The organism is Thermophagus sp. OGC60D27, assembly GCF_052400625.1.
In the GTDB taxonomy this organism is placed as follows: Bacteria; Bacteroidota; Bacteroidia; order Bacteroidales; family Marinilabiliaceae; genus Thermophagus.
Genome location: NZ_JBQTGH010000015.1, coordinates 1 through 57,671, shown reverse-complemented (window position 1 = coordinate 57,671; position 57,671 = coordinate 1). Strand labels below are relative to the sequence as shown.

43 protein-coding genes are annotated in these 57,671 nt (G+C 41.9%); 21 read left to right on the top strand and 22 right to left on the bottom strand.

What is annotated here, in order from left to right; translation table 11 throughout:
- Positions 1-290: 290 nt before the first annotated feature.
- Positions 291-2,534, top strand: a complete 2,244-nt coding sequence (locus tag ACT29H_RS15215) for a nitric-oxide reductase large subunit (protein ID WP_444822507.1) — start codon at positions 291-293, stop codon at positions 2,532-2,534.
- Positions 2,535-2,978: 444 nt separating this feature from the next.
- On the opposite strand, the gene ACT29H_RS15210 is transcribed toward ACT29H_RS15215, so the two are convergent.
- Positions 2,979-3,503 (bottom strand): DUF1858 domain-containing protein, encoded by a 525-nt coding sequence (locus tag ACT29H_RS15210; RefSeq protein ID WP_444822506.1) that lies wholly within the window; start codon positions 3,501-3,503, stop codon positions 2,979-2,981.
- Between the two features lie 227 nt (positions 3,504-3,730).
- Positions 3,731-4,966: a DUF438 domain-containing protein gene (locus ACT29H_RS15205; protein WP_444822505.1), complete on the bottom strand. Its 1,236-nt coding sequence runs from the start codon at positions 4,964-4,966 to the stop codon at positions 3,731-3,733.
- Positions 4,967-5,211: 245 nt separating this feature from the next.
- On the opposite strand from ACT29H_RS15205, the gene ACT29H_RS15200 reads away from it, so the two are divergent.
- Together ACT29H_RS15200 and ACT29H_RS15195 are read left to right on the top strand one after the other, a co-directional pair.
- Positions 5,212-5,868, top strand: coding sequence for an HD domain-containing protein (locus ACT29H_RS15200; protein WP_444822504.1), 657 nt, complete (start codon positions 5,212-5,214; stop codon positions 5,866-5,868).
- Positions 5,869-6,129: 261 nt separating this feature from the next.
- Complete coding sequence (locus ACT29H_RS15195; RefSeq protein WP_444822503.1) at positions 6,130-8,229, top strand: glycoside hydrolase family 97 protein; 2,100 nt, start codon at positions 6,130-6,132, stop codon at positions 8,227-8,229.
- 154 nt (positions 8,230-8,383) lie between these two features.
- On the opposite strand, the gene ACT29H_RS15190 is transcribed toward ACT29H_RS15195, so the two are convergent.
- The 3 genes from ACT29H_RS15190 to ACT29H_RS15180 form a co-directional block, all read right to left on the bottom strand.
- Positions 8,384-9,280 (bottom strand): polysaccharide deacetylase family protein, encoded by an 897-nt coding sequence (locus ACT29H_RS15190; protein ID WP_444822502.1) that lies wholly within the window; start codon positions 9,278-9,280, stop codon positions 8,384-8,386.
- A 108-nt stretch (positions 9,281-9,388) separates the two neighbouring features.
- Positions 9,389-11,257 (bottom strand): ATP-binding protein, encoded by a 1,869-nt coding sequence (locus ACT29H_RS15185; protein ID WP_444822501.1) that lies wholly within the window; start codon positions 11,255-11,257, stop codon positions 9,389-9,391.
- 404 nt (positions 11,258-11,661) lie between these two features.
- A complete protein-coding gene (locus ACT29H_RS15180; protein ID WP_444822500.1) occupies positions 11,662-12,273 on the bottom strand; it encodes a riboflavin synthase in 612 nt (203 codons plus the stop codon).
- A gap of 140 nt (positions 12,274-12,413) precedes the next feature.
- Here ACT29H_RS15180 and ACT29H_RS15175 point away from each other — a divergent pair, with 140 nt between their 5' ends.
- From ACT29H_RS15175 to ACT29H_RS15165, 3 genes are read left to right on the top strand one after another with little or no spacing between them, the layout of a single operon-like run.
- Positions 12,414-12,821 carry an OsmC family protein gene (locus ACT29H_RS15175; RefSeq protein ID WP_444822499.1) on the top strand — a complete coding sequence of 136 codons (408 nt, stop codon included), beginning with the start codon at positions 12,414-12,416 and terminating at the stop codon, positions 12,819-12,821.
- Positions 12,822-12,840: 19 nt separating this feature from the next.
- Positions 12,841-13,851: an NAD-dependent epimerase/dehydratase family protein gene (locus ACT29H_RS15170; protein WP_444822498.1), complete on the top strand. Its 1,011-nt coding sequence runs from the start codon at positions 12,841-12,843 to the stop codon at positions 13,849-13,851.
- A gap of 7 nt (positions 13,852-13,858) precedes the next feature.
- Positions 13,859-16,231 carry a penicillin-binding protein 1A gene (locus ACT29H_RS15165; protein ID WP_444822497.1) on the top strand — a complete coding sequence of 791 codons (2,373 nt, stop codon included), beginning with the start codon at positions 13,859-13,861 and terminating at the stop codon, positions 16,229-16,231.
- 10 nt (positions 16,232-16,241) lie between these two features.
- Here the strand turns inward: ACT29H_RS15165 and ACT29H_RS15160 are convergent, their stop codons facing one another.
- From ACT29H_RS15160 to ACT29H_RS15150, 3 genes are all read right to left on the bottom strand, one after another.
- The gene (locus tag ACT29H_RS15160) at positions 16,242-16,595 is read right to left on the bottom strand and encodes an MmcQ/YjbR family DNA-binding protein (protein ID WP_444822496.1); all 354 of its coding nucleotides are present in this window, start codon (positions 16,593-16,595) and stop codon (positions 16,242-16,244) included.
- 208 nt (positions 16,596-16,803) lie between these two features.
- Positions 16,804-17,172, bottom strand: coding sequence for a YraN family protein (locus tag ACT29H_RS15155; RefSeq protein WP_444822495.1), 369 nt, complete (start codon positions 17,170-17,172; stop codon positions 16,804-16,806).
- A gap of 66 nt (positions 17,173-17,238) precedes the next feature.
- On the bottom strand, positions 17,239-18,150 hold the full coding sequence (locus ACT29H_RS15150; protein ID WP_444822494.1) for a S66 peptidase family protein: 912 nt from the start codon (positions 18,148-18,150) through the stop codon (positions 17,239-17,241).
- Positions 18,151-18,264: 114 nt separating this feature from the next.
- Between ACT29H_RS15150 and metG the strand changes: the two genes are divergently transcribed.
- Complete coding sequence (metG, locus tag ACT29H_RS15145) at positions 18,265-20,340, top strand: methionine--tRNA ligase (RefSeq protein WP_444822520.1); 2,076 nt, start codon at positions 18,265-18,267, stop codon at positions 20,338-20,340.
- A 367-nt stretch (positions 20,341-20,707) separates the two neighbouring features.
- On the opposite strand, the gene ACT29H_RS15140 is transcribed toward metG, so the two are convergent.
- Positions 20,708-21,670 (bottom strand): SPOR domain-containing protein, encoded by a 963-nt coding sequence (locus ACT29H_RS15140; protein ID WP_444822493.1) that lies wholly within the window; start codon positions 21,668-21,670, stop codon positions 20,708-20,710.
- A 291-nt stretch (positions 21,671-21,961) separates the two neighbouring features.
- Here ACT29H_RS15140 and galE point away from each other — a divergent pair, with 291 nt between their 5' ends.
- Together galE and rfbB are read left to right on the top strand one after the other, a co-directional pair.
- Positions 21,962-22,990, top strand: coding sequence for a UDP-glucose 4-epimerase GalE (gene galE, locus ACT29H_RS15135; RefSeq protein WP_444822492.1), 1,029 nt, complete (start codon positions 21,962-21,964; stop codon positions 22,988-22,990).
- Position 22,991: 1 nt separating this feature from the next.
- Positions 22,992-24,047, top strand: a complete 1,056-nt coding sequence (gene rfbB / locus ACT29H_RS15130; RefSeq protein WP_444822491.1) for a dTDP-glucose 4,6-dehydratase — start codon at positions 22,992-22,994, stop codon at positions 24,045-24,047.
- A 100-nt stretch (positions 24,048-24,147) separates the two neighbouring features.
- Here the strand turns inward: rfbB and glmS are convergent, their stop codons facing one another.
- The 11 genes from glmS to ACT29H_RS15075 all read right to left on the bottom strand — a co-directional run bounded on the left by glmS (position 24,148) and on the right by ACT29H_RS15075 (position 38,579).
- Positions 24,148-25,986 carry a glutamine--fructose-6-phosphate transaminase (isomerizing) gene (gene glmS / locus ACT29H_RS15125; RefSeq protein WP_444822490.1) on the bottom strand — a complete coding sequence of 613 codons (1,839 nt, stop codon included), beginning with the start codon at positions 25,984-25,986 and terminating at the stop codon, positions 24,148-24,150.
- 29 nt (positions 25,987-26,015) lie between these two features.
- Positions 26,016-28,001 (bottom strand): DUF4954 family protein, encoded by a 1,986-nt coding sequence (locus ACT29H_RS15120; protein ID WP_444822489.1) that lies wholly within the window; start codon positions 27,999-28,001, stop codon positions 26,016-26,018.
- 224 nt (positions 28,002-28,225) lie between these two features.
- The gene (locus tag ACT29H_RS15115) at positions 28,226-28,678 is read right to left on the bottom strand and encodes a V-type ATP synthase subunit K (RefSeq protein WP_444822488.1); all 453 of its coding nucleotides are present in this window, start codon (positions 28,676-28,678) and stop codon (positions 28,226-28,228) included.
- A 29-nt stretch (positions 28,679-28,707) separates the two neighbouring features.
- Positions 28,708-30,537 (bottom strand): V-type ATP synthase subunit I, encoded by a 1,830-nt coding sequence (locus ACT29H_RS15110; RefSeq protein WP_444822487.1) that lies wholly within the window; start codon positions 30,535-30,537, stop codon positions 28,708-28,710.
- Positions 30,534-31,136: a V-type ATP synthase subunit D gene (locus tag ACT29H_RS15105; RefSeq protein ID WP_444822486.1), complete on the bottom strand. Its 603-nt coding sequence runs from the start codon at positions 31,134-31,136 to the stop codon at positions 30,534-30,536. The genes ACT29H_RS15110 and ACT29H_RS15105 overlap by 4 nt, the downstream gene beginning before the upstream one ends.
- Positions 31,137-31,222: 86 nt before the next feature.
- On the bottom strand, positions 31,223-32,542 hold the full coding sequence (locus ACT29H_RS15100; protein WP_444822485.1) for a V-type ATP synthase subunit B: 1,320 nt from the start codon (positions 32,540-32,542) through the stop codon (positions 31,223-31,225).
- A gap of 142 nt (positions 32,543-32,684) precedes the next feature.
- Complete coding sequence (locus ACT29H_RS15095; protein ID WP_444822484.1) at positions 32,685-34,481, bottom strand: V-type ATP synthase subunit A; 1,797 nt, start codon at positions 34,479-34,481, stop codon at positions 32,685-32,687.
- Positions 34,465-35,334 (bottom strand): DUF2764 family protein, encoded by an 870-nt coding sequence (locus ACT29H_RS15090; RefSeq protein WP_444822483.1) that lies wholly within the window; start codon positions 35,332-35,334, stop codon positions 34,465-34,467. The genes ACT29H_RS15095 and ACT29H_RS15090 overlap by 17 nt, the downstream gene beginning before the upstream one ends.
- 2 nt (positions 35,335-35,336) lie before the next feature.
- Positions 35,337-35,948 (bottom strand): V-type ATP synthase subunit E, encoded by a 612-nt coding sequence (locus ACT29H_RS15085; RefSeq protein WP_444822482.1) that lies wholly within the window; start codon positions 35,946-35,948, stop codon positions 35,337-35,339.
- A 294-nt stretch (positions 35,949-36,242) separates the two neighbouring features.
- Entirely contained in the window at positions 36,243-37,739 is a 1,497-nt protein-coding gene (locus ACT29H_RS15080) for a DUF4270 family protein (RefSeq protein ID WP_444822481.1), read from the bottom strand.
- Positions 37,740-37,778: 39 nt separating this feature from the next.
- Entirely contained in the window at positions 37,779-38,579 is an 801-nt protein-coding gene (locus tag ACT29H_RS15075) for a glycogen/starch synthase (RefSeq protein ID WP_444822480.1), read from the bottom strand.
- Positions 38,580-39,191: 612 nt separating this feature from the next.
- On the opposite strand from ACT29H_RS15075, the gene panC reads away from it, so the two are divergent.
- The 3 genes from panC to radA all read left to right on the top strand — a co-directional run bounded on the left by panC (position 39,192) and on the right by radA (position 41,892).
- Positions 39,192-40,043: a pantoate--beta-alanine ligase gene (gene panC / locus ACT29H_RS15070; RefSeq protein WP_444822479.1), complete on the top strand. Its 852-nt coding sequence runs from the start codon at positions 39,192-39,194 to the stop codon at positions 40,041-40,043.
- On the top strand, positions 40,043-40,393 hold the full coding sequence (gene panD, locus ACT29H_RS15065; protein ID WP_444822478.1) for an aspartate 1-decarboxylase: 351 nt from the start codon (positions 40,043-40,045) through the stop codon (positions 40,391-40,393). Before panC ends, panD begins: the two co-directional genes overlap by 1 nt.
- A 128-nt stretch (positions 40,394-40,521) precedes the next feature.
- A complete protein-coding gene (gene radA / locus ACT29H_RS15060) occupies positions 40,522-41,892 on the top strand; it encodes a DNA repair protein RadA (protein ID WP_444822477.1) in 1,371 nt (456 codons plus the stop codon).
- A gap of 46 nt (positions 41,893-41,938) precedes the next feature.
- Here radA and ACT29H_RS15055 read toward each other — a convergent pair whose 3' ends face one another.
- On the bottom strand, positions 41,939-44,290 hold the full coding sequence (locus tag ACT29H_RS15055) for a penicillin-binding protein 1A (protein ID WP_444822476.1): 2,352 nt from the start codon (positions 44,288-44,290) through the stop codon (positions 41,939-41,941).
- A 348-nt stretch (positions 44,291-44,638) separates the two neighbouring features.
- Here ACT29H_RS15055 and topA point away from each other — a divergent pair, with 348 nt between their 5' ends.
- The 7 genes from topA (at position 44,639) to porN (ending at position 54,229) form a co-directional block, all read left to right on the top strand.
- Positions 44,639-47,014: a type I DNA topoisomerase gene (topA, locus tag ACT29H_RS15050; protein WP_444822475.1), complete on the top strand. Its 2,376-nt coding sequence runs from the start codon at positions 44,639-44,641 to the stop codon at positions 47,012-47,014.
- Positions 47,015-47,029: 15 nt separating this feature from the next.
- Positions 47,030-48,199 (top strand): arginase family protein, encoded by a 1,170-nt coding sequence (locus tag ACT29H_RS15045; RefSeq protein WP_444822474.1) that lies wholly within the window; start codon positions 47,030-47,032, stop codon positions 48,197-48,199.
- 107 nt (positions 48,200-48,306) lie between these two features.
- Positions 48,307-49,329: a PorP/SprF family type IX secretion system membrane protein gene (locus ACT29H_RS15040; protein WP_444822473.1), complete on the top strand. Its 1,023-nt coding sequence runs from the start codon at positions 48,307-48,309 to the stop codon at positions 49,327-49,329.
- A gap of 31 nt (positions 49,330-49,360) precedes the next feature.
- Positions 49,361-50,689 (top strand): type IX secretion system lipoprotein PorK/GldK, encoded by a 1,329-nt coding sequence (porK, locus tag ACT29H_RS15035; RefSeq protein ID WP_444822472.1) that lies wholly within the window; start codon positions 49,361-49,363, stop codon positions 50,687-50,689.
- 76 nt (positions 50,690-50,765) lie between these two features.
- The gene (porL, locus tag ACT29H_RS15030) at positions 50,766-51,686 is read left to right on the top strand and encodes a type IX secretion system motor protein PorL/GldL (protein WP_444822471.1); all 921 of its coding nucleotides are present in this window, start codon (positions 50,766-50,768) and stop codon (positions 51,684-51,686) included.
- 46 nt (positions 51,687-51,732) lie between these two features.
- Complete coding sequence (gene porM / locus ACT29H_RS15025) at positions 51,733-53,286, top strand: type IX secretion system motor protein PorM/GldM (RefSeq protein ID WP_444822470.1); 1,554 nt, start codon at positions 51,733-51,735, stop codon at positions 53,284-53,286.
- Positions 53,287-53,317: 31 nt separating this feature from the next.
- Positions 53,318-54,229: a type IX secretion system ring protein PorN/GldN gene (gene porN, locus ACT29H_RS15020; RefSeq protein ID WP_444822469.1), complete on the top strand. Its 912-nt coding sequence runs from the start codon at positions 53,318-53,320 to the stop codon at positions 54,227-54,229.
- A gap of 93 nt (positions 54,230-54,322) precedes the next feature.
- On the opposite strand, the gene ACT29H_RS15015 is transcribed toward porN, so the two are convergent.
- Positions 54,323-55,396, bottom strand: a complete 1,074-nt coding sequence (locus tag ACT29H_RS15015; protein ID WP_444822468.1) for a mannose-1-phosphate guanylyltransferase — start codon at positions 55,394-55,396, stop codon at positions 54,323-54,325.
- 570 nt (positions 55,397-55,966) lie between these two features.
- Here ACT29H_RS15015 and ACT29H_RS15010 point away from each other — a divergent pair.
- Positions 55,967-56,707 carry an MlaE family ABC transporter permease gene (locus ACT29H_RS15010; protein ID WP_444822467.1) on the top strand — a complete coding sequence of 247 codons (741 nt, stop codon included), beginning with the start codon at positions 55,967-55,969 and terminating at the stop codon, positions 56,705-56,707.
- Positions 56,704-57,477: an ABC transporter ATP-binding protein gene (locus ACT29H_RS15005; protein WP_444822466.1), complete on the top strand. Its 774-nt coding sequence runs from the start codon at positions 56,704-56,706 to the stop codon at positions 57,475-57,477. Before ACT29H_RS15010 ends, ACT29H_RS15005 begins: the two co-directional genes overlap by 4 nt.
- Positions 57,478-57,671: the final 194 nt, after the last annotated feature.

The window sequence follows — 57,671 nt, the reverse complement described above, 5'->3', positions numbered from 1 at the left end:
GTCGGTAATAAGAGAAAGTGCAGGAATTTTTGTTTTAATGCAAGGGACAAATAAATCCTTTTAAATAGAAATAAAAATAAAATAACAAACCATTCGTTTCAATTGGCCCGTTTTCGTGTGGTTCGTTCGGAAACAACAGGGATGGTGAAAAAATGAGTTTGAAAGCGTGGCGATGAAATGATGGAGGCTGTTCGTCTTTTCTTTTTCAGGACAGTTTATAGGCGAATGATTGCAAATGAGTTAAGACTCTTTTCGGAGTGTGTTTTTATAAACTTTAAACATTGAAAACTATGACAACACGAAAGCTATGGATTGGTTTTATTTTGGTCATGACCATCTCGTTTGGCGTATTGGGTTATTATGGCCGGGAGATATACCGGGAAGCACCGCCCATTCCCGAAAGGGTGATAACCACTGAAGGACAGGTGGTGATGACCGGTCAGGACATTAAAGATGGGCAAAATGTGTGGCAGTCGATTGGCGGACAGGAAGTGGGCACCATTTGGGGACACGGAGCCTATCAGGCACCCGACTGGAATGCCGACTGGTTGCACCGGGAGGCCGTTTTTATCCTGAATCAATGGGCCGGCCTCGATTATGGATTGACATACGAGCAATTAAACGATGAACAGAAAGCCATGTTAAAGGCGCGTTTGCAAAATGAATTGCGGACCAATACCTATGATCCGGCAACAGGGGTGCTTACCATTTCTGATGTCCGGGCTAAAGCTTTTGCCGAGATGAGTCGCTATTACAGAGGGTTGTTTATGGACGACCCTTCGATGGATGACCTGCGCGATGCATACAGTATTCCTGCCAACAGCATCAAAACGGAAGATCGTATGTTTAAGATGAATACCTTTTTTTTCTGGACCACCTGGTCAACCATCACGCACCGCCCCCATTCGGAGGTGACCTATACCAATAACTGGCCGCCGGATGAATTGGTTGGAAATAAACCGACAAGCTCATTGATTCTTTGGACCGGGTTTAGTGTCATCGTTCTTTTAGCCGGCATTGGTCTGATGATCTGGTTTTATGCTTCCCGAAGGGAAGAGGAAAACGAGGAGGCGCCTCATCAGAATCCTTTGCTGCAAGTGCCGCAAACCCCATCCATGAAAGCCACCCTTAAATATTTTTGGATTGTCACCGCATTAATACTGGTACAGATCTCAATGGGAGTGATAACGGCCCATTATGGAGTGGAAGGACAGGGCTTTTACGGGATTCCTCTTGCGCAGTTGCTTCCGTATTCCATAACCCGTACATGGCACATTCAGCTGGCCATATTCTGGATTGCAACATCCTGGCTGGCAACGGGACTCTATCTGGCCCCTGCCATATCCGGACAGGAACCTAAATATCAAAAACTGGGGGTGAACCTTCTTTTCGGTGCCCTGCTGGTTATTGTGGTCGGTTCTCTGCTGGGCCAGTGGATGGGCGTCATGCAAAAGCTGAATCTGGTAGATAACTTCTGGTTTGGACACCAGGGGTATGAATATGTCGACCTGGGTCGTTTCTGGCAGCTGTTTCTGTTTGCAGGTCTTTTCATTTGGCTGTTTTTAATGGGACGGGCATTGCTCCCGGCACTTAAAAACCAGAAAGAAAACCGACATCTTCTGATAATGTTCCTGATTGCATCGGTGGCCATCGCCTCATTCTATGGCGCCGGGTTGATGTGGGGACGTCAAACACATCTTGCTTTGGCCGAATACTGGCGCTGGTGGGTAGTGCATCTGTGGGTTGAAGGCTTCTTTGAAGTGTTTGCCACGGTGGCCATTGCCTTCCTGTTTGTCCGCATGAAACTTATCAAGGCATCCCTGGCAACCACCACGGTATTGTTCTCAACCATCATATTTTTAACAGGGGGTATCCTCGGAACATTCCACCACTTGTATTTTACCGGCACGCCAACCGCAGTGATGGCGATAGGTGCCAGCTTCAGTGCGCTGGAGGTGGTGCCCCTGGTGCTTATGGGTTACGAGGCCTATCATAATCTGGGTATTTCCCGTGCGCGGGAGTGGGTAAAGACCTACCGGTGGCCCATCTACTTTTTTGTAGCCGTGGCCTTTTGGAATTTTCTTGGTGCCGGAATTTTCGGATTTCTTATTAATCCTCCGATCGCACTCTATTATATGCAGGGGCTCAATACCACGCCTGTACACGGTCATACCGCTCTTTTTGGTGTTTACGGCATGTTGGGAATGGGACTTATGTTGTTTGTGCTCCGTGAGATGAATTTGAATGTGACGTGGAAGGAGAAACCCATTAAGATTGCTTTTTGGTCTATCAATATCGGGTTGTTACTGATGGTGTTGATAAGTGTGTTGCCGGTGGGATTGGCGCAGACCTGGGTCAGTGTGAAATATGGCTTATGGTATGCCCGTTCGGCAGAATTTCTGCAAACCCCGGCCATGGAAACGTTGCGATGGTTGCGTGCCATTGGCGATACCATCTTTGCCGTAGGGGTATTGTTTTTGGCCTGGTTCGTGTTTGGCCTGAAAGGTGGATGGTCTGTTGAAAAGAAAGATTGAGGGTTGTCTAAACCAAACATCTGAAATACCAAAGCCAAGGAGAGGCTGCCCAACAAGGCAGCCTCTTTTTTCTTTTTTGTCGTTCCCACAAGCCTGAAAGAAGACCTTTGAAAGCCTTTGCCGCAATCCCCGGCAGCCCTAATCGGGAACCTTGAAAGCCGCTTCCGGAAACCTTGAAAGCCGCTCCCAAGAACCTTGAAAGCTGCTCCCAAGAACCTTGAAAGCCGCTTCCAAGAACCTTGAAAGCGGCTCCCGAAAACCATGAAAGCGGCTTTCGAAACCCTCAAAAGCCGCTTTCGGAAACTTTGAAAGCCCCTTCTGAATTTCCCGGAAAACGTAACGAAAATTTCTGGATGCCTGATGAGGTCGTTTACTGCCCGATTTTTTCATTGATCGCACCACAAAGAGGGAGACATTTTTTGACACCCTCTTTGACGGAACGGCTTACTGTTTCATGAATCGGATAAGAAACAGATCTTCACTTTTTTTCTCAACCCAATGGTCAATTCCCAGACCCGAAGCCTTTTCAATAAGGGGGACGGTCAATAACGGGGCTGTGAGCTCATAAATTTCGCCCCGGGGAAGATCTTTCAGGTCGGCCATAACCTGATGTACCGGCATTTCCCCGCCGTCGAGCATGGAACGAATATCGAAGCGTCGGTTAATTTTTGACGGCTCGTACCATTCCGGACAATTGTAATGAATATTCACCTCGCCGGCTTCGACCTCTGAAAGGGTATCCTGTCCCACCTCATGCCGCAGACGGTTTACCAGGTCCTGAACCTTCACATTGCCTATGGCGGCGGCCTGCTGAAGGGTGGTGACCCTGGCTATGGTCTTTCGCAAAAGAGGATTTTTCAACCTTTTAAATGCCGGTGTTACGCCAATTAGAATCTCTTCCAATTGGGGATAGGTCTCTAAGATCTGTAATATTTTCGTTTTGGGGGTAATGATAAGTTTCTGTTCCATAATATAATCCCTGTAAAATTTATTTTAGTCATTGCCCGGGTGGACCCCGCAATGAGTTTTTAGTTTATCCGGTTCCTCTCAACCTTAACCACCTATTAACCTATTTGCCTAATGACCTATTGACCTATAGGCCTATTTGCCTAATGACCTAATGACCTATTGACCTATTTGCCTAATGACCTATAGGCCTATTGACCTAATGTGCCCAACCTCCTGCCTTCTAAAGGCTATGACTGGTAGTTGAGAATTCTCTGTTCGCCTTCCAGTTTTCGCAATTCGGTTAAGTCTTGCGATACTTCCAGCGTCCCAAGATATTGGCCGTTGTCATCGCGTAAAGCAAAATATTGGATATAAATAAATCTTCCCCGCATTTGAATCCAGAAGGGGGCATGGCTTTGTCGGCCGCTTCGGAAGTCATCGAGGATTTTGTCCACAATATGAACGCTGGCCGGGGGATGGCAATAGCGCACATCGCGGTTGATGATGGCTCTGCTTCTGGTAAAGATACGGTGCGGACTCTGAGAGAAATATTTTACTTTATCGTCCTTGTCCACAAAGGTGATATCCACAGGCAGGGTGTTGAAAATCTGAATTAATTCCTGTAACGATAAGCTGCCGGAGGGCATCTGTATTCGGCCGTTGATATTGGTGATGGCATCCTCTTCGGCGGTGGCAAGGGATGTCTCCGGTTTCCATTCGGTTTGCGGATCAACAAGGCAATAGCCAATCTCCAGTGTTTGTTGATAGACCTGCCACCATTCGGCATCGGTGAGTTGGTCCAGGGCCATGGGGAGGAGTATTTCTTCCTCTTTGGTGACCATATCGGTGATGCTGGAAAGGGCAGCAGCAATAAGCATGTCATACGATGTCAGCAAATCTTCGGGTGTTAAACCTTCGGTATTCAGTATTTCAATGGCCCCTTTCAGCTGTTCACGGGCTTCATCGTGTTTTCCCCACATCACTTTGGGCGGGCCGGTTATTCCTTTTTGTTCCAGAAAGGGAAAGATAAGGTACTCTTTACGTTGATAATGCTTATCCACATCCATGAGATTATTAAAAATCTGTTTCAGAGAAAGCAGGTTTTTCTGAAAGTTGGTTTGACCCTCTCGCCTGATTTGGTCGAAGACCTCTCTGGCCTGATTGCATGTTTTTGTGAGCTCGCGATTCTCTTTGATGAAAGTGTCCACGGGATGTCCCGGCGGAATCTCTTTGGCTGCCGATAGGTCCACATGGCCTTCCAGAACTTCGGAATGGACGTCACAGAGTTGTAGCACCTCTTCCACCGGTAATCCCTCTTCAATGAGTTCCTGTTCTACTTCTACCACTTCACCGTAAGGAATGCTTTTTAATGTTTGGATCAGGTCGGCGCGTACCTGATGTGGATTATCGCCCTGATGAAGTCTGAGGATGAGAGCTTTTAGTTTTTCTTTTCGATAAAAGGAATTGTTTAGTAATTCGCTCATGGCAAGTTGTTTTTAATGTTATTGTTTGATACCTAATGGCTTCTCCGGTTCTAAAAATGGTTTAAGGGTATTGTTTTTAACACAAAGGATGCATATATCCTTTTTTACAAATATAGCTTTTTTAGTATTTTCGGATAGATATTTGGGGGAAATAAATAATATGTAAGTAAATTCGGTTTACTAATGACAATAGCCGCGGAGATATTGAAATCATTTAAGTTGATTGTTAATTACAAAGAAGTACCATGACCGTTCAGGACGACATAATTGCAAAAACCAAAGAGTATGTAAAAAATACGCTTAAAGGCGCCGAGGGTGGCCACGACTGGTGGCACGCACTACGGGTATGGAAGATGGCCTGCCGGATAGCAGAGGAAGAACCGGCCGATCGTCTGGTGGTGGAACTGGCCGCCTTACTGCACGACATTGCCGATTCCAAATTTCATGATGGCGATGAAGAAGTGGGGCCTCGCAAGGCGGTAGCCTTTCTCCGTCAATGGGATGTGCCCGATGAAACGGTGAAGCATGTGGAGATGATTGTCCGGAACGTATCCTTTAAAGGAGGTAACGAAGCGTCCTCTTTTGGTTCGAAGGAGCTGGATATTGTCCGGGATGCCGACCGACTGGATGCCATTGGCGCCATTGGCATTGCCAGAACGTTTAATTACGGTGGGTATAAAAATCGAGAATTGTATAACCCGGAAATCAAACCTAACCTGAATATGACCAAGGAAGCATACAAGGCAAGTACATCACCAACCATCAACCACTTCTATGAAAAACTGCTGTTACTCAAAGACCGGATGCATACCAAAACCGGCAGAGCCCTGGCCGAACAGCGACACCGGTTTATGGAGCAATTTCTCGATGAATTTTATGACGAATGGGACGGAAAACGATGATGGAGGGGTGTTCCTGCGTTGCCATACCTTTTTCGCAAACCTTTGCAGAAAGGGCAAAATCTCTTTTTTCCTCTTTTCTTGATGTCTCGACTGAGGGCGTGAATAAATGTTAAGAGGTTGAAATATAGTGAAATGTTGGATGGCCTTGGGCACGGCCTGTCCCCGGATCTTATAGATATCAGTCCGAAAATAATCTCCTTTTAGGTATCTTTGGATTATTGATAATTAAAGTTTTATGAATAATCCAAAAACAGAATTGTTATGAAGCAATTGACAGGTATATTAATGATGCTGGTCATGACCGTTTGGGCGCATTCTGCTGAATTGCAATCTCCTGATGGGCGTTTCCATCTTCAGTTTGAAGTAAAAGGAGGAATTCCGGTCTATCAACTGACTCTCGAGGGTCAACAGGTTATTGGAGAAAGCCGGCTGGGGTTGGAAATCAAAGATATGAAACCGTTGACCGGCGACTTTCAACTCATCCGGGTGGATGAGAGTTCCTTCGATGAGACCTGGCAACCCGTATGGGGTGAGTTTAAGGAAATCCGAAACCATTACAATGAAATGGCGGTAACGTTGAAGCAGAATGATCCTGAACGTATGATGGTCATTCGTTTTCGTCTTTTCAACGATGGGCTGGGCTTTCGTTATGAGTTTCCGCAACAGGACAATCTGACCTATTTTGTGGTGACCGATGAGAAGACCCAGTTTGCCATGACCGGTGATCATACAGCCTATTGGATACCCGGCGATTATGACACACAGGAATATGATTATACAACCTCCAGACTGTCGGAAATCCGAAAGCTGATGAAGAGTGCCATTTCTCCCAATGCCTCTCAAACGCCGTTCTCGGATACCGGGGTTCAAACCGCTTTGATGATGAAAACCGACGACGGCCTATACATCAACCTGCATGAGGCGGCGCTGGTGAACTATTCCTGTATGCATCTGGAACTGGATGATAAAAACATGATTTTTGAGGCCCATCTGACGCCCGATGTTCTGGGAAATATGGCTTATATGCAGGCCCCCACCCATACCCCCTGGCGCACCGTTATTGCCAGTAAGAATGCCGGCGACATTTTGCTTTCCAATATTACGCTGAATCTGAATGACCCCTGTGCCTATGAGGATGTTTCATGGATCGAACCGGTAAAATATGTGGGTGTTTGGTGGGAAATGATCACCGGTAAAAGTTCCTGGGCCTATTGCGACCTGCCTTCGGTGAAACTGGGTGAGACCGACTATTCCAGGGTGACGCCCAACGGGCGGCATGGCGCCAACACGCCAAATGTGAAAAAAACCATCGACTTTGCTGCCGAACACGGCTTTGACCAGGTGCTGGTTGAAGGTTGGAATATTGGCTGGGAAGACTGGTACGGAAAATCCAAAGAATATGTGTTTGATTTTCTTACCCCTTATCCCGACTTCCATCTGGAAGAGCTGCGCGATTATGCCAAAAGCAAAGGGGTGCGACTGATGATGCATCACGAGACTTCCAGCTCTGTTCGTAATTATGAGCGGCATCTCGACAAAGCCTATCAGTTTATGGTTGACAACAACTACAATGCCGTGAAGAGTGGTTATGTGGGCAATATTATTCCTCGTGGTGAACACCATTACGGACAATGGATGGTCGATCACTATTTGTATGCCGTAAAAAAAGCTGCAGAGTATAAAATCATGGTCAATGCCCATGAAGCGGTTCGGCCCACCGGTCTTTGCCGCACCTATCCGAACCTTATCGGCAATGAGTCGGCCCGCGGCACCGAGTTTGAAGCCTTTGGCGGAAGCCATCCCGACCATACCACGATTTTGCCGTTTACGCGTTTGATTGGCGGACCGATGGATTATACGCCGGGGATCTTCGAGCAGGATATCAGCAAACTCAATCCCGACAATGACTCGCATGCCAATACCACCCTTGCTCGTCAGCTGGCACTGTATGTCACCATGTACAGTCCGCTGCAGATGGCTGCCGACCTTCCGGAAAATTACAATCGCTTTATGGATGCTTTCCAGTTTATCAAAGATGTTCCGGTGGAATGGGATGATACCAAAGTGCTGGAAGCCGAACCGGGCGACTTTATCACCTATGCCCGTAAAGAAAAAGGTACAGGAAACTGGTTCGTGGGACGTACCAACGACGAAACAGCCCGCGTTTCCAAAATCCAACTGGATTTCCTTGAACCCGGCAAAAAATATGAGGCCACCATCTACTCCGACGCCAAAGATGCCCACTACAAAACCAACCCGCAGGCTTATGAGATTAAAAAACGGACGGTGACCAGTAAAACCAAACTAACCATAAAATGTGCACCCGGTGGAGGATATGCCATCTCTATTATTGAGAAGTAAACTATAGGAAATAACACTATGAGGCAACCGGGCCGTTAGAAAAACCGAAAGTGGGGTACGCATAAATATGCTGATACCCCACTTTTTTTAATTCTAAACTTTTCTGTATATCCTTATCTTAAATCTATAGATCTAACATCTAAAAATCTAACCACTATAGTCCACTGTGTCTTCGTGACTGTTTTTGTTTGTGCACTAATACTTTAAAGAAGGCCCAGAATCCGGAGGCTTTGACCAGCAGTTCCGAAATGGTGGCGTTATCCGGAACGGAGATGCGTTTTAAACGGAAGGGGTCGTCGTTTCTGCTGTTGTAGCCCACATCGAGGGTTACGGCGGCTTCGTAACCGGCTTTTTTGCACAGGCGGATGTCGCGTTCACTGTAATCGCCGTTGGGGAAGGAGAAGAAGCGACAAGGCTTGCCGGTGAGTTCTTCCGTTTTCTTTTTCGAAAGTTGGATCTCTTCCAGGGCGGTGTTGTCATTACAGTGGGGTAAAATGGGATGAAAGAGGGTGTGAGATCCGAATTCCACCAGCCCGGATTGCTGCATGTCCACGATTTCTTCTTTGTTGAGAATCAGTCGTGTGTCGTATTCTTTGGTTTCGACAAATCCCATTCGGTTAAGAGCACTGATTCTGGAGGAATTGGAAACGGTTTTCAGCTCTTTTTTTTGTTTTTGATTGTTGACGAAAGAGAACCAGGGATGACGGTTGGTGTTGGCCATCGCTGCCATCAGAAAGATGGTGACCGGTATTTGATGTTTTTCGAGGACGGGCAGCAAGGCATAGTTGGAAGCCCATCCGTCATCAAGGGTAACAATAAGCGGATAGGCGGGTAATGACCATTTATTGGCCTGAGTCGTATCCATGAACCGGGATAGTGAAATGATATTGTATCGTTTTTTTAATGCTGTGATGGCTTTGTCAAAATATTCCGGAGAAGGATGATGAAACATCAGGATGGTGACCTTTTTTTTCTGAAGAAAATGGCGAAACAACCATGGTAGTCCCGAAAGATACAGGTCCAGGGCATTGAGTTTACTCAGAAATGACATAATTTGAAATTTGTAATTATACAATGCAAAGATAGGAGGGTTTTGCGGGAAAAATTGAAAAAATTCGAGTAAGAGAGAATTGATGCGATGTTTTTTTTAAGATCGTTTTTAATGTAATGGCAATGAAACGGTAACGGTGGTTCCTTCTCCGTAAGTAGAGGAAAGTTCAATGGTTCCGCCGAGCAGTAGGACAATTTCCCGAGCATTGGTGAGACCAATCCCGGCGCCGTCGTAAACTTTTTCTTTGGATTCGGCTACTTTGCAGAATTTTTTAAAAACCATATCCGTCTGATCATCAGGGATACCAATGCCACTGTCGGAGACACTAAGCTCGTAGTGATAGGGCGTTTTTCTGCACACTAATGTCACACCACCGGAATCGGTGTATTTGAAGGCATTGTCAAGCAGATAGCCCATGAGTCGCTTCAGTAGCTTGGGGTCGGTATTCAGTTGTATTTCGCACCCGTCGCTTAAAACCCGGAAAAAAAGATCCGGTTTTTCTTTCGCTCTTTTGAGGTCATATTCTTCCTGAAGCTCTCGTAAGATCTCACGGGCCATAAAGAGTTCTTTTTTTACCGGGGTTTGCCCTTTTTCCAGTTGCGCAAAGAGAAGCGTGTCTTCAATGAAACGAACCAGTTTACTGCTATTGCTTGCGATATGATCAAAGAATTCCCGCCTTTCTGCCGAAGTGGATTGCGAATCGGCCATAAGTTCTGAAAAGCCAACAATGGCCATGAGGGGCGTTCGTATTTCATGGCTTAAATTTTCCAGGAAGGAGGATTTAAGATGATCTGATTCTTGTGCCCGTTCTTTTTCTATGGTTATTTTTTTTTGTGCAATTTCCAGTTGATTGAAAGATCTTTCCAACGAGTTCATCATCAGATTAAAGTGATCGCCCAGTTCCTGCATTTCATCACTGCTGGAGATGTCCGCTCTGATGCTAAGATCGCCATCGGTGGCTTTTCTGAAACTATTCAATAGCGTGTTAATCGGCATCGTAATGTATTTACTGAAATAGAGGGCCAGGAAAAGTGCGACTAAAAATCCGCCGATTAATACAAAGAACAGTGCCCTGATTAATATGAAAACGTCCTCAAATATTTCATCTTGTGAAACGACCAGGACTACCATCCAACCGTTTTTTAAACAATCGAAAGCCAGCACAGAGGATTGAATGCCATTTTCTTCATTGATCAGAATAACATCTTTCCGGTTTTTTCCAATGGAATCCAACCAGGTCTGGGAAATTGGTTTGAATGGCGTCTGATTTGTTTGTGGATATACCAAATTATGATGGTTGTCAAATAGTAAAATTTGCCCGGTTTTAAAGAGTTGAATGGTATCGAGATAGGCACTTAACCGGTCGAAATTGAAATCGGATCCCAGACAACCAATAAATAGAGAGTCGGCAAAAATAGCCTTGGAATAGGAAATGACATTCATGTCCCAGTCGGGCCAGTAATAGGGGGAAGTCCAGGTTTCTCCCTGATCAATGGCCTGGGTCCACCAGTGCATGGAAGGGTGAAAAAGATCTTTTTGGGCGATGTTGTATTCTGTACTTCGGGTATATACGCCATTTTGTTTGCGGTCGAAAAAGCTAATGGTATGGTCGCCATCTATCTTTTCCCCATCAAAAACGAACCACAAACTCATGGGGCGCATTAGGTGAAGAATTTCTTTTACATGGGGCAGGAATTCGCTTTCGAACTGATCGAGGCTTTTGTCATCGACGAAGTGCTGCTCGGGATTAAAGGAGCTTCGAAATGCGGCCTCCAGGGCAAGAGAAACCTCTTTTAGATGTATGAATTGGTTTTCAATATTTTGAGTTGTAATCTGCATTTGTAGTTCCATAAGACGAATGGCATCCGCCCTGGCCTGTTTCCTGGCCAGGTAAATGCCGGGCAAACCGGCCAGTATCATAGCAATTGAGACCAGTGCTACCATCAGTACCGTAAGCTTTCGTCTGAAACCGTACATCGTTTTGTCTGGATTAATAAATAAAAAATTCTTATTGCAGATTCCTCTTTCGGATGAGCTGTAAAGGTGCTTGTCACAAGCCAAAATAATAAAATTAGTTTATGAATGCTACCTTTAAGGATTAAATATTTAACGAAATATCAATATTTTACCTAAGAAGTCGATTGGGATATTTTGTTTTATTGTTTTGGAAAACACATTGACAAGAGTTGTTGAAACTTCTTGGCGATCAAAAGAGCCGGGGTTGCAGGATGAGCCATTTTAAATGGGGATGGCAAATTGATGGTCGAAACAGACCATTTTCTCTAATTGGAGAAACAGGGTGTTTAACAATTCGGATAAATCATAGATTAACATAAGCGGCAGCAAATCATCGTTGTTTGTGCCGCTTGAGAAGAAGGCTTTTATTGAGTATCCCTGAAATGCTGGATTCGACTAATATATTTTCCGACGATATCAAACTCAAGATTGACCACCGTTCCTTCCTTAATCTGATGAAAATTGGTGTGTTCGTATGTGTAGGGAATGATGGCTACAGAAAACTGATTGTCCCGGCTATTGACAACGGTCAGGCTCACCCCGTTGACGCAGACCGATCCTTTCTCAACGGTGAGATAGCCCATGGCCGCTTTCTCTTTGTCGGTTTGGTACTGAAAGGTGAAGTACCAACTTCCATCGGCTTCTTTCACTTCGACACACCTGGCCGTCTGATCCACATGGCCCTGTACAATGTGGCCGTCCAGACGTCCATTGAGGAGCATACTGCGCTCAATATTTACTTTATCCCCTACACTCAGCAGTCCCAGGTTCGATTTTTCCAATGTTTCGCGGATGGCAGTGACCGTATAGGTGTCGCCCTCTTTTTTTACCACGGTCAGACAAACCCCATTGTGTGAAACGCTCTGATCAATTTTTAATTCATGGGTAAAAGAGCATCTTAATGTCAAATGAACGTTACCTTTGTCTTTTTCTACTGCTACCACTGTAGCCGCCTCTTCAATGATTCCTGAAAACATAATGAAATAATTTTGTTTTTAATTATTTAGGCAATATGTGGGTTAAGAAACATAATTTGAATTTTTCTGTTTTTTATATTTAGGAAATCGCTAAATTAGAAACAATTTTTGTAGAAGAACAATCCTTAAAACATATCTTTATGCCGGTAACTGTTAAAAGTCGCTATCTGGGTAACTTACGAGTGGAAAACACCCATCTGCAATCGGGGACCAAAATCATTACCGATGCACCGGTTGACAACAGGGGAAAAGGAGAATCGTTTTCTCCCACGGATCTGTTGGCAACTTCTCTGGGATGTTGCATTACGACGATTATGGGAATTGTGGCGGAAGATCATGGAATAGACATAGAAGGAACGGAAGTGGAAATCACCAAGATGATGTCGGAAAGTCCCAGAAAAGTCAAGGAAGTGGTGGTTGAGTTCTTCTTCCCCCCAAAAGTTTATTCGGAAAAGGAAAAACAGATTATTGAGGGTGTTGCCGGTACCAGTCCGGTTCCTCTGAGTCTTTCTTCGGAGTTAAAACAGACGATTCGTTTTTATTGGTAGAATATTAATTGTTTATGATATGATATTGCTGACGGGAGCAACAGGACTCGTTGGATCGCATGTTCTGTTTTCGTTAACATCCAAGGGGCATAAAGTTAGGGCCGCAAAACGCGAGACCAGTGACCTTGGGCAGGTTGAGGCTATTTTTAAATATTATGCAAAGGAGAATGCTGCCGCGTTATTGGCAAAGGTGGAATGGGTGGATGCTGATCTGGAAGATTATTTCTCCATTGAGGAGATGCTTAATGGCGTGAATTATGTGGTTCATGCTGCGGCAAAAGTGTCCTTTAATCCCGGTGAAGCCGGCAGAATGTTGAAGGTTAATGCCGGTGGTACGGCGAATTTGGTGAATGCCTGTCTGGATAAAGGGGTAAAAAAATTAGTATATGTTAGTTCCATCTCAAGTTTGGGCCGTCATCCGGATGGTAAAGAGGTGGACGAAAACGTGGAGTGGCAGCCCGACGAGAACCGATCGGCGTACTCTCACAGCAAATTCAGGGCAGAAATGGAAGTGTGGCGGGCATCGAAAGAGGGACTTCCCGTTATCATCGTTAATCCTTCGGTTATTATTGGACCGGTAGATTGGCGACGAAGCAGCGGAAAACTATTTTATTCTGTCCGGAAGGGGATGCCTTTTTATACCTACGGAGTTACCGGATTTGTGGATGTCCGGGATGTGGCTGAGAGTATATCCTTATTACTGGAAAGCGACGTGGTAAATGAACGGTTTATTCTGAATGGCGAAAACTTATCGTTTAAGGAATTTTTTTCCAAGGTAGCACATTCTCTGAATAGACGACCTCCCTTTATCAATGCCCGACCTTGGATGGCGGATATAGGCTGGCGATTGAACCATTTGTTGTGTCTCATTGTGGGGAAAGCACCCGCTATTACAAAGGACACCGCCAATGCCGCCCATAACAAGTCGTATTATTCTGCCGAAAAATTTTCCAAACGCTTTGGATTCTCATTTCGTTCCATTGACGAGGCGATTGAGAACACTATAAAATGGTATAACTCCAGACAATAAACTATTCATGAGTCGTACAAAGACTGCAAAATCAAAAGGAAATTCTTCATCCGGGAAAAGCGGCTTGGTTCGTTTTAGAAATTGGTTGCTACGGATAACTTTTAAACTGCTGATAGGGGCGATTGCTTTTTTGGGTGCGCTATTACTTCTGGTATACCTTGGCTTGTTCGGGCCTATTCCGTCGAAGGATGAATTGAAGCGGGTTTCCAATCACACGGCGTCCGAGGTTTATTCGGCCGATGGGGTGATGATTGGTAAATTTTTTATCGAAAACCGAAGACATATCGAAAACAAAGATATTTCGGAGCATGTTATTCATGCCCTTATTGCCACGGAGGATAGTCGTTTCTTTGAACACAAAGGGCTTGATTATATTAGTATGGGGAGGGTTTTTCTGCATTCTGTGTTGTTAGGAGACCGGCGGCAGGGGGGAGGTAGTACCATTAGCCAGCAGTTGGCCAAGAACCTTTATCCCCGGCGTCCTTATAAGTTTCTTTCTCTGTTAGTGAATAAATCCAGAGAAATGTTTACAGCAGCCCGATTAGAGGAGGTTTACACCAAAGCAGAAATTCTTAACCTTTATCTCAATACCGTTCCGTTTGGAGAGAATATTTATGGCATTGAAGTGGCCGCCAATCGCTTCTTCAGCAAATCATCGGCCGATCTGCAGCCGCATGAGGCCGCTACGCTGGTGGGAATGCTTGCTGCCAATACTCTGTATAATCCCCGCCTTCATCCCGAAAAAAGCAAAAAAAGACGTAATACGGTTATTGACAGAATGGTGGCGCAGGAATTTCTTTCAAAAGAAGAGGGGGTAACCTATAAGGGGTTGCCTCTGGGCCTCAATTACCGGGTACTTGACCATGATGACGGACCAGCACCGTATTTTGTTGAGCATATTCGCATACAGGCAAAAAAAATTTTGAAGGAGCAGTATAATGATTCCATTCATTTGTATGAAGATGGTCTGAAAATATTTACGACTCTCGATTCGCGTCTTCAGCGTTTTGCTAATGAGGCGGTGAATAACCAGATGGTTCGTCTGCAAAAGGAATTTGACCACCATTGGCGAAATCGAAATCCCTGGGAAGGACATCCTGAAATTTATGTGTCCGCCATAAAAAAGTCAGTCCGCTATCAATCTCTTAAAGAAAAGGGGCTGTCGGAAAATGAGATTATGCAGAAGATGGAGAAACCCGTCAAAATGGTAATACTAAAAAACGGACAAGAACAAAAAGTAGAGATGTCGCCGGCCGATTCTGTTGGATGGGCAATTCAACAGCTTCAGGCAGGTTTTTTGGCGGTTGATCCGGTTACCGGTCATGTGCTGGCATGGGTGGGAGGAACAAATTATAAGTTTTTCCAATACGATCATGTTTTGTCAAAACGACAAGTGGGGAGTACTTTTAAGCCTTTCGTTTATGCTACGGCATTGGAAGAAGGTTACGATCCTTGCGATTATATCAGCAATGAGCGTCGGGTTTATAAACGGTTTAATGACTGGTCGCCGGTAAACAGTGACGGGAATCATGATGGGTATTATTCGGTTCAGGGGGCTTTGGTGCATTCCGTCAATACGGTAACTGCAGAACTGACTGTGGATGTGGGAGCCCACGATGTGGCCGATCTGGCGCGGAAGGCCGGTATAGAAAGTGACCTGCCGGATGTTCCCTCTCTTGGCCTGGGAACGGCAGAACTGTCACTCTATGAAATGGTGGGAGCCTATACCGCTTTTGCAAATTATGGGAATGGCATTGAACTTCAAAGCCTGTTGCGTATTGAAGATGCGAAAGGAAAAGTGCTTTATGAAGCCAAGCCTTCAGCGTTGCGGGACGTTGCTTTTGAAGAGCGTACTGCCCGTTTTATGGTCCACATGTTACAACAGGTGGTGGAGCGGGGAACGGCGAGGTCTCTCAAGGGATTGTTTGGCATTCGATCTCAGTTGGCAGGCAAAACGGGTACTACTCAGAATAATGCAGACGGGTGGTTTATTGGGTTTAGTCCCGGACTGGTTGCCGGAGCCTGGGTGGGAGCCGATAATCCGGGTATTCGATTTCGAAGCATGTCACTGGGACAGGGTGCCCATACAGCGCTTCCCATTTTTGGGCGTTTTATGCAGAAGACAGAACAGTCTTCTTTCTACCAGGGGATTGGCCGGCGCAGCTTCTATCCGTTACCAGAAGGACTTATTTCAAAGGTTGACTGTCCGGATTATTCGATGGAAGATCCTGATCTGAATTTCTTTGAACGCTTATTTGGGGGTAAAAAGCAAAAAAGCGATGGCGAAGATCCTTCAAAAGCAGAGGATGAGGAGAAAGAAGATAAAGGAAAATCCCTGCTGGAAAGGATGAAAGATATATTCAGAAGAAAAGAGCAATAGGATCAGGCTCCTAAAGTGTTCCGATCTCTTTTTGTTCTTTCCGTGTCATACCTTTTACCACCAAATCATATGATTCTTTGATCCATTGTTTCAGTAAATCATCAGGTATCGATCCGTCCACTTCTATGGTGTTCCAGTGTCTTTTATTCATGTGATAACCGGGTTTGACAGCAGCGTACCGTTCGCGTAATTCAATGGCTTTTTCGGGGTCACATTTTAGGTTGATCCAAAAGGGACCATCCAGGCTGGTCAGGACAAACATCTTGCGACCAACTTTAAAGACAAGGGCGGTCTCGTCGAAGGGAAGATCTTCGGATGTTGCGGGTAGGGAAAGGCAAAAGTTTCTAAGCTCTTCGATGTTCATTTATTTGAGAATTGTCTATGTTATGGGTTAAATAGGATTCGCATAGCTGCGTTTTATGAATGCTCTTGTCCCGATGGGGCGGGAGAAGTTATGATAACGCTTATTGGTCATGCTCGTTTTATAGGTATATGTTTATTTAACAAACAGGTTTCGGGAGCGATGGTTTACTTTGCTCTGTGCATCCTGTACCACCTCTATTCTCACAGGATTAAGGGGAGGGGCGAAATGCATCCACAATATGTTCCATTTGCCATTGGTCCTCATCCTCGCTGGGAAGCCAACAAATGACATCGAAGCGGGTTTGACAGTCCAATTCATGTTCTAAAATAAAAGCCTCAGCAGCAGAAACGATGGCGTTGATTTTAGCCGGAGAGATGGTGTCTCTGGGATGTTCATGGTATTCAGACGTTCGAGTTCGAACTTCAACCATAACCAGTTCGTCATGGTCCCATGCAATGATGTCAACTTCATAATGCAAGTGTCGGTAGTTCCGCGCCACAATAATGTATCCTTGATCGAGCAGGTAAGCTGCGGCTTTTTCCTCCCCTTTTTTGCCAAGTTCATTGTGTCTTGCCATGAATAATGTGCTTTTTGGGCATGATTTATTGATTCTTTTTTTGAGTTTGGAGAAAGTCCGATAACTTCATGGGTATACTAGCAATCCGCCGTTGTCAGCAACCTGAAGGTGGACATGAGCTCCCAAGAGTATTGGTTCATTTGGAGATTCATGTCCGGCAGGAAAATCGAATAAAACGGGATAGTCGTAATGTTCTACCATCTCTCTAATCACTTCTTGTGCGGAATATCCAAAGGGGATGGTTCCCTCATTCATTTCTGTCAGGTGGCCAACGATGAGTCCTGACAGATATTCCAGTTTTTTGCTTAGTTTGAGATGATACATCATACGGTCCAGATGATAGATTTGTTCGCCCACTTCTTCAATGAAAAGAATTTTTCCACGTGGATCGAAATCATAGGCTGACCCGATTAGAGCGGACAAAAGAGAGAGATTACCTCCGACGAGTTGTCCTGCTGCCGTCCCAGCCCTATTAAAGCGGTTGGGATCGGTGTGATAAACCATATCATGACCTTGGAGTAAACCCAGTAAACTGTCCCACTCCGCACCAACGGTTGGATCGTCGGGAAGGTTAACAGGCATGGGGCCGTGTACAGATACCGCATTGAAATTGTTTTGCAGGGTAGCGTGAAGCACTGTGATGTCGCTAAACCCTACCAGCCATTTTGGGCGAGCGGGTATTTTTGAGAAATCCAAATCTTCAATGATGCGAATGGTGCCATATCCTCCCCTACAACACCATATTACTTCTATTTCAGGATCGTCGATCATCGTTTGAAGATCCTTTCTCCGTTGTTCATCTGTGCCGGAAAATTGGTGGTGGTTTTCGGTTAGATAATTCCCTTTTCTGCAGCGAAAACCATGGGTTTCTAGAAAGGTTTCTGTTTTGGGGATGATGTTTGGATCTATTCTGCCGGCAGGCGCGACAAGCCCAAACAATGCACCTTTTTTTATAAAGGGTGGTTTTGCAATCGACATATCTTATTGCTTTGAGAACAAGAATTTAACATCTTTAGTTATCTTTGTGAAGTTAAACAAAACCTGGCTTATCTGCTCGGTTTTGTTTTGTTTTTGTTGTTGGTTGCGATTTAAATTTTTGAAATACAAATATATAATAAGGTCAGAAACAATATTATGAAGAATTTTAAACGAACACTTGTTACTACTGCCCTTCCCTATGCCAACGGTCCGGTTCATATTGGCCATCTGGCCGGGGTTTATGTGCCAGCCGATATTTATGTGAGGTATCTGAGATTAAAGGGGGACGATGTCTTATATATCGGGGGATCGGATGAGCATGGTGTCCCTATTACGCTGAAAGCACGAAAAGAAGGTGTTTCTCCTCAGGATGTGGTGGACAAGTATCATACGCTGATTAAAGATTCTTTTGAAAAATTTGGAATCAGTTTTGATATTTATTCTCGCACCTCCAATTCAACACATCATAAAACGGCTTCTGAATTTTTTAAGAAACTATATGATAAAGGTGTTTTTATAGAGAAAGAGAGCGATCAGTATTACGACGAAGAAGCCGGACAGTTTTTGGCCGACCGTTATATTACCGGTACCTGCCCACATTGTAACAATCCTGCTGCTTACGGCGATCAGTGTGAAAGTTGTGGGACTTCACTCAATGCCACAGATTTGATTAACCCCAGATCGGTGATATCAGGTAGCACCCCTCAGCTTCGCAAAACGAAACATTGGTATCTGCCGCTTGATCGTTATCAAGAATTTCTGGAAAAGTGGATTTTGAAAGAGCATAAAGAGTGGAAACCCAATGTTTACGGGCAATGTAAATCCTGGTTGGATTTGGGGCTTCAGCCCCGGGCTGTAAGCCGAGACCTTGATTGGGGAGTCCCGGTGCCTGTAGAGGGTGCTGAGGGAAAAGTATTGTATGTGTGGTTCGATGCCCCTATTGGATATATCTCGGCAACAAGAGAGCTGACACCCGACTGGGAGAAATACTGGAAAGACCCTGAAACTAGAATGATCCATTTCATAGGAAAGGATAATATTGTATTTCATTGTATTGTTTTTCCAACCATGTTGAAAGCGGAGGGCTCATTTATCTTACCGGATAATGTTCCAGCCAATGAGTTTCTAAATCTGGAAGGAGATAAAATATCAACCTCGCGAAACTGGGCTGTCTGGCTTCATGAATATTTGGTTGATTTTGAAGGGAAGCAGGATGTTCTTCGGTATGTTTTAACGGCCAACGCCCCTGAAACCAAGGATAATGATTTTACATGGAAGGATTTTCAGGCTCGTAATAATAATGAACTGGTGGCGATCCTGGGCAATTTTGTTAACAGGGCGGTGGTATTGACGCATAAATATTTTGAGGGGAACGTTCCTGAGAAGGGAAAAACAGAAGTTTTGGATACACAGACTCTGGAAGCCATTCCTGATATCGTTAAACGAGTGAGCGCTAACCTTGATCATTTTAAATTCAGGGAGGCATTGCGTGAAGCTATGAGTCTGGCCAGACTGGGAAATAAATATTTGGCTGATACAGAACCCTGGAAATTGATCAAAACCGACGTCGAACGTGTAAAAACAATTTTGAATGTATCACTTCAAATAACCGCTAATCTTGCCGTGGTAATGGAGCCGTTTCTTCCGTTTACTGCCCAAAAAATGCGTGATATGCTTAATATGACAGAGCCACGATGGGTGGATGGAGGAAACACAGAATTACTTAGTCCTTCGCATGCTATTGGAGAGGCAAAATTGTTGTTTGAGAAAATTGAGGATGCTAAAATACAGGAACAATTAGACCGTCTGGCCCGGACCAAAGTCAGCAATGAAGCTGATAATAAGGAAGCTGAACCTGCGAAGGAGGATGTTTCGTTTGAGGAGTTTACAAAGATGGATATCCGGGTTGGAACCATTCTGGAAGCAGAGAAGGTGCCTAAAACCAAAAAACTCCTTAAGCTTAAGGTGGATACAGGAATAGACAAGAGAACCGTTGTTTCCGGAATTGCAGGATATTTTGAGCCGGAAAAGATTATCGGTCAGCAAGTGTGTATTTTGGTTAATTTGGCTCCGAGAAAAATCAGAGGTATCGAATCGCAAGGGATGATATTAATGGCTGAAGACGCTGATGGGAGACTCGACTTTGTGGCCCCAACCACGAAAATAAAGGCCGGCTCTCAGATCAGCTAATTGGACAAATCAAGAAGTCTGTGTACGGAATGGCTTTGTGGCGTTTCTGCATTTTATTTTCAATGGCTTCGAAAGGGGTGTGAAATAGGTCTGGGGGATCTGAGTTTAGGGGTAAGTTATGTGGCCCCGGGGCAATTAAAATTTTTTCAATATTGAAAGAGTAGGCCCCAATTTATACCCTATTTTCAAAATGGACGAATGAAACGAGCATGGCGGCTTTTTGCCACAATAGAATATGTATAAAATTGCCTAAGCCATGCGAGTGCCATCAGACCAATGGATTAACCAATTTTTATACCGATGAAAAAGAGGCTGTTTTGTCCGTTGGACAAGGCAGCCTCTTTTTTTGTTTAACAAGAGAATAATGCTATTTATGGCTAAGTAACCATACGCTTTTAAATTGCTCGGTTTTTCTTAAATCCATCAGTCTGTTCACTGCTTTTTCTCTGTTGTCAAAAGCTTCCAGGGTGACTCTGAAACGTCCGTTTTCACTTCGAAGAATTGAGACATCCGGAAAACCTTCCATTTTCAGTTGCTTAACAGATTGCAACGCCGGTATTTCTTCCTTGAAACTTGCCACAATTAAATGAAAGGGTTTTGGGGTGGCCTCTGCCGGAGTGATCGGGGAAACCATGGTCGTTGGTTCCTGAATCTTTTCTTGGTGGTTAAGATTTTTGGTGGCAGGGAATTCAATATCCGCTTTTGCTATATTTTCATTGTTTGAATGAATTTCTGTTACAGCCGAAATTAAATGACCGGTATTGATTTGTTGTTGTTCCGGCATTTTGAGTTCAGGGGTAAAAAGAAATAATCCTGCGATCATGGCAGCCACTGAGCTCCAGTATCTGGGCGAACGACTTCGCAATAATCGTCTGACCGGTTCTTCTTGTCTTTGCCGGATCGCAATATCCTGAATGGGTTCAAAATGAAATTCAAAAAGACCATACGCATCAGGCAAAAGTTGATTTCTATGGTTCGGTGTGAATTGAAGATTTTTTAGGGCATCGGTTCTGAAAGTTCCAATGCCTTCTAAAGCAACAGTTTCACCTCGATTGATTCTATCTTGGAAATGGGTAATGAAATGTTTGATCTGTTCGGTACTTTTATCCCAAGAGACCTTCTCCATTAAGCAGATATGGTTTATTAGAAGTCCGTCGTTGTGAGACAAACTTCGGTTAAAGCCAATCTCTTTTTTGGGAGGTTGAAAAAGATTACGTTCCTCAACGATGACCGCCGGTTTGTAGTTGGCAACAAACCCACCCAGACCGGGAACGATGACGCAATCGTGCCGGGTCAATAAATCCAATATATACTTTTCTATTCTTGCCATATTGCAAATTTAAATAATTTATACGCCAATTGCTTAAAATTGTTTTAAACACCTGTTGATAAGTTGTTGACAACCAATTCAAGTCTTAGGTATTTCAGGGTCTAAATCAAAAATTTAAACGAAAGGTGAAATGAGTTCTGTTGTTGAAAAGATACAGGACGCAATTTCCATTTCGATTTTTGTTTTACTTAATGTTTCTTTGCCCTGGATTCGTTTCCTTTTCTTAATTTTACAAACTATATAGAGCAGATTGTATTGATAAAAGAGGGTGTAATTAAAATAAATCTGAAAATGAGCAAACAAATCTTGGTAACCGGGGGAACCGGGTACATCGGTTCTCACACAGTTGTAGAACTTCAAAATGAGGGCTTTGATGTTGTTATTGTTGACGATTTGTCCAATTCAAGCATTGAAGTGTTGGATGCCATTGAAAAAATTACCGGCAGGCGTCCTGCATTCGAAAAGTTTAATCTTACTGATCGGGATAAGACCAATGCCTTTTTTGAAAAGTATCCGAATATAGAAGCGGTCATTCATTTTGCGGCCTATAAAGCAGTGGGCGAATCGGTTGAAAAGCCTCTCGAATACTATCGTAATAATTTGGTGTCATTGATGAATCTTCTGGAAAATATGAAGAGACATGAGGTTGCCAATTTGGTGTTCAGTTCCAGTTGCACTGTTTATGGTCAACCCGATAAATTGCCTGTGACTGAAGATACGCCCCGCAAACCGGCTGAGTCGCCTTATGGAAATACCAAAGCCATATCGGAAGACATTATGCGTGATTTTAGTCAGGCTTCAAAAGATATTAAATGCATTGCCCTTCGGTATTTTAATCCCATTGGAGCACATCCTTCAGCGCTTATTGGTGAGCTTCCCGTAGGGGTTCCCAACAATTTGGTTCCATTTATAACCCAAACCGCTGCGGGAATACGTGACGAACTTAAGATATTTGGAGATGATTACAATACCCCTGATGGAACAGCCATCCGCGACTACATCAATGTGGTCGATCTGGCCAAAGCTCATGTGGTGGCCATTGATCGACTGATTAATAATAAACAAAAAGAATCTTTTGAATTCTTTAATATTGGCACCGGTGAAGGTTATTCCGTAATGCAACTGGTAAAAACCTTTATTGAGGTAACCGGTGTTGATTTGAAATATTCTGTTACGGGCAGAAGGGCCGGAGATATTGAAAAAATTTGGGCAGATACCTCTTATGCCAATGCCGAGTTAGGATGGAAAGCGGAAAAGACCCTGGAAGAAACACTTAAAAGTGCTTGGGAATGGGAAAAGCAACTCAGAAACCTGAAGTGATATGAAAAAAACGATATTGATTACAGGTGGGGCAGGATTTATTGGCTCCCATTTGGTTCGCCTTATGGTTAATAAGTATCCCGATTATAAAATTCTCAATCTGGATACCTTGACCTATGCAGGGAACCTTGAAAATCTCCGAGATATAGAAGGTCGTCCCAATTATACATTTATAAAAGGCGATATTACCGATGGAGCCGAGATGCTTCGTATATTTAGAGAGCATCGTCCTGAAGGGGTCATTCATCTGGCCGCAGAATCACATGTTGATCGGTCAATAAGTGATCCATTGGCATTTATTCGTACCAATGTTATCGGAACGGTTAACTTGTTGAATGCGGCTCGTGAATTGTGGAAAGATAATTGGGAAGGGAAGAGATTCTACCATATTTCTACTGATGAGGTTTATGGCTCTTTGGGGACAACCGGTTATTTCACCGAAGAGACGTCTTATGATCCCCGCAGTCCTTACTCTGCTTCAAAAGCCAGCAGTGATCACATGGTTAGAGCATGGCATCATACCTATAACTTACCGGTGGTGATCTCCAATTGTTCCAATAATTATGGACCGAATCAGTTTCCAGAAAAATTGATACCACTGGCCATTAATAATATTCGGCACAATAAACTGATACCTGTTTACGGGAAAGGAGAAAATGTTAGGGACTGGCTTTATGTGGAAGATCATGCCAACGCCATTGACCTTATTTTCCATCAGGGGAAAAACGGTGAAACGTATAATATTGGCGGCAACAATGAATGGACCAATATCGACTTGATTCGTAAACTTTGCCAGGTTATGGATAAAGCCTTAAACAGAAAACCCGGAGAGTCAGAAAAACTGATCACTTTTGTGAAAGACCGTGCAGGACATGATAAACGTTATGCCATCGATTCTTCTAAATTAATGAATGAATTGGGGTGGCGACCATCTCTTCAGTTTGAACAGGGGTTGGAAAAAACTGTGAAATGGTATCTCGATAATGAAGAGTGGCTGAATAGCGTAATAACTGGCGAATATGCCAACTATTACGCGCAACAATATGATAATCGCTGAACGAATAAAAAGAAGCAGGCCGACGAAAAGATTGTTTATTCTCTTTTGGACGGCCTGCTTTATCATTTTCAGATAAGCTTATGATTGGTTGGGCTACCTCTTATTCCACGGTAACTGATTTTGCGAGGTTTCTGGGCTGATCCACATTACAACCTCTCATGACTGCGATTTGATAAGAGATGATCTGTAAGGGAACCACAGCCAAGAGTGGAGATAGGGAGCGATGGCAGGCAGGTATTTCAATGACATGATTGGCCATCTTTTTAATGGTTTTTTCTCCTTGCGTGACGATGGCTACAATTTTGCCATTTCTGGCTTTAACCTCCTGAATGTTGCTAACGATCTTTTCGTAAGAGTCGTCTTTAACTGCCAAAACAAAAACAGGCATATTTTCGTCAATCAGGGCGATAGGTCCGTGTTTCATCTCAGCAGCGGGATACCCTTCGGCATGGATATATGAAATTTCTTTGAGTTTTAGTGCTCCTTCGAGTGCAACAGGATATAGAAGTCCCCGTCCCAGATACAAGGCATTGTTAACTTTTGTGTATTGATTGGCCACATCTTTAATAAACCCTTCGTGTTTGATGATTTCCCTCATCTTATCAGGAATCTCGGTAAGGGCATTTACCAGCTCTAAATAGTCTGAATCAGGAATCAGTTTTTTTCGGTGGCCAATGAGAAAGGCCATCATTGTAAGAACTGTAATTTGTGCTGTAAAGGCTTTTGTTGATGCTACTCCTATCTCTATTCCAGCGTGTGTATATACGCCTGCATCGGTTTCGCGGGCGATGGATGAACCTGCTACATTGCAGATGCCCAGAATGGTTGCATCACTTTGTTCTCGAACCATTCTAATGGCAGCCAAAGTATCGGCCGTTTCTCCACTTTGAGAGATGGCTATAACCACATCATCAGAATATATTATGGGTTTGCGGTAACGGAATTCAGATGCATATTCTACTTCTACAGGCACTTTGGCATACTCTTCCAATAAGTATTCGGCAACCAGTCCGGCATGCCATGAAGTTCCACAAGCTACAATTATTATTCGACGAGCATCGATCAGCTTGGGAAGAACATCTAAAATTCCACCCAAAAATATTTTGCTGTGATCCATCGAGATTCGTCCTCTGAAGGTGTCTTCTATCGAGGACGGCTGGTCATGGATTTCCTTGAGCATATAGTGTTCATAATCACCTTTATCAATTTCATCAATGCTCAATTCGATTTTATGAATTTGTGGTGTTTTAGTGTCGTTGTGTAAATTTTTCAGGTCGAAATGATCTGTGTCGATAACGGCTACCTCTTCGTCATTGAGAAAAACAACTTGGTCGGTATATTCAATAATAGGGGTGGCATCCGATGCCATAAAATACTCGTTTTCACCTACTCCGATAACCAGAGGACTTCCTTTTCTGGCAGCAATCAAACGGCCTGGTTCATCCGAGCAATAGATCACCAGCCCATAGGCCCCTACCACTTTGGTAAGTGCCAGTCGAACTGCCAGTTCGGCCGGCACCTTTTTTTCCATATAGATATTTTCGATAAGATTAGCCAATACTTCCGTGTCGGTGTCACTTTTAAAGGAAACGCCACGATTGGTTAATTCTTTTTTCAGGTGACTGTAATTTTCGATGATTCCGTTGTGGACTAGGATAAATTTTCCATTTTGGGACTGATGGGGATGCGCATTAATGTCATTGGGTTCTCCATGAGTAGCCCATCGGGTATGTCCCATTCCAATAGAACCTGAAATTTCTTTTCCTTTAACAATATTTTCTAAGTCTTTTACTTTCCCTTTGCATTTGTATAAATGCGTCTCGTCATTAATAAGGGCTATTCCTGCAGAGTCATATCCTCGATATTCAAGCCGTTTCAGGCCTTTAATTAAGATTGGATAAGCTGTTCTTTCACCAACATAAGCTACGATGCCACACATAAATTTTGGATATTAATTGAATTAAAGTTTTATAAAGATTTTATTTTTTCAGATATTATTTTTGCCAATTTTTCTTTTTTCTCAATATGATTGACTATGTCGCAGACGGTAGGATGTTTTTCAAATGCTCCTCGTACCTGCTCAAAATCGTTGTTGCGAATCTCATCTTCACCATCGAGCCCAAATCCGGTCTGTGCCTTTAGGGTAAATTCCTTGCGGGCATCTTCAAACATCATTTTATCTAGATTTACAACGGCTGATTTCCATTTGTCAATAAAATCGAGCAATTGCTGCTTTGATATGTTCGCCAAATCAATATTTAAGGCAGATTGAAACATGGCATAACTTCGGCTCCAGGCCCACATATAGTAATTATCATGCCACTCCATAAAGGTGTCATTCATCTCCTGAAAAGTATTGATTTTCCCATGCTCAATTTTTTCAGCCAGTTGGAGAACTTTTTCTTTTGGGACAATAAGACCGGCCATATCGACCCATTCTCCGGCCCCCTCTTCCGATTCCGGGATTAAAGCTTGGCGTAATTCTTCCAAAGAATTAAATTTTGCTAATTCTAATTTTTTTAATAATCCATTTCCAAGGAATTTGATGATACCAATATCGTACAATTGTAGTCCCCGTTCAAGTGCCTTGGCTTCAATTTTGACACTGTTATACATGAAATAGTCAGAAGTGGCGCCGGAAGTCTCTTTTAATTTGATGAGAGTCTCTTTTCCTTTGATCATTTTGTCCACCAGGTAGGGACTTAACAAATTGAAAGTGATATAATCGAGTTTGTGGGGATCTTTTCGTTTATCGCGTGTGGGCCATTTTCTGGCATCTCGCATGGTCCCAACGCTTCGAAGGCTAACCCCCGGTGCCAGGTAACTTTCGTCTTTATTTTCGATCAGGTATGAAAATGGGAAGTTGGATGTGTCGGGATTTCTATAGTGGCGTCCCATAACCAATGAGAATGCCCCTATTTTTGCAGGCCATAGGAGGTAAGAGTCGCTGGTTGTTTTGCTGCCCCGTTCAACAACACCTTGGTGAACAGGACCCAATTTATATAAGTGGTTGCTTTGGTTAGATCCGCTTCCGGCATTTAAAAAGGAATAATAACCGGCAATAAGAAGGGTGGACTTATGGTGAGAGACGGTGTATGGACCTGCAAAAATTGAACAGGCCTCTCCATGAAACCCCTGACAATTGGCGAAAAAAACAGAATTTTCCGCCGAATAATGTTTGCCAAGCGTACACCCCTGCCCGATAAAACATTTGGAAATCAGGGTGGCATCGGTAACGGTGGCTCCGCTAGCGGCAATGAAGTCTTCGGCAATAACCCCCGGGCCAAAGTAGGAGGGATGCTTGGAGGAACTGTTGATGGTCCCGTTAACCAGTCGGTAAATACCTTCAACGACTGCATCGGTCCCAATGTTGACATTTAAAATGGTTCTCGAATTAAGGATTCGAGCACCTTTTTCCACAGTCCCTTTTTCCGAGCAGACTTTTTTGCAATAGTCATCCACCATTCGATTCAACATTTCAATCAACCCGGGCCGGTGACGGTAAAAAACCATGAGATAAGCAGTATGAGCCGAAAGCTCATTGAAAATGGGAACTTCCCTGCCTCCCGCTTCATTTAGAACGGCGATTTTTTGTCCGTTTCCGAAGCAGGGTTTTCCCACGGTGGTAAGGGAATCAACATTTTCGATAACCACATTGCATTGAATGTGGTAATTGGCAATTTGATTTCTGACCTGATTAATGTAAACGTCGTCTTCGATAATGGAATTATGAATTGTAGCATTAAAAATGCCTGAGTGTTTGGTGACACCACCGGGGAATTTAAAGCTGCGCTGAAATTTACCCAGTAAAATTTCACCTGAGAAATAGGTTTGCCGTACATAAGCAGGATCAAAACCTTCATTTACTTTTATCTGAATCCAGTTATCGCAAACGCATCCTTGTTGTTCCAGTTTTTTTATTTCCTGGGTGGATAAAGGTCGGTAACTCGTCATAGTTAATTGCTTTATGAAATTCTAGTAGGTCTTGAAGGTACCTATAGATATTATTGGATTGACGAAAAAATAAGTCATACATATTACAAAATAATGTATAACTGGCTGTTAATGCCGAATTTAGCAATAAATATTAATAGATGCTTAAAAAAAATGGGTATTGTGCATAAAAAAAGGTTGCCTGTGGAGGCAACCTCTTTTATGACAATTTATTTGCAATCGTTTTATAAAGTACCACTGATGATAAAGGTGGCAGCAAAAGCAAGGATCGCATAAAGCTCGGGGAAAACAGCAAGGATCAACGTGCTTCCGAACAGATCATGCCCTGATCCGATTCCCGCAATTCCGTTGGCACAAACTTGTCCCTGACGAATAGCAGAGAGCAAGGCTACCAGTCCTAAGGCTAAACCTGCGCCAAAGACTGCGGAAGCTTGTACCCAGGTAATGGTATCGATGAGTACGCCAGTCCCCGAAAGAATAAAGTAACCCATGAAACCGTAAAGACCTTGGGTTCCGGGTAAAGCGCTGAGCACAATGTAGTTTCCGAATGCGTCGCTGTTTTTTTTCATAGCGCCAATAGAGGCGTTACCACCTATTGAAACACCATATGCGCTACCAATGCCCGACAGGGCGATCATGATTCCTATGCCTATGTAGGCCAATAAAATTGGTGTCATTTGATACTGGTTTTAAATTATTAAATTATTTAATGAATCTTCTGAAATGGTTTGTATTCTCTTCCGCCGCCTATAAAACCGGCATTTTTGTAAAATTCCACAAAAGTAAGACGTAAGGGGTGAACAAAAGAGCCTAGCCCTGACATGAATATATTTATGGCGTGTCCCACCAATAATATCACCAGAGTAATAATGGCGCCTAAAAATGGAATGTCGGGTTTTAATTCAAAGGCTAACTGGTTAAAAACTAACCCCAGAATGGCACTAGACAATCCCAGCGCAAAGAGTCGGATGTAGGAGAGAAGATCCCCGACAACACCTGTAATCATATTATATGAATCCCAAATTCCCGAACCTATATTGACAAGAATATTACGTTTAGGATGGTTGAATACAAAAATCCCCAACAGAGCAATCCCTGTCAGAATTTGATGAGGGGTACTCCACATATACCCGGACTCTGGTTTTTGTTGATCCAAAAGGTAAAAGAGACCGCTGGATACAATCAACAGAAACCATCCCCAAGTAGCGAGGGAATAAGACAGACCCTTTTGTTTTATTTGATTGATACCCTTCAATATCATCCCAAAAAGAATTTGTATTCCTCCAAGGACTAGTGAGAGGGAAAACATCTGGTCATTATCAAGGAATTTTTCTTTTACGTTGGTCAACCAGGGTACCGAGAGGCTGCTTAACTGAATACCAAAAAGGGTTCCCGTGATGGCTCCAAATAATACGGTTGCGACACCTAACCATTGAACCAGAGAAAGTAAGGGTTTCATGTTGTTTTCCACTTTCTTTTTCATTAGGGTGGCCCCAATGATAAATAGCAATCCATAACCGGCATCTCCTAAACAAAAGCCGAAAAACATCATGAAAAATGGGGCAAAGAATGGGGTTAAATCCAGTTCCCCGTAAGAGGGTAATGAAAAGAGTTTGCCTACCGGCTCAAACAATCGGGAATAGGAATTATTCTTAAGCAAGATGGGAGGTTTTTCTTCGTCTCTGGCTTCTTCTTTTATGTAATAGACAGATTGTTCGTCGAGCCATTTTTCAAGTACTTCCTTTTTATCGGCAGGCACCCAACCTTCTACCAGTCTTACGCTACCCTCTGCTTCTTCACGGGTTTGGTATTGGACATTTATATTGTTGAGTTGGTCTTCCAGGTCTAATTTATAATTATGCAATAAATCATAACCTTTAAAGGCAATAAGATCTAATTCTTTATTTAATTCCTCAATTTGATTATGTATTTCCTGTTTCTTTTTCCGGATGTCAGACAGTTCTTTTTCTGGTCTGCCAACCTCATCCAGTTGAGAAGACTCCTCCATGAATCGGACATAGTAATCTTCATTGTCAATCAAAACAAAATAACGGTATCCTCCTGCATCTGAGATTATTGAAATAGGGTATTTTTCGATCCATGCATCATCGAATTTCCGAACAGGACAAACTAAGAATCGGACAGAAACCGAGGTGCTTTTTTCCAATTGAGAAAGGAGCTCCAAGGAAAATTCGCCCCATGGTTCGGCCTGTTTTTCTTCCTTAATAAGAGCAGCTTCTTTTTGGTGCAACTGGTCCAGATTATCTTTTATCCGGGCGATTCGTTCATTCAGTTCTTTTCCCGATTTAGAGGAAATTGATGCAGTCGGTTTATTCGCATTTTTCGTGCGATTTTTTAATTCCTTGATGGTTTTTGATAAATCGCTAATATGTCTGTATAATTCCTGCATTTCAACAGAGGGCTCTCGTTGATGTTCAACAATGTGGACGACCCCCAGTTCTTTGAGATGATTCAGGAACTCTTGAAACTCGGTATGAAAAACCAAGTAGGAATATTTAAACATTGGAACAATCATAATTCAGCCTCCGCTTTTTGTTGTCTGTTTTTTACAATTTTTTGGGCTGCTTTAGACAGGTTTTCTTCATCTTCGAGAAATCGTTTGATTTTTCGAATAGCATCCTGAAATCCAGGGATTTGAACTTTCTCGTAAAGATTTACCTTTTGCGTGGTTTTTTTTCTGGCAAAATCAAGTAAATTCATCTTTTGCTCAAAAATTTCCTTTTCCACAGCGAGTTTAGTCATATTCTTCAGGATTTCAATTCCATCTGGGAACCATGCTGGCGATTCGAACTGGTTAAAATCGGTGACATCGAACAGAATTTCATCCAGCACTGGCGTAGGTACACCAGCAATTTTTTTGGTAGAGAGTTTTACTTCTTTAATTCGAAGTAAAGAAGGGTCGAACTCACTCCATAGGCTCATAATATCGCTGTATGCTTCCAGCTGTTTATTGAGTTCCCTTTCCACTTTCAGGGCATGATCTTTGGCATTTTTAACTTCTAACCGCAATGCCGCTTCTTTGTTTTTAAGGGTTGGCAAAGCCCGCTCTCGTACTTTTAGCTGTTTGGCGAGGGACTGCTGCGATGTCTTATTATATTGAAATTTTATAGCCACTTTTTCTCCTTGGTTTTGTTCTAAAAAATAAGAAGCAGATTAAACTATCTGGGCAATTGCTTTCTGAAAAAAGTGCATTTGTAATTTTATTCTTTCCAGAATTTATCCACAAGGTCTTTTCGGATTCCGACCTCAGCTTTTGAGAAGTACTTGCTAAAAAGCTGCCAAGCTATATCCAGCATGGTATCGGTATCAACATTGACGTCGATAGCGAGAAGCATGTCTGAATAGTCGCGAGCAAAATGTAAGGTTCGTTCGTCATAATCGGTAAGATCGAATCCGTTTTCCAGTTTTGTTCTTGCGTTGGCTGCATCTGCATAGAGTCGAACCGCGGTGTTCATTACTTGGGGGTGATCTTCACGTGTTTGTTTGCCAATAACCAGCTGTTTTAAGCGTGAAAGGGAACGGAATGGATCGACAATCACTTTTCCGATTTCGGTGTCGCGTCTCAGGAACAACTGTCCTTCTGTGATGTAACCGGTATTGTCAGGGATAGCATGCGTGATATCTCCTCCTGAAAGTGTTGTTACGGCGATGATGGTAATGGATCCACCTGACGGAAACTGAACCGCTTTTTCATAGATGCGCGCGAGATCGGAGTATAATGATCCAGGCATACTATCTTTTGAGGGAATTTGATCCATTCTATTGGAGACGATACTTAAGGCATCCGCAAAAAGTGTCATGTCCGTGAGTAGAACCAATACACTTTCATTTTTGTCTACGGCAAAATATTCAGCAGCAGTAAGGGCCATGTCGGGAACCAGAAGCCTTTCTACCGGCGGATTTTCAGTCGTATTGACAAAGCTGATAATCCTGTCAAGTGCACCTGCATTGTCAAATACTTGTTTGAAATAGAGATAATCGTCGTTAGAAAGTCCCATACCCCCCAGAATAATTTTGTCGGCTTTAGCTCTCAATGCCACATTGGCCATCACCTGATTGTAAGGCTGGTCGCTATCAGCAAAAAAGGGAATTTTCTGTCCTGAGACAAGACTGTTGTTAAGGTCAATCCCCGCAATCCCTGTTGCAATAAGTTGTGAAGGTTGTTCACGTCGGACGGGATTCACTGAAGGTCCGCCAATTTCTCGAATTTCTCCTTCAATTTCAGGTCCGCCATCGATGGGTTGACCATATGCATTAAAAAATCTTCCTGAAAGTTCATCACTCACTTTTAATTGAGGAGGATTTCCCAAAAATGTTATTTCTGCATTGGTTGGAATGCCTTCTGTTCCGGAAAATACCTGGAGAACAACCTGATCACCCATTATTTTAACCACCTGTGCCATCCTGCCGTTGACTATGGCCATTTCGTCATATCCTACCTCTTTGGCGGTAAGCGAAACTGTGGCTTTGGTGATATTGTTCAATTTTGTATATACCTTTTGAAATGCCTGACTTTTCATTCGTGTCTAATTTATTAAGTTATTGGCACCTGAATATTCGGAAAAACTTTACTTGATAGGATTAAAAAAATCATTCGGATTGACCCGGTTGATAATATATCTCTATCTGCTATAGTTGATAATTTTCTGTACCAGAAAGAAATTATGCGATTTCTTTTTCTGGTTCATTTGATACCGCTAAAAACTCTTTCAATATTTCTTCCAGTTCTTTTTCAAAGTTGTTGAACTGCTCTGATTTATATTGAGAGTAGTTCATTTGTTTAAATTGATTTATGATGCGTTTAAAAAACCCACCTACTTCTTCAAAGTGTTTAAAGGAGAATTTGGCATCTACAATGTAGAGTACTTTTTCGAGCATATATTTTTGACGTTCCAATGGTGTGGATGCGTCAATCTTGTCAAAGGCATCCTGTTGCAGGATTACAAAATCAATAAGTTCTGCTTTCCAAAAGCGTTCGTGAAATTCCATAGGGACCCCATCATCCCCAAGAATGTTGATTTGTTCGTTGGCTTCCTTACCTCTTAACAAAACATCTTTGGTTTTCAGAACATGATTAAGCCACTGGTCTCCCAGACTCTTTTTAAGAGATTCCTGAAGCTCGGGATATTCCAGATATTTAGAATAGCTGTCGATGGGGTCGATAGCGGGATAACGTTTACTATCGGCTCGATCCTGAGAAAGTCCGTAGAAACAACGGGCTGCTTTTCTTGTGTTTTCAGTGACCGGTTCTTTCAGGTTTCCTCCTGCAGGAGACACTGTTCCGATGAATGTGATAGAACCAGTTTTTCCGTTGTTTAGATTGACAAAACCTGCCCTTGAATAGAAATTGGAAATAATCGCTGAAAGGTCCATTGGAAATGCGTCGGGGCCTGGTAATTCTTCCAGTCGGTTCGACATCTCTCTTAGAGCCTGAGCCCACCTGGACGTAGAATCGGCCATTAACAGAACTTTAAGTCCCATGGACCGGTAATATTCTCCAAGCGTCATGGCTGTATATACCGACGCTTCGCGTGCCGCGACCGGCATGTTAGAGGTGTTGGCAATAATTATGGTCCTTTCAATAAGTTTTTTTCCTGTTCTTGGATCGTCCAGTTCGGGAAACTCTTTAAAAATTTCCACCACTTCATTGGCTCTTTCGCCACAGGCTGCCATAATAACAATATCTGCTTCTGCCTGCTTTGAAATTGCATGTTGAAGAACTGTTTTTCCGGTGCCGAATGGCCCTGGTATAAAACCGGTACCGCCCTCGGTAATGGGATTTAATGTGTCAATACAGCGTACGCCGGTTTCCAGAAGTTTGAAGGGACGTGGTTTTTCTTTGTAAGCTTTGATTGGAATTTTTACAGGCCATTTTTGAACCATGTTAACGCTTATGGTCTCCCCTTTACTGTTTTCGATGACTGCTATTTCGTCATCAACGGTATAGTCTCCTTCTTTTACTATTGATTTTAAGGTGAATGTGCCGTTTAGTTTAAAGGGAACCATAATTCGATGAGGCATTCCGTTTTCTTCAACTTCGCCCAACCAATCTCCGGCTGTTACTTCATCTCCAAGGGTTGCCAATGGTCTAAAATGCCATTTTTTCTTTCTGTCAAGAGGGTCTGTATAATCACCCCTTTTCAGGAAAACACCCTCCATCTTGTCCAGGTCATTTTGCAGACCATCGTAATTGCGAGAAAGCATTCCCGGCCCTAATGTCACTTCAAGCATGTGACCTTCAAATTCCACTTTACTACCGGGTTTCAGCCCTCTGGTGCTTTCAAAAACCTGAACATAGGCCTGTTTCCCAGTGATTTTTATCACTTCTGCCATCAATTGCTCCTCATTGTGGCGAATGTAACAAATCTCGTTTTGTCCAACCGGACCATCTACATCCACAACAACAAGATTGGCAATAATTCCGGTAACGATCCCGGTCGTTTTATCGTTTTTTTCCATAGGTCAAAGTGTATTCTTCGGGGAATTCAAAACCCGACTTTAGTTGAGTAAATATTTTGTCAAACATTTCGCGTCCTTTTTGCGGATCTAACTCTGTCCAACGTTCTGCGATGAAGAGTTTTAACAAAAAGGCCAAAATACGTTCTATCGAGAAAAAATTAAAGAAGGTTGCATCTTCGATGAATTCCCAAGTTTGCATATCGAGCTTCATCTCCCTTTCTCGGAGATTGGTGTTCTCAAAAATTTGCAATAAGTCTTCAATATATTCTACCTCGGTAGACAGCCCGAAATCGCGAACTCTGCTCTTCTTCAATGCATCAGTTATTTCATCTTCCCCGATTAAGAGGTTTGTGGCTGAGAGCTGATGTTTACGAATGTTGAGGGCAGTAATAATGTTTGATCGTGTTTTCAAAAATTGACTTACTTCTCGAACAAACTGGTTGTCTGAAACCTCCAGGAGTTGGTAATATCCGGAACTAAGTATCCTGGAAGCATCTATTTTCTTTTTTGGAGCCTCTTCCGAATGCATTAAGAAAATGAAATTACGAAGATATTCGGGAAAGATGGAGAAATCAACCATGTCGAGTACTTTCCTGTCGGTAAGAGGTTCCAGCTCTTGACGTGAAAAGTTCCCCCTATGATCCCAGTCTATTTGTTCGGTAGTGGCGAAAAAAAGATTGAGTAGGTTTTTATGATCAAAACGTAAAAAGAAAAGTTGAACCAGTTCAAAGTCGGTTTGGGTTAACTCCTCTTTAAGCTGATCACGAAATTGAACGGAGGAAAAGGGCAGTTTTTTTTCATCAGGTACAATATCTGGTAATCCGGCGACAAGGCAGTAATAGTTTTTATTCATGGCTATTTAGATTCAAACAGCAATTCGTTGGTTTTTGGCCGCAAATAAGCTTTAAAGAAGTTATTGAAATCCTCATCGGTAAAGCTGATCACATATCCACCATCTGCGGGACCTATTTTAAAACCTGATTTGAGATTTTTAGAGAAAGAGAGAGAAAGCCCTTTATTTAAATGATGAGCCAACTGATTTTTGAAATATTCTTCCATTTTTCCCCGGTCCGATTCGGGAAGGATAACCTCCAAGTCCGTACTTTCATGTTTAATCCAACCCTCCACAGTTTTTACGATCAATTCACTAAGGTACTTCTTGTCAGAAAATAATTGGTCGGTGGCGGGTTCGATCGCCTGCATGGTCACCATATTGGCGATGCTTTGCTTTAATGCTGTGGTTGATTGTTTGAGAGCCATTTTCATTTCGGCTTCCACATGCATTTTTGTTTCTTGCGCTTTTTTCTCAGCTTCATCAACGATTTTTTTCGCTTTTTGGCTGGCCTCTTCTTCCATTTGAGACGCCTTTTTTTCGGCTTCTTTCAATATCTTCTCGGCCTCTTCTTTAGCTTTCCGGACGCCTTCATTGTAAATCTTTTCGGTCAGGTCCTGAAGTTTATGTGTCATAGGTTCAGATTTTATCGGGTAGAAACAATTTTTTCTGAATTAGTGGCCCTAAAATAACTCTTTTGAAATTATCAAGCAAAAAATAAGATTTTTAGAATTGATGCATGATTGATTGTAAACGTATCTTTATGTTGGTGTTGGTTATAAATCAGTTGTTTAATGTTTTTTGAGGTGTTGGACCTTGGTCGTAGTCTTTTTCCCGAGATGTAGAATTTGGTTTCTGAAGTGAATAGAAAAAACGCCTTATGTAACAATCATCACATAAGGCGTTTTTTCTATTTAAGAAATTGAAAATTAATTTTTCGAAACAAATACATATTTTACCCTCAACGTTGGTCCTGTTTCAGAATCATCTGATGATGGGGTATGGTTTTTGAGGATCGTTCGCCACGGGAAACTGGATGCATTGTAAGGCGCTAGATAATAAGGGCCTCTTAATTCTGGTTTTTCGACCATCATTCGAAATGTTTCGCCACTCATTCGGAACCAGTATTCTCCAGTTTCCGAGTTGAAGGCTCCCCCTTCAAATCCCGGCGACCAGTCTTTTTGGTAGTCGTCAATATCATTGGCATCTGCAACTTCCTGACTTAGGTAATAATACTCCGGGATTTCCAGTTTCCCGGATTCATCCATGACATTTAAAGAAAGTGCCTGTGGAATGGGGCTGTAAAAATCCTCATATTGGTTTTGAACAGTGGTGTCCACCTGGAAATAGATATCTACAGCACTAATGCCGTAAAAAAGGCTGGAGTTATCTGAATTGTTCTCTATCTTTTCTTCCCAAATGTCGAAAAGTTTTTTAGTACTTCCTTCAATCGTCGTTTCAATATTATTAAAGTCTATTTTTACAAAACTACCTGCCATTCCCTGAACTATTAATTGATCCGCATTGGGATTGGAAAAATCTACAATTCCCTTATGGTCGTGATTAAATCTGTTGATACGGACACATTCTTTATTGATCGGGAATGTGTAAGAAGTATGCATGGTAGTATCTACTTCGTTGGTCGTAGTGTCAATTATATGGTAAGAATAATAAAGCTCAAGATTTGTCTCAGCTGCCAGCATGTTCATTCTAATCAAAGAGCCATAGGTGTCGTTGTCGAGCAGTTCAGATTTGACAAATAAAGCTCCGAAATTTTCTTTGAATTCCTCACGAGAATTCATGATATCGTCCGAATAATTGAATATTTCTTCCGCCAACTCGTCGCTTAGTTTTATTTGCCATTGATGAATGTAATTGTCATCTTCCCAAACAGAGTCGGGTAAAGCATCCCATGCGCTACTGATTCTTTCCCCGATGGATGAAGGATCATACATTCCTTCTAGGTCCATATCTGAATAATAGTCCTCCGAAAAGAAGAGCGGTGAATTGACCCTATAAACTTTTATTGAATGACGTGCCTCTTTGTCGCCAAACCAGGAATATCTATTATAAGCAAGATTTAATACCAGTGAATCAACAAAGTATTGGTGCGTTGAATCACTTTTGTCTAAGGAACCGTTCAGAAGGCCGATATTCACCTGCGTAACAAAAGATGCCTCAGTATTTCCGGCTTCGGGATCGTCAACACTTCCAATAAGTGCATAATCTACATCATCAGACTGAAGCCTGTTCGGATTTTCGTTGCTGACAGGAATATAATACTTCAAGTCTTCTCCTGAAAACAATTCATCAGATGGCAATACTTCCAATCCTAATGTTCCTGTTTCATTGTCACAGGAAACGACCAAGGCAAGTGAAGCGATAAATAATGGCACAAGATGCCTTTTTTTTAGTTTTTTCAGCATAAAAATCCAGTCTGTTTAGTTTTTCCCTTGTAAATTTACTTACAAACTATCGTAGAAATCATTGTAAGCATCAATGTATTTTTCTTCGGGTTGATATTCTAAAAAAGGTTTTCCTGAGTCTTTGATATATTTTACTATTTCACTGTCAATTTGTTCTGATCCCTGTATGATGCCATCCGAATTATCTATAGCCAATTTTGTCAGATTGATAAAGTTGGCAGGGTTTAACGTTTTTAAATCGTCATCATTGATCCCTTCAATTTTCGCTTTTTCTGTCATGGATTGGTTTAGATCATTTTTAAATCCATCATCAAATACAGAATAAACGACCTTTGAATTGGCAAAATAGGGATCATCGTTCATGGCTTTCTTAATATAAAGTGGCGCGAGGGCGGTAAACCAACCCTGACAATGCACTACATCAGGGGCCCATCTTAGTTTTTTTGTGGTTTCTAGTACGCCTCTGGCAAAAAAGATTATACGCTCATCGTTATCCTCAAATTCTTTGCCATTATCATCAGTGATGGTATATTTTCTGGAAAAATAATCTTCATTGTCGATGAAATAGACTTGCATTCGAGCAGCTTGAATCGATGCCACTTTAATGATTAAAGGATGGTCGGTGTCGTCGATAATGAGATTCATTCCTGAGAGACGAATTACCTCATGCAATTGATTTCGTCTTTCGTTAATGTTCCCAAATCGGGGCATAAAAGTTCTGATTTGTTTGCCTCTTTCCTGAATGCCCTGAGGGAGTTTTCTGCAAAGGACTGACATGGAGTTTTCAGGCAGATAAGGTGTAATTTCCTGAGAGATGAATAAGACCTTGTTATTTTCCATTTTTCAAGGATATATTAAGATATATACGTTGCACAAAAATACGAAAAATATGCGACCTAAACAAAGTTTGAGTTTTCTCAGTGTGTTTCATTAAGGTTGATATTCAATACACCCGTTGTTTAATAATTTTATAAGTGGTGAGTGGATGGTGGGTGTAAAAAAAACGGGAATTGTTTTTTCTCAGGATTTTTGATCCAATGAAATGATCATGATGATGTTTGTCAAAACAGAACACATGTATATATTTTAAACAAGCCATTTGAGTCTCAATATACCAATGATTTAGATGAGTTGTATTGGTATGAAGAGCTTATTGTTATATTGAGTAAAATCATTTTGTTGAATTTCGGTGTTCAGAGTATTTGGTGATTTCTTTTCCTAAGTGAGAATTATTTTTTTATTTTGTCGCGTTTTTGAAGTTTAATTGTGAATGTCAAAGGTATACTTAGATCTTTTGTCTGGATAGTAGAAATTATTGAACGCTATTTGATCTTAAAAGTTAGATTTCTTATTGATAAATAAAGGATTGTTTGGAATTAACGTGTTTATACTTTGTAACTGGTATTTTTTGAAAAGAATACCGGAATCAGATATATTTTTGATTAAACCATTATGGATATAGTAAAAACAAGAAAAGACCTTGATGAACGGTTGTCTGCTCTTAGGAACGCTTCTAAGTCGGTTGGATTTGTTCCTACGATGGGAGCGCTTCATGAGGGGCATTTGTCGCTAATCAGGCAGGCAAGGCGGGAAAGTGACATTGTCGTTGTTAGTGTTTTTGTAAATCCGACGCAGTTTAATGACCGTAAAGATCTGGAGCGGTATCCGCGCAACCTGGATGAGGATATTGCTCTTTTGAATACGGTTTCGTGCGATCTGCTATTTGCACCATCTGTTGAAGAAGTATACCCGGAGCCGGATACTCGGGAGTTTGATTTCGGACAACTGGATAAAGTCATGGAAGGAGCACATCGGCCGGGTCATTTTAATGGCGTTGCCCAGGTAATCTGTCGGCTTTTTGATATGATAGGGCCTGATAAAGCCTTTTTTGGACAAAAGGATTTTCAGCAATTGGTCATTGTTCGCGATTTAGTCAGACAATTGGGTTTGGGCACGGAGATTGTAGCTTGTCCTATTGTCAGAGAACCTGACGGGTTGGCCATGAGTTCAAGAAATCGACTTTTAACAGAAAAGCAAAGAAAAAGTGCGCCCTTGATAGCTCAAACTTTGTTGGAATCTTGTAATTTTGTAGAAAATAATACGGTACGTGAGACCATAGACCTGGTTAAGGGGATGGTCGACAAGAGTGATGATTTTAAACTGGAATATTTCCAGATTGTGGACGGTAATACATTACAGCCGGTTGACAACTGGCAGGAAAGCAACTATATTGTTGGATGCATTGCAGTTTATGTTGGAGAAGTTCGACTTATTGATAACGTGGTTTACAAATTTGTGAAATAATGAATATAGAGGTTGTAAAATCCAAATTGCACAATGTGACGGTCACTGAAGCCAATCTGAATTATGTTGGAAGCATTACCATTGATGCAGAATTGATGGAAGCTGCCAATATTATCGAAAATGAGAAGGTGCAAGTGGTTAATAACAACAATGGGGAACGCTTGGAAACTTATGTTATTAAAGGCGAGCCCGGTTCAGGTGTGATTTGTTTGAATGGCGCTGCCGCACGAAAGGTGGCAGTGGGAGATACGGTTATTATAATAACCTATGCCTCTATGCCAATTGAGGAAGCAAAAAAGTTTAAGCCTGTTTTTGTTTTTCCGGATACATCTACCAATAAGTTGGTGTAGAGATTTAACGTTACGAAACTTTGAGATTTGCAGCCCCGGCCTTGTCCGGGGTTTTTTATTTGAGGCAAGGGTTTTGACCGGAACCTAGGGAAAAAATACTAAGTTTGTAACTACAGACAATAATGCTTATGGCTAAAAGTAAAACCATATTTGTTTGCCAAAATTGTGGGGCTGAATCGCCCAAATGGATGGGGAAATGTAGTGCCTGTGGTGAATGGAATACTTTTGTGGAAGAAGTGGCTATTACCGGAAAAAACAGCAGCAACAGACGGTTTCATTCTTCAGAAAAGGAAATTCGTAAGCCGGTTCCGGTCTCTTCCGTGAGTGTTGAAGATGTTCCTAGAATAGATACCCACATCGAGGAATTGAATCGTGTGCTGGGAGGCGGCTTGGTTCCCGGTTCTTTAGTCCTGTTGGGCGGTGAACCGGGGATAGGAAAGTCGACCCTTGTTCTCCAAATGGCTATGAAGCTACGAAAGCAAAAGGTGCTTTATGTTTCAGGCGAGGAAAGTCCCAGGCAAATAAAACTGAGGGCCGATCGGCTAGATAATTCCAATGGAGATCACTGCCTGCTCCTCGGTGAAACTTCTCTTGAACGTACTATCAGCCATATAGAGAATGTTAGCCCGGATCTTGTCATTATTGACAGTATTCAAACGATGGAAAGGGAAAGCTTAGAATCGGTGCCGGGAAGCGTATCTCAGATCAGGGAGTGTACTGTTGCAGTTATGAGAGTTGCCAAAGAAAAAAACATACCGGTATTGCTGATTGGTCATATAAATAAGGAAGGGAATCTGGCCGGCCCCAAAGTTTTGGAACATATAGTAGATGTGGTTTTGCAATTTGAAGGTGATGGAAAATATTTGTATCGAATACTGAGGGCTGTTAAGAACCGGTTTGGATCAACATCGGAGATTGGTATTTTCGAAATGCATGGAAATGGATTGAGGGAAGTGGCTAATCCTTCAGAAATGTTATTGGGGCATCATGAAGAAGAGATGAGCGGAATCGCGATTGCTTCTGCACTTGAAGGTGTTCGCCCTTTTCTAATTGAAGTTCAGGCATTGGCAAGTACTGCCGCTTACGGAACGCCTCAACGGTCTTCCACCGGGTTTGATCTTCGCAGATTGAATATGTTACTGGCCGTTTTGGAAAAACGTGCCGGCTTCAAGTTAGCTGCCAAAGACGTTTTCCTAAATATTGCAGGTGGCCTTAAGGTGAGTGATCCGGCTATTGATTTGGCAGTAGTCGCATCCATCTTATCATCGAATACCGACTTGGTTATTCCTCATAAGGTCTGTCTGACAGGAGAAGTTGGCCTCTCCGGTGAAATACGACCTGTTACCCGAATAGAACAACGGGTGAGCGAGGCGGAAAAATTAGGATTTAAATCCATTATTGTTCCTAAATTTCAACGAGGAACCCACTTCCGGAATGCTAGTATAGAGGTGGTTCAGGCAGGAAAAATTGAAGAAGCATTTCGATTCTTATTTTCATGAACCAGTTCGTTTCAAGCATTAGAACTTTAGATTATGTCTTGAAATTTTAAAAGAATTCATCCTCGTAATAACCTGAGCTGTTCCCTTCAATTTGATCTTCATTGGCTGGAATATTTTCGTCAGGACATTCAAGGTTAAGATTAAAATTGGCCGGTTCTTCAAATGTGTCTTCTTCTGTTATGGAAGTTTTTTCATCTTCATAAACCTGTTTCATGTATAGCGCCCATATTGGCAAGGCCATATTAGCGCCCTGACCATAGTATAGATTGTCAAAATGAATATCCCGGTCTTCGCCACCAACCCAAATACCCGTGACAAGATTCGGCGTAACGCCCATAAACCATCCGTCAGAGTGATTTTGGGTGGTGCCTGTTTTTCCTCCTATCTGGGCATTAAAACGATATTTTAATCTTAGCCTGATACCCGTGCCCTGATTGATCACTCCTTCTAAAAGGTTTAACATCAGGAAGGCGGTTTCTTCACTGAGGACTTCTCGTTTTCGTGGTGAAAAACTGGAAATAACATTCCCATAGCGATCTTCTATGCGAGTTACCATGAGTGGTTCAACGTGAACACCTTTGTTGGCAAAGGTGCAATAAGCTGCTACCATTTCATCCAAACCAAATTCGGAAACCCCTAATACTATTGACGGAACAGGATCCATTGGACTTTTAATGCCCAATTCATGACTGATATTGACAACTGCCTCCGGATTAAACTGTTTCAATACCCATGCGGTAATGTTGTTGTTGGAATTGGCCAACCCCCATTTTAAGGAAACCATTTCTCCGGCACGGGCGGATCCCGAGTTTCCAGGGGTCCAGGTTTTGCCTGTTGGCAAATAGAATGTTTGGGGAATGTTTGGCACCATATCGCATGGGGTAAGCCCTTCTTGCATCGCCAAGGTATAAACAAATGGTTTAATGGTGGAACCTACCTGGCGTTTTCCCATAGATACCATGTCATATTTGAAGTGCTGATAATTGGGACCTCCAACATACGCTTTAACCTGGCCGGATTGAGGATCCATGGAAAGAAGACTAGCTCTTAAAAATGATTTGTAATAATGAATGGAATCCAAAGGACTCATAATTGTATCAATGTTACCATTCCACGAGAATACTTCCATCTGCACCGGCTCCCGGAATACAGACATAATAGAATCCCATTCCAAATTTTTACGTTTTAAATAGCGGTATCGGTCAGAATTGCGAATGGCTCGATTGATGATAGATTCATATTGTTCCTTGGTTATATTTCCAGTGAACGGAGCTCTTGTCCGACCTTTTTTCTCAAAGAAAAAATGTGGTTGTAAATCTTGACCGAGGTGTTGTGCAACGGCGTCCTCGGCATATTTTTGAAGACGACTGTCTATGGTGGTATAGATGCGAAGGCCATCTCTATATATATCATATTGGGTGCCATCTGCCTGCAGGTTTTTGTTAACCCATCCATACAAGGGGTCTTCTAGCCAGGCAATGCTGTCTTCTATATATTGTTGTTCCTGCCATGAGGCATAATTTTTCCTGTCAGGTTTTTCTGCTGATAAAACAAGTCGAAGATATTCCCTGAAATAGGGCGCCAGGCCATGTATATGATCATCTCTTTGAAACCGAATTTTCAGCGGGAGCATTTTAAGGCTGTCAAACGCTTCGGTGGTAATGTGCCGAGCTTTTCTCATTTGCGAAAGAACCACGTTTCTTCTGTTCTGAGTTAATTCCGGTCTACGAATCGGATTATAAAGGGCAGGGTTTTTCAACATTCCAATTAATGTAGCGGCCTCTTCTACTCTTAATGAATCCAGCGGCTTGCTGAAAAAGGTATGAGCAGCGGATTCAATTCCGTAAGCACCATAAATGAAGGGTGCTTTGTTGAGGTACATGGTTAATATTTCCTGTTTGGTGTAACTCCGTTCCAGTTTTACAGCGATAACCCACTCTTTTAGTTTTTGAAGGCTTCTTTGCCAAAGGTTTCGAGCCGGATCGTGGAACAGAAGTTTGGCCAATTGTTGAGTAATCGTACTTCCCCCTCCTGAACTTTTTTCTCCCATGATGATCGTGCGAAACAAGACTCGACCAAGGCCTCTTGCATCCACACCGGAATGATTGTAAAAGCGAATGTCCTCGGTAGATATGAGGGCATTAACAACATGTGGGTTTAGTTCTTCATAGGTGACATTGGTACGGTTTTCACGAAAAAATTTTCCAAGGACCTCGTTGTCGGACGAGTAAAGTATTGTGGCCAGATTCGTTTTGGGATTTTCAAGCTCTTCAAAGCTTGGCATAAATCCTAATGCACCGGCAGAAATCAGGAAAAACAGCAGTATAAAAAAACCTACCATGCCGAAAAAGAGTCCGTATAACCAATGAATATATTTTTTGAGAAGTTTTTTTTCCATCTGAAGATTTGTTTTAAACTTTGCTTTGTTTAACGATTGGGATGGTGAAATGTTATCCGTATTTTTTTTGAAAATAGTTAATTCTTCAATCTTCGGTCTGTTTTAGGTCGGGAATTATTGTTTAAATCATATACTTTACGGGATATTGGGCGTGTAAAAATACAAAAAATAGGGGAATCAAATTCCATCAGGAAATTGCAAAGTTTCCTCTGAATTAGAAAAGAGCCCCATTGAATATGGGGATGAATAAAAAGTATTTGTGGCGACTATTTTATATATTTGACGCCTAAATTAAAAAGATGAACAGCCTGTAAAGATACAAGAACAGGGTAAAATCAAATCATAAAAATGGCGAAAAAAGAGAAGGCTACTGAAGAAAATCTGGTAATTGTGGAGTCGCCTGCAAAGGCTAAAACGATTGAGAAATTTTTGGGCAAAAACTATTTGGTCAAATCTAGTTTTGGCCATATAAGGGATTTGGCTAAAAAAGATTTTGGAATAGATATATCTAATAATTATACACCGCAATACGTTATTTCGGAGGATAAAAAACAAATTGTAAATGAATTAAAGAAATTAGCAGAAAAAGCAGAGACGGTATGGCTTGCCTCCGATGAGGACCGCGAGGGAGAGGCCATTGCTTGGCATTTAAGTGAAGTGTTAAAACTTTCTTCAGATAAAACTCGACGTATTGTTTTTCATGAAATAACCAAAGAAGCCATTTTACGAGCAATAGAGTCGCCACGCAATATAGATCAAAACCTGGTGAATGCGCAACAAGCCCGCCGGGTTTTAGATCGACTGGTTGGATTCGAACTCTCTCCGGTTCTTTGGAAAAAGGTAAAGCCATCTCTTTCCGCAGGGAGAGTGCAATCCGTTGCGGTTCGGTTATTGGTTGAACGGGAGAGGGAAATATTTGATTTTAAGCCCGAATCTTCATTCAGAGTTGTAGCCATCTTTTCCATCCTTGAAAGCGGAACAGAAAAAGAGTTTAAAGCAGAGCTTAACCATCGATTTAAAACCGTGGAAGAGGCGCGTGAATTCCTTGAGAATTGTGCCAATGCCCGATTTACCGTGCATTCTGTCTCAAAAAAGCCTACCGTAAAGACACCGGCTGCACCGTTTACAACCTCTACGCTACAGCAGGAAGCAGCACGGAAACTGGGCTTTAGCGTTGGACAAACCATGTCTGTTGCGCAAAAATTATATGAAGCCGGGAAAATAACGTATATGCGGACCGACTCGGTTAATTTAGCTAAATCGGCGGTTAGTTCGATCGTTGATTCCATTAAGTCGGAAATGGGAGAGAAATATGTTAAGGTTCGACAGTATAAAACGAAATCAAAAGGAGCACAGGAAGCGCATGAAGCAATCCGTCCTACCTATCCAGACAGGGCTTCTGTTCAAGGCACTGCTGCCGAGCAAAAACTTTATGATCTAATCTATAAACGCACCAAGGCTTCGCAAATGAGTGATGCCATCATTGAGAAAACAACGGTCACCGTTGATATTGAAGGTCAGAAATTTCAATTTTTGGCAACCGGGGAAGTTGTGAAGTTTGATGGGTTTCTTAAGGTTTATATTGAATCTACAGATCATGAGGAGGTAGAGGAGTCTTCTGCTTTTCTGCCCCCGATGAAAGAAAATGACTCCCTTGATTTAAAGAAGCTTGAAGCGCGTCAGAGATTTACGCTAAAACCACCACGTTATTCCGAAGCTAGTTTGGTGAGAAAATTGGAAGAATTGGGGATCGGACGCCCCTCTACATATGCACCCACCATCAGCACCATTCAGCATCGCGGCTATGTCGTGAAGGAGGACAGACCTGGTGAAGAACGGCATTATCAATATTTGTGGCTCGAAAATGGGAAAATCCTGCAGGAAGATAAGAAGGAGATGGCTAATAGTGAGCGAAATAAACTATTTCCTACAGATATTGCCATGGTCGTTAATGATTTTCTGGTTAATTACTTTCCCAATGTGGTTAGTTTTGATTTTACTGCTCGTGTGGAACATGAATTTGATGAAATAGCGATGGGGAAAGTTGAGTGGCAAAAGGCCATTGATAATTTTTACAAGCCATTTCACCAACAAGTGGAAGAAACGCTTGAGAAATCTGAGCGGAAAACAGGAGAGCGAATCCTTGGTGTCGATCCAAAAACCGGAAAACCGGTAAGTGTTCGCATTGGACGTTTTGGGCCGATGGCTCAGTTGGGAAGTTCTGATGATGAAGAAAAACCACGCTATGCACCACTCACCAGAGATCAACATATTGAAACTATTTCGTTTGAAGAAGCACTAAAACTGTTCGAACTGCCAAGAGATCTTGGGACTTTTGAAGACAAAAAAGTGGTGGTAGGCGTGGGACGCTTTGGCCCATACGTGAGACACGACGGAAAATTTGTGTCCTTAAAAAAAGGGGTTGATGATCCTCTCTCCATTGATCTTGCAAGGGCTATCGAACTGATTGAAGAGAAAAGGGAACGAGATAATAAAAAGACCATTAAAACGTTTGATGAGGATAAAGATTTGCTGGTGCTGAATGGCCGTTGGGGGCCATATATTAGCTATAAAAAGAAGAATTACAAAATTCCCAAAGAGAAGGACGCTGCAGCATTGAGTTACGAAGATTGTTTGAAACTGATCGAGGAGGGTGAAAAGGGGAAAAAAAGTAAAGCCAAGAAAAAAACAGGTGTAAAAAAATCCTCCAAAAAGAATGGATAAATAAAATAGGTAGTTGTGGAAATTATTCATTATTTGGAACCTTTGAAGTCTAATTGGATTTGTTATCCTGGCATTGCCAAAGAAGAAACGCTTGGGCATCAAATGGTTTTTTTTGATGGGCAGGATGCATGGTTCGATAATAATGAATTTGATATTGCCATAATTGGAGTTCCTGAAGTAAGAAACAGCACTCGCCACCTGTCTGGCGATGTCTCAAAGCTGGTTAAGCAGTGGCTGTATGGGATGCGGAAAGTGTCCTCAGATCTGAGAATTGCAGACCTCGGAAGTGTAAAAGGAAATGGTTTGCAGGATAGATATTTTGCCTTGACCGAGGTGATTAAGTTCTTAAACCAGAAGGGCGTATCGGTTTTGATTATCGGTGGTTCTCAGGATTTAACATTGCCGGCAAGTCAATTTTTAAAAAACAAGGAAGAGGGCGGGAATATCGTTATTGTTGATTCTGTTTTGGATGTTGATCCGAATGAGTTGGATTTTTCCTCAACAGCATATATTCATAAATTAATCGAGGAACTGAATAATAAAATTAATGATTTATCCGTTTTAGGTATTCAGATTTACTATTGTTCAGGAAAACAGGAAGAATATTTGGTTAATCGGTGTTTCCCTGTAGTGAGATTAAAAGAATTGCGTGGAGAAAAGATTGAGCGTTTTGAAGTATTTCTGCGTGATGCGACCATGTTGAGTTTTGATTTTGGTGCGCTGAAGGGCCAGGCATCACTTCCTCATGGGATGAAAATGCCCAATGGATTTACCGAAGCCGAAGGATGTCGGATTTTTTGGTATGCTGGCGCAAGCGATAATCTTAAAGTCACAGGGTTGTTTGACATAGGATGTGAGGAGGATGATCAATCGTCGATCCCGGCGGCTGCCCAAATGTTGTGGCACTACCTTGAAGGAAGTGGGGTCAGAGAAGGGGATTATCCCTTAAGATCGGTTGACGAATATGAATTAAAGGCAGTTTTTGTGGAACCATTTGAAGAAACTTTGAAGTTTTATCATAATCCTAAAAATGATCGTTGGTGGATTTTGGTTCCTTCTTTTCCGGAAAATAAAATAGTGGCTTGTCATGCTGATGATTACCAGCAGGCATTAAAAAATGAGCTTCCGGAAATATGGTGGCGATATTTTTCCAGAACAACCGGTAGTCAAAATAATGTAAATTAATGAATCCGAGTTTCTGGGCGAAAAACGAAACCTTTACCGGGAAAATATAGTATATGGTTTTGTCGAAATGCATAAAATATATACGTTCTTTTGTTTGTTGTAAGAGATTGAATGGTAGACGTGTATGGGGCGATGGGAAGGAAGGATCAGAGCATGTCATTCATTTTTTGTCGGATAGTAAAAGTAGAATCGGATTAATATTAATCACTATTTTATGTATATCTGCCGACAATCTATATGCCCAATTTGATCCTTTGTTTAGTCAGAATATGTTTAATCTGCTCAGTGGTAATCCGGGATATGCCGGTAGCCAAAAACAAATGAATGTGCAGGTTATCAATCGCAACCAATGGACGGGACTGGATGGCGCACCGGTTACAACGGTAGCAGGAGCAGATGTCCCACTTGATATTTTTGAAAAAAAAGGTGGTGTTGGTTTTGAAGTGATGAGCGACAAAGCAGGGTTATTTTCCAATTGGATGATCCGGGCCTCTTTTGCCAGACAGTTGATTTTGTCGGATGGCACATTGGGGGTTGGTATATCCACGGCCATTATTAGTCAGAGTTTTGATGGTAGCGGTGTGACGCTCCCTGAGAGTGATTATCATAATGAGAATGATCCTTTGGTGCCTGCTACAGAAGTTGCCGGTTATACCCCGGACTTTGGTGTAGGAGCCTTTTATCAGGGCAAAAAATGGTATGGTGGAATATCAATTCAACATTTATTTGCCCCCAAACCAAACTTTCAGGAAGATTTTTACGTATATATTCACCGCTCCATGTTTCTTGCGGGAGGATATAGTTTTGATGCGGATGAACGAAGATACACATTAAAACCTTCTTTTTTCGGTAGATTGGGAGGTGGAAGTTGGCAGATCGACTGGAACTTGAATATCGAATTTGGAGACAAATATTGGGGGGGCATCTCTTATCGTTACCAGGATGCAATTGTATTGTTGGGGGGATTAAGATTTGAAAATGGGATGTGGGCCGGATATAGTTACGATATCACCACTTCTCAGTTGGGAAGTGCAGGAAGTAACGGGTCTCATGAAATAGTAGTGGGGTATTCATTTGATTTGAAAATTAATAAAAAGAACAAAAGATATAAGAGCGTTAGATTTTTATAATTTAGGAACAAAATTGATTATCATAAATACTATGAAGAAAGTTGTTGCCCTGAGTATTATCGTAGTTACCGTTTTATACGGATGTGGCAAATCCGGCGGAGGAGAGCTCGTCGGTGTGTCCCGGAAAGCGGCTTTTTATGAGCCCGATCCATATGGAATGATTTTTATTCCACAAGGAAGTTTCAACATGGGACTTGCGGATGAGGACATGGCCTACACCATGAATTCGCAGAAAAGAACAATTTCTGTCCCATCATTCTGGATGGATGAAACAGAGATTACCAACTCTGAGTATCGCCAGTTTGTATACTGGGTGCGAGATTCTATTGCCCGTCGCTTATTGGGACAGCAATTTGAAGACTTTTTAATTGCTGAGGATAAATTTGGGAACCCTATTGATCCTCCTTATCTTAACTGGGACGAACCTATTGAGTGGGACGACGAAGAGTATGCGCCCATCCTTGAGGAGATGTATCTGCCAGAAAATGAGCGATTTTTTAGAAGAAAAGAAATTGATACTAGAAAACTGGTGTATGATTATCAATGGGTAGACCTTCAACAAGCAGCCAAAAAAAGCAATCGTTATAACTTTGAGACTAAAGAATACGAAGGGGTAGTATATGACCAATATGGGAAAGAGCGCGAGATTACTGATCGGTCTGCTTTTATAATGAGTGATCAGGTCTTGGTTTATCCAGATACCCTTTGTTGGATTGCTGACTTTACCTATTCATTCAATGAACCATTGACGGAAAAATACTTCTGGCATCCCGGATTCGACGAGTATCCGGTCGTTGGCGTCACCTGGAAACAGGCCACTGCTTTTGCCATCTGGAGAACCCAGTTATTGAACAATTACCTCGCCAGTAAAGGGGAGCCGTTGGTGATGAATTACCGGTTGCCCAGTGAAGCTGAATGGGAGTATGCCGCAAGAGGGGGGTTGGATCAGAATAAATACCCTTGGGGCGGGTATTATACCCGTAATAATCAAGGATGTTTCCTTGCTAATTTCAAACCATTAAGGGGCCGATATGGGGACGATGGTGGTATGTATACCATGTCTGTTGCAAATTTTGCGCCCAATGACTTTGGTCTGTTTGACATGGCAGGTAATGTAGCGGAATGGACTTCCAGTGCTTATGATGAATCTTCATATGGTTTTATGCATGATATTAGTCCAACATACAAATACAATGCCTTACCGGACGATCCTGAAGTTTTAAAGAGAAAAGTGATTCGTGGAGGGTCTTGGAAGGATATCGGTTATTTCCTTCAGAATGGAGCTCGCACTTATGAATATCAGGATTCTTCAAAATCATATATCGGCTTCCGTTGTGTTAGAGATTATATTGGTGGTTAATTAATGTCTTGAAAAAGTAAAATTATTCAATATGAGTCTTGCAGAATTAGTTCAGAGCCCCGCGTATAAAAAATTTATGGCAAAGGTATATGGATGGGGTGCTGCTCTTGTGTTAGCTGGTGCGTTATTTAAAATTCAGCACTATCCTGGAGCTGGAATTATGCTGAACATAGGAATGGGAACAGAAATTATTATTTTCTTTCTTTCGGCCTTTGAGCCTCCTCATGAAATGCCTGATTGGAGTATTGTTTTTCCCGAGTTGGTGGGATTGGAGCCACGAGAAGATCTTAGAAGAGGCGGTGGTGGAGGTGGAAGTGATTTGGCCGCTTTAATAGAAAGTGGAACGTTGGAACCTGACGTGGTAGAGAAGCTTGGTGAAGGAATAAAAAAATTGGCGGCTACTTCAGGGCAATTGTCAGACCTTAGCGATGCTTCCTTGGCTACAGAAAGTTATCTTCAAAGTATGAAAATGGCTTCGGAATCTGTTAATAAACTGTCCACCTCTCATGCGCAAAGCATTCAGGAACTCGATCATCTGAAGAATAGCTATAACTCGGTGGCTCAACAGGTCTCTGAAGGCGGTAAAAAATTTGCTGAGAATATGGCCGCAGTAGGATCCAATATTGTGCGGGATATCGAGGAATCCGGAAAAGAATTGGTGGCATCCTATAAAAACTTTAGCCAAGCCATAAATGAAAATACCGGGAAAGTTTCCGGTCAGGTGGAAAACTATAATCAACAGTTATCAGAAGCGAATAAACAATTATCGGCCATTAACTCGGTCTATGAGATGCAGTTAAAAAGCTTCTCAGAACAGATGGAAGCTTCCAAAAATGTGACCGCTCAATTCGAGGCCATTCATGACCAATTTCATCAATCGGTTGAGGATGCTAAGACCTATAAAGAAGAATTGGGCAAACTTAGCCATTCCATTGCCGAGCTTAATACCATTTACGGAAATATGCTCAGTGCGATGAATATGGGAAGCAATTCGTAAACATGCTGGAAGAAGAATTAACTAACCTTAAACATTTTATATTGATATGAGCGGTGGTAACTGTCCTGAAACGCCGAGACAAAAGATGATCGGAATGATGTATCTGATGCTCACGGCGATGTTGGCTCTCAATGTTTCCGGGGAATTGCTGAAAGCTTTTGAACTCGTTGATAAGAGTATCAGAAAAACCGTTCAGACCATAGAGAAAAAGAACAATCTTGCTTACGCGGAATTTGAAAGTGCTTATGCAACCAATGAAGCAAAAGTGAGGGAAAAGTATTTCGAGGCTCTGAAGGTTAAAGAGGAAGCGGACAGCTTATACAATCATATTGAGCAATTGAAATATAGAATTGTTCAAACAGCGGATGGTGAGGAAGCAACACCTACCAATTATACCTCTATTGATAATCAGGATGTAGCCGCCCAGGTTATGATCACTGAAAAGGGAGGAGAGAGAAGTAAAAAACTGAAAGAACATTTTCTGCATTTCAGAGATGTTCTGAAAACAATGATTAACGAGGAAGATTCTGCCCTTATTAATGCCATCGACAGAACCCTTACTCCTACAAATCCCCCAAAGGAAGACGGTGTTGAAAAAAGTTGGGAGAGTGAAAAATTTGAGCACGTCCCATTGGCTGCCAGTATGGCGATGATGAGCCAGTTGCAAAGTGAAGTGCGTAATGCCGAATCGGATGTTGTTCGTTATTTATATGGAAAAATTGATGAAGGATCTTTTGTCTTTAATAGCATTGAGGCGATTGTGATTCCTAAATCAGAATATGTCATGCGGGGTGACACCTATCACGCTGAAATTATGTTGGCAGCAAGAGATACCACCCAACCTCCCATTGTCTCAGTGAATGGGAAGAAGTTGCCTATTAAAAATGGAAGGGGTATTCTGGAAATCCCAGCCACCTCTACCGGAGAAAAGAAATGGAGTGGAGAAATTGCTGTTATGGGACCAGATGGTACTTACACCAGAAGAAAAGTGACCGGGTCTTATATGGTTTCAGAACCAGGCGTCGTCATTTCACCCACCAAGATGAATGTTTTTTATGTTGGAGTGGAAAATCCTGTTCAGGTGTCTGCACCTGGTGTGCCCAGTGAAAAACTGGATGTGAGAATTACGAATGCACGTATTCGAAAGGTTTCCCACAACCAGTATATCGTTTCACCCAATTCGAATGCGATTGGACGGGAGTGTATCGTGTCTGTTAGGGCTAATATTGATGGAAAAGTGCAGAATTTGGGAAGCCAAAAATTCCGGGTTAAGAGAGTGCCTGACCCTATCGCTACTGTAGCAGGCATGCGAGGTGGTAGAATTGATAAAGGCTTATTATTGGCTCAGGAAATTGTGCTGGCTGAAATGGATAACTTTGATTTTGACCTGAAATTTAATGTCGTAGAATTTACTGTTAGTACCATTAAAAGTGGATATTTACAATTTAAAGACAGTGAAAGTGCCATTATTACGACGGATCAAAAAGACCTTATCCGGAATTCCTCAATGGGAAGTGTTGTGATGTTTAATAATATTAAAGCTAAAGGACCTGATGGGTCAACCAGAGATCTTGGGTCTATTAACTTTACTTTGAAATAGATAAAATTTGAATGGTATAAATTTCTTTATGATGAGAAAGCAACTTTTTTTATTAATGATTTTTTGTTTCGTCGGAGTATTGGCGGTAGATCTGCGTGCTCAGGATGCGATTGCTGAAGATAATCTCCCTATCGACGGATTATTTGAACGTAAGCACGTTAAAAATAGAAAACCCATCCCTTATCCAAGTATTAGGGAGGCTGATGTGTTATGGTCGAAAAAAGTTTGGAGAATTATTGACTTAAGGGAAAAAATGAATCTCCCGCTTTATTACCCTACTACCCCAATGGATGGACGCTACAGTCTTATTGATTTATTACTAAAAGGAGTTGTTGGTGATAACCCCAATGATGGAAAACTGGGATCCATCACTGCCTATTCTCCCGATGCCAACGATGAATTTAAAGTGCCCATGACGGATGAAAGTGAAATTCTTAAACGTCTAGGTGCCGGAGTTGAGAAAAGGATGGTGACCAAAGCGGATGGTTCGCAAAGTGAAGAAGACATTGTGGTTGGACCTAAAACGCTTGAAGTTAAACAGGTCATGGTTAAAGAAATGTGGTATTTCGACCGGAATTATTCCAGACTTGACGTGAGAATACTCGGCCTTTGTCCTATTCGGGAATATGTGGATGAAAACTTCCAGGGAGCAGATGGCATTGAAGGGGGTGTTGTGAAAACGTTGGTGTTTTGGGTCTATTTCCCCGAAGTAAGAGATTTATTTGCTCAACATGAAGTTTTTAATCCCCGAAATGATGCCCAAAGAAGAAGCTTCGATGACATTTTTATTAAACGTTATTTTGGCAGTTATGTCGCAAAAGAAGCCAACGTTTATGACAACAGGGGTATTCAAGAATATACAGTAGGGAAAGAAGCGATCCTGGAATCCAAAAGAATTGAAAACGAAATTTTTGAATGGGAACAGGATTTATGGGAGTTTTAATATAAAAGTTTATACCTCATCATAGTTAAAAAAAGGCTGTTGCAGTTTTTAATTGCACAGCCTTTTTTTATGAATTAAATGCAGTTGTTTTTTTTATTCTTTTCCGAATTCCGTTTTTATGTCTGTTGTGAACTGCCTAATTTGTTGTTCATTCTGTTTCGGACAAATTAATAATGCATCTCCCGAATCTACTACAATGTAATCTGACAATCCTTGGATAACGGCTACTTTATCCGATGGAATATTGACGATGGAATTATTGGTGTCGTACAGTAATACCTGCCCTTTAATGGTGGCATTACCTAAATGGTCCCGGGTCGAGTATTCATATAAGGAGGACCATGTGCCCAGATCGGACCAACCGAAATTGGCTGTTTGAACATATACATTGTCGGCTTTTTCCATGATACCGTAGTCGATGGAAATACTTTTACATTCCGAATAGGTTTCTTCAACTTGTTTGGTATCGAAGGAGGGAGATGCCGTTAGTGGATCAAACAACTGCTTTACCTCTTTTAAGTGGAGATCAAACGCTTTGTTAATGCTTTTGAGAGACCATAAGAAAATTCCCGAATTCCAGAAAAATTCACCGCTTTCAAAAAATACCCGTGCCAGCTCTGCGTTGGGTTTTTCTGTAAAAGTTTTTACTTTTTTAAAGTTGCTTTTATCCTCTTTCCCATTTTCGGCCTGAATATATCCGTAGCCGGTTTCAGGGCGGTGAGGTTTTATGCCAAGTGTTAATAAGGCATCCTGTTGGCTGATGAATTCCAGGCCGTTTTTCATCGCCGTTCTGAACTCTGTTTCATTGATGATCAGATGATCTGCAGGGGTAACGATGATATTGGCCTCCTTGCATCGTTCTTCGATCCATCTATTGGCAAAAGCAATACATGGGGCGGTGTTTCGCCTGAATGGTTCTGATAATATTTGTTCTGGTTTTAGTTCAGGAATATGGTCCTGCACCAAATCTATGTAGGCACGGCTGGTGACAACCAGAATATTTTCTTTGGGACATAAAGGCGCAAATCGTTCGTAAGTTTGGCGAATTAAACTTTTGCCGGTTCCCAAAATATCCAGAAATTGCTTTGGTGTACTGGTCTTGCTTAATGGCCAGAAGCGGCTGCCAACGCCACCTGCCATGATGACACAATAAGTGTTGTTCTTCATGTTATTTGGTTTATATTTACGTTTATTTTTTTAAGACAATGCATATCGATGTTTTTGACTGGCCCAATTTTTCGGACACGGTAAATTTGTTAAGTAAGGTGTTGAGGGCCAGTAAATGACCAATGCAATTGAAAAATTAATTCTTGTTTGAAAAGCTTGGTGGCCCCCGTTTTGTGCTTGCATCATAAAGTGTGCCGTTTTACCGAATACCATGTTTTCATGTTGTGGTGTCTGAAATTAGTTAATTTTGTGTAGAATATACAGATCTTATACCGCTCTGCCTTTGTGCGAAGAATTATCCTTCTTCGCACATCCCATTAAAAGGAACCATAATGGTATTCTTGGGCAGGTTTTTCGGCATAAATAATTAAAGGTGGCATCACTTTAGGGTGAATCATATTGCTTAATTTTTTTCAGAATGAAACGAGCATGTCAATATGGGATGGTTTCAGTAATGAATGTTGAATGCGCGTTTCATTCGACCAATGGTTAAATAAATGTTGTTCTAATGATTCAATCTGAATATTTGATTGATGTTGCTAATTTAGTTACTATTTAAAGAAATTTGCAATGACTTTTTTATTTCATACAGGACGTTATTTCCTATTTTTAGGAAAGGTTTTTGGGAAACCGGTGAAGCCAGGTATTTTTTTTAAACAGATTATTGACGAAATTGATGACCTGGGAGTTGGATCTTTGGGTATTGTGGCTATAATATCTGTATTTATCGGGGCGGTGATAACCCTGCAAACGGCTTATAATATTGAATTGCCGATAATACCCAGATATACCGTTGGGGTGGCGGCTCGTGATACGATACTGTTGGAGTTTTCATCTACCATTGTATCGTTGATACTGGCAGGCAAAGTGGGATCCCATATTGCATCGGAAATTGGCACCATGAGGGTTACCGAGCAGATTGATGCCCTAGATGTCATGGGGATTAATTCGGCCAATTACCTTGTTCTTCCGAAAGTCGTTGCCATGGTATTCATTAATCCTTTTTTGGTGATGATTAGTATGGGGATCGGTATTTTTGGTGGTTGGGCGGCAGGATCTTTCACCGGCGTTGTGCCATCCGCCGAATATATTTATGGTATTCAATATGCGTTTATCCCTTTTTATATTGTTTATTCCTTGATTAAATCGGTTGTTTTCGGATTTCTTATTGCAACAATTTCCGGTTACTGGGGATATTATACTTCAGGAGGTTCTCTTGAAGTAGGACGTTGTAGTACCAGAGCTGTTGTCGTGAGCAGCATTCAGATTCTTTTGTTCAATCTTATTCTTACTCAACTATTGTTGGCATGATCGAAGTTAAAAATGTATATAAATCCTTTGACGGAATTGATATATTGAAAAATGTTTCTGCACTGTTTGAACCTGGTAAAGTCAATTTGATTATTGGAAGAAGCGGCTCAGGAAAAACCGTACTGTTAAAGTCTATTGTAGGACTTCATGAAGTGGACAAAGGGGAAATTGTTTATGATGGACGAAGTTTTACTCATATGTCTGAAAAAGAGAGGAAGTTTATTCGAAAAGAAATAGGGATGCTTTTTCAGGGATCTGCGCTTTTTGATTCCAAAACGGTGGAGGAAAATGTGCGATTTCCCCTTGATGTGTTTTCGGACATGTCTTCCGCAGAAAAAAGAGATCGAACCAACTTTTGCTTGAAAAAAGTAAATCTGGAAAAGGCCAATGAACTATATCCTTCCGAATTGAGTGGTGGAATGCAAAAAAGAGTGGCCATTGCTCGAGCGATTTCTCTTAATCCGAAATATTTGTTCTGCGATGAGCCTAATTCGGGCCTAGACCCCAAGACTGCTATCGTTATCGATGAATTGATATATGAAATTACCAAAGAGTTTAATATGACGACTATTATTAATACCCATGATATGAACTCGGTGATGGGAATTGGGGAAAAGATTGTGTTTATTGCCGGTGGGGAAAAGGCTTGGGAAGGTACAAAAGAAGACATTTTAACTTCCGACAATAAGGAATTGAATGATTTCATCTATGCCTCAAAGTTTTTTAAACAGATGAGAGAAGGATTTCTCAATAAAAATAATCAGATGTAGTGGTGGTGATTTTTTAATAATTCCTGATTATGATGAACCTCAATGCTTGGGGGAGAAGCGTGATTGCCCCGATGAGTGTAGTTAGAATGCAAAAAACTAGTTATTGATATAAAGGTAATTAGCATTTTTTTAGAAAAAAAGAGCGAGATAAGGTTGGGAAGTCTGGATAAAAGGTATACTTTTGCATCCGCTTA

What these genes read in the sequence shown, in the direction of transcription:
- ACT29H_RS15155 (WP_444822495.1), bottom strand. Translation starts at nt 17,172, where the DNA reads ATGGCAAGACACAATGAACTTGGCAAAAAAGGGGAGGAAAAAGCCGCA.
- ACT29H_RS15215 (WP_444822507.1), top strand. Translation starts at nt 291, where the DNA reads ATGACAACACGAAAGCTATGGATTGGTTTTATTTTGGTCATGACCATC.
- radA (WP_444822477.1), top strand. Translation starts at nt 40,522, where the DNA reads ATGGCTAAAAGTAAAACCATATTTGTTTGCCAAAATTGTGGGGCTGAA.
- ACT29H_RS15100 (WP_444822485.1), bottom strand. Translation starts at nt 32,542, where the DNA reads ATGAAAAGTCAGGCATTTCAAAAGGTATATACAAAATTGAACAATATC.
- glmS (WP_444822490.1), bottom strand. Translation starts at nt 25,986, where the DNA reads ATGTGTGGCATCGTAGCTTATGTTGGTGAAAGAACAGCTTATCCAATC.
- galE (WP_444822492.1), top strand. Translation starts at nt 21,962, where the DNA reads ATGAGCAAACAAATCTTGGTAACCGGGGGAACCGGGTACATCGGTTCT.
- ACT29H_RS15090 (WP_444822483.1), bottom strand. Translation starts at nt 35,334, where the DNA reads ATGAATAAAAACTATTACTGCCTTGTCGCCGGATTACCAGATATTGTA.
- panD (WP_444822478.1), top strand. Translation starts at nt 40,043, where the DNA reads ATGAATATAGAGGTTGTAAAATCCAAATTGCACAATGTGACGGTCACT.
- ACT29H_RS15015 (WP_444822468.1), bottom strand. Translation starts at nt 55,396, where the DNA reads ATGAAGAACAACACTTATTGTGTCATCATGGCAGGTGGCGTTGGCAGC.
- ACT29H_RS15140 (WP_444822493.1), bottom strand. Translation starts at nt 21,670, where the DNA reads ATGGCAAGAATAGAAAAGTATATATTGGATTTATTGACCCGGCACGAT.
- porN (WP_444822469.1), top strand. Translation starts at nt 53,318, where the DNA reads ATGAGAAAGCAACTTTTTTTATTAATGATTTTTTGTTTCGTCGGAGTA.
- ACT29H_RS15075 (WP_444822480.1), bottom strand. Translation starts at nt 38,579, where the DNA reads ATGGAAAATAACAAGGTCTTATTCATCTCTCAGGAAATTACACCTTAT.
- topA (WP_444822475.1), top strand. Translation starts at nt 44,639, where the DNA reads ATGGCGAAAAAAGAGAAGGCTACTGAAGAAAATCTGGTAATTGTGGAG.
- ACT29H_RS15115 (WP_444822488.1), bottom strand. Translation starts at nt 28,678, where the DNA reads ATGACACCAATTTTATTGGCCTACATAGGCATAGGAATCATGATCGCC.
- porM (WP_444822470.1), top strand. Translation starts at nt 51,733, where the DNA reads ATGAGCGGTGGTAACTGTCCTGAAACGCCGAGACAAAAGATGATCGGA.
- ACT29H_RS15150 (WP_444822494.1), bottom strand. Translation starts at nt 18,150, where the DNA reads ATGTCGATTGCAAAACCACCCTTTATAAAAAAAGGTGCATTGTTTGGG.
- ACT29H_RS15195 (WP_444822503.1), top strand. Translation starts at nt 6,130, where the DNA reads ATGAAGCAATTGACAGGTATATTAATGATGCTGGTCATGACCGTTTGG.
- ACT29H_RS15180 (WP_444822500.1), bottom strand. Translation starts at nt 12,273, where the DNA reads ATGTTTTCAGGAATCATTGAAGAGGCGGCTACAGTGGTAGCAGTAGAA.
- ACT29H_RS15085 (WP_444822482.1), bottom strand. Translation starts at nt 35,948, where the DNA reads ATGACACATAAACTTCAGGACCTGACCGAAAAGATTTACAATGAAGGC.
- ACT29H_RS15010 (WP_444822467.1), top strand. Translation starts at nt 55,967, where the DNA reads ATGACTTTTTTATTTCATACAGGACGTTATTTCCTATTTTTAGGAAAG.
- ACT29H_RS15185 (WP_444822501.1), bottom strand. Translation starts at nt 11,257, where the DNA reads ATGTACGGTTTCAGACGAAAGCTTACGGTACTGATGGTAGCACTGGTC.
- ACT29H_RS15110 (WP_444822487.1), bottom strand. Translation starts at nt 30,537, where the DNA reads ATGATTGTTCCAATGTTTAAATATTCCTACTTGGTTTTTCATACCGAG.
- ACT29H_RS15210 (WP_444822506.1), bottom strand. Translation starts at nt 3,503, where the DNA reads ATGGAACAGAAACTTATCATTACCCCCAAAACGAAAATATTACAGATC.
- ACT29H_RS15055 (WP_444822476.1), bottom strand. Translation starts at nt 44,290, where the DNA reads ATGGAAAAAAAACTTCTCAAAAAATATATTCATTGGTTATACGGACTC.
- ACT29H_RS15200 (WP_444822504.1), top strand. Translation starts at nt 5,212, where the DNA reads ATGACCGTTCAGGACGACATAATTGCAAAAACCAAAGAGTATGTAAAA.
- ACT29H_RS15080 (WP_444822481.1), bottom strand. Translation starts at nt 37,739, where the DNA reads ATGCTGAAAAAACTAAAAAAAAGGCATCTTGTGCCATTATTTATCGCT.
- ACT29H_RS15190 (WP_444822502.1), bottom strand. Translation starts at nt 9,280, where the DNA reads ATGTCATTTCTGAGTAAACTCAATGCCCTGGACCTGTATCTTTCGGGA.
- ACT29H_RS15165 (WP_444822497.1), top strand. Translation starts at nt 13,859, where the DNA reads ATGAGTCGTACAAAGACTGCAAAATCAAAAGGAAATTCTTCATCCGGG.
- ACT29H_RS15170 (WP_444822498.1), top strand. Translation starts at nt 12,841, where the DNA reads ATGATATTGCTGACGGGAGCAACAGGACTCGTTGGATCGCATGTTCTG.
- rfbB (WP_444822491.1), top strand. Translation starts at nt 22,992, where the DNA reads ATGAAAAAAACGATATTGATTACAGGTGGGGCAGGATTTATTGGCTCC.
- ACT29H_RS15005 (WP_444822466.1), top strand. Translation starts at nt 56,704, where the DNA reads ATGATCGAAGTTAAAAATGTATATAAATCCTTTGACGGAATTGATATA.
- porK (WP_444822472.1), top strand. Translation starts at nt 49,361, where the DNA reads ATGAAGAAAGTTGTTGCCCTGAGTATTATCGTAGTTACCGTTTTATAC.
- ACT29H_RS15205 (WP_444822505.1), bottom strand. Translation starts at nt 4,966, where the DNA reads ATGAGCGAATTACTAAACAATTCCTTTTATCGAAAAGAAAAACTAAAA.
- ACT29H_RS15120 (WP_444822489.1), bottom strand. Translation starts at nt 28,001, where the DNA reads ATGACGAGTTACCGACCTTTATCCACCCAGGAAATAAAAAAACTGGAA.
- porL (WP_444822471.1), top strand. Translation starts at nt 50,766, where the DNA reads ATGGCAAAGGTATATGGATGGGGTGCTGCTCTTGTGTTAGCTGGTGCG.
- ACT29H_RS15175 (WP_444822499.1), top strand. Translation starts at nt 12,414, where the DNA reads ATGCCGGTAACTGTTAAAAGTCGCTATCTGGGTAACTTACGAGTGGAA.
- panC (WP_444822479.1), top strand. Translation starts at nt 39,192, where the DNA reads ATGGATATAGTAAAAACAAGAAAAGACCTTGATGAACGGTTGTCTGCT.
- ACT29H_RS15095 (WP_444822484.1), bottom strand. Translation starts at nt 34,481, where the DNA reads ATGGAAAAAAACGATAAAACGACCGGGATCGTTACCGGAATTATTGCC.
- ACT29H_RS15160 (WP_444822496.1), bottom strand. Translation starts at nt 16,595, where the DNA reads ATGAACATCGAAGAGCTTAGAAACTTTTGCCTTTCCCTACCCGCAACA.